General features: G+C 66.4%; 63 protein-coding genes, 1 other RNA gene and 2 pseudogenes (2 of these 66 running past the window's edge). 27 read left to right on the top strand and 39 right to left on the bottom strand.

Annotated features, from left to right (window positions below):
- From ACQPW1_RS15170 to rnpB, 3 genes are all read right to left on the bottom strand, one after another.
- A protein-coding gene (locus ACQPW1_RS15170) for a slipin family protein (RefSeq protein WP_433663347.1) crosses the window boundary here: on the bottom strand, positions 1 to 818 show its 5' portion. Its footprint begins 121 nt before the window's first position; the window shows 818 of its 939 coding nt (coding positions 1-818); the start codon lies at positions 816 to 818; its stop codon lies beyond the left edge, outside the window.
- A 116-nt stretch (positions 819 to 934) separates the two neighbouring features.
- Positions 935 to 1,378 carry a hypothetical protein gene (locus tag ACQPW1_RS15165; RefSeq protein ID WP_433663346.1) on the bottom strand — a complete coding sequence of 148 codons (444 nt, stop codon included), beginning with the start codon at positions 1,376 to 1,378 and terminating at the stop codon, positions 935 to 937.
- A gap of 181 nt (positions 1,379 to 1,559) precedes the next feature.
- Positions 1,560 to 1,973: RNase P RNA component class A (gene rnpB / locus ACQPW1_RS15160), an RNA gene on the bottom strand.
- Between the two features lie 76 nt (positions 1,974 to 2,049).
- Here rnpB and ACQPW1_RS15155 point away from each other — a divergent pair.
- Positions 2,050 to 2,937: an alpha/beta hydrolase gene (locus ACQPW1_RS15155; protein ID WP_433663345.1), complete on the top strand. Its 888-nt coding sequence runs from the start codon at positions 2,050 to 2,052 to the stop codon at positions 2,935 to 2,937.
- A gap of 172 nt (positions 2,938 to 3,109) precedes the next feature.
- A complete protein-coding gene (locus ACQPW1_RS15150) occupies positions 3,110 to 3,628 on the top strand; it encodes a TrmH family RNA methyltransferase (protein ID WP_433663344.1) in 519 nt (172 codons plus the stop codon).
- Between the two features lie 16 nt (positions 3,629 to 3,644).
- On the opposite strand, the gene ACQPW1_RS15145 is transcribed toward ACQPW1_RS15150, so the two are convergent.
- Positions 3,645 to 4,277 (bottom strand): TetR/AcrR family transcriptional regulator, encoded by a 633-nt coding sequence (locus ACQPW1_RS15145; protein WP_433663343.1) that lies wholly within the window; start codon positions 4,275 to 4,277, stop codon positions 3,645 to 3,647.
- A gap of 142 nt (positions 4,278 to 4,419) precedes the next feature.
- Positions 4,420 to 5,325, bottom strand: a complete 906-nt coding sequence (locus tag ACQPW1_RS15140) for an NmrA family NAD(P)-binding protein (RefSeq protein WP_433663342.1) — start codon at positions 5,323 to 5,325, stop codon at positions 4,420 to 4,422.
- Positions 5,326 to 5,456: 131 nt separating this feature from the next.
- On the opposite strand from ACQPW1_RS15140, the gene ACQPW1_RS15135 reads away from it, so the two are divergent.
- On the top strand, positions 5,457 to 6,260 hold the full coding sequence (locus ACQPW1_RS15135; protein ID WP_433663341.1) for a helix-turn-helix domain-containing protein: 804 nt from the start codon (positions 5,457 to 5,459) through the stop codon (positions 6,258 to 6,260).
- Here the strand turns inward: ACQPW1_RS15135 and ACQPW1_RS15130 are convergent.
- Together ACQPW1_RS15130 and ACQPW1_RS15125 are read right to left on the bottom strand one after the other, a co-directional pair.
- A complete protein-coding gene (locus tag ACQPW1_RS15130; RefSeq protein WP_433663340.1) occupies positions 6,203 to 6,655 on the bottom strand; it encodes a hypothetical protein in 453 nt (150 codons plus the stop codon). The two genes, ACQPW1_RS15135 and ACQPW1_RS15130, sit on opposite strands and share 58 nt — an antisense overlap.
- Positions 6,656 to 6,736: 81 nt before the next feature.
- A complete protein-coding gene (locus ACQPW1_RS15125; RefSeq protein WP_433663339.1) occupies positions 6,737 to 7,402 on the bottom strand; it encodes an epimerase in 666 nt (221 codons plus the stop codon).
- Positions 7,403 to 7,411: 9 nt separating this feature from the next.
- Between ACQPW1_RS15125 and ACQPW1_RS15120 the strand changes: the two genes are divergently transcribed.
- Positions 7,412 to 7,861 (top strand): hypothetical protein, encoded by a 450-nt coding sequence (locus ACQPW1_RS15120; RefSeq protein ID WP_433663338.1) that lies wholly within the window; start codon positions 7,412 to 7,414, stop codon positions 7,859 to 7,861.
- 48 nt (positions 7,862 to 7,909) lie between these two features.
- Positions 7,910 to 8,500, top strand: coding sequence for an NUDIX hydrolase (locus tag ACQPW1_RS15115; RefSeq protein ID WP_433663337.1), 591 nt, complete (start codon positions 7,910 to 7,912; stop codon positions 8,498 to 8,500).
- 16 nt (positions 8,501 to 8,516) lie between these two features.
- On the opposite strand, the gene ACQPW1_RS15110 is transcribed toward ACQPW1_RS15115, so the two are convergent.
- Positions 8,517 to 9,371, bottom strand: a complete 855-nt coding sequence (locus tag ACQPW1_RS15110; protein WP_433663336.1) for a phytanoyl-CoA dioxygenase family protein — start codon at positions 9,369 to 9,371, stop codon at positions 8,517 to 8,519.
- 45 nt (positions 9,372 to 9,416) lie between these two features.
- Here ACQPW1_RS15110 and ACQPW1_RS15105 point away from each other — a divergent pair, with 45 nt between their 5' ends.
- Both ACQPW1_RS15105 and ACQPW1_RS15100 read left to right on the top strand, forming a co-directional pair.
- Complete coding sequence (locus ACQPW1_RS15105; protein ID WP_433663335.1) at positions 9,417 to 9,995, top strand: TetR/AcrR family transcriptional regulator; 579 nt, start codon at positions 9,417 to 9,419, stop codon at positions 9,993 to 9,995.
- Positions 9,996 to 10,116: 121 nt separating this feature from the next.
- Positions 10,117 to 10,938: a GNAT family N-acetyltransferase gene (locus ACQPW1_RS15100; RefSeq protein ID WP_433663334.1), complete on the top strand. Its 822-nt coding sequence runs from the start codon at positions 10,117 to 10,119 to the stop codon at positions 10,936 to 10,938.
- 28 nt (positions 10,939 to 10,966) lie between these two features.
- Here ACQPW1_RS15100 and ACQPW1_RS15095 read toward each other — a convergent pair whose 3' ends face one another.
- The 4 genes from ACQPW1_RS15095 to ACQPW1_RS15080 are packed head-to-tail and all read right to left on the bottom strand — an operon-like array spanning position 10,967 to position 13,454.
- Positions 10,967 to 11,209, bottom strand: a complete 243-nt coding sequence (locus ACQPW1_RS15095; RefSeq protein WP_433663333.1) for a hypothetical protein — start codon at positions 11,207 to 11,209, stop codon at positions 10,967 to 10,969.
- Positions 11,210 to 11,240: 31 nt separating this feature from the next.
- Positions 11,241 to 11,789 carry a hypothetical protein gene (locus ACQPW1_RS15090; protein ID WP_433663332.1) on the bottom strand — a complete coding sequence of 183 codons (549 nt, stop codon included), beginning with the start codon at positions 11,787 to 11,789 and terminating at the stop codon, positions 11,241 to 11,243.
- Positions 11,776 to 13,170 (bottom strand): hypothetical protein, encoded by a 1,395-nt coding sequence (locus ACQPW1_RS15085; protein ID WP_433663331.1) that lies wholly within the window; start codon positions 13,168 to 13,170, stop codon positions 11,776 to 11,778. The genes ACQPW1_RS15090 and ACQPW1_RS15085 overlap by 14 nt, the downstream gene beginning before the upstream one ends.
- Positions 13,167 to 13,454, bottom strand: a complete 288-nt coding sequence (locus tag ACQPW1_RS15080) for a hypothetical protein (protein ID WP_433663330.1) — start codon at positions 13,452 to 13,454, stop codon at positions 13,167 to 13,169. The genes ACQPW1_RS15085 and ACQPW1_RS15080 overlap by 4 nt, the downstream gene beginning before the upstream one ends.
- Before the next feature lie 412 nt (positions 13,455 to 13,866).
- Here ACQPW1_RS15080 and ACQPW1_RS15075 point away from each other — a divergent pair, with 412 nt between their 5' ends.
- Entirely contained in the window at positions 13,867 to 14,988 is a 1,122-nt protein-coding gene (locus tag ACQPW1_RS15075) for a hypothetical protein (RefSeq protein ID WP_433663329.1), read from the top strand.
- A gap of 37 nt (positions 14,989 to 15,025) precedes the next feature.
- Here ACQPW1_RS15075 and ACQPW1_RS15070 read toward each other — a convergent pair whose 3' ends face one another.
- Positions 15,026 to 15,385 (bottom strand): hypothetical protein, encoded by a 360-nt coding sequence (locus ACQPW1_RS15070; protein WP_433663328.1) that lies wholly within the window; start codon positions 15,383 to 15,385, stop codon positions 15,026 to 15,028.
- A 170-nt stretch (positions 15,386 to 15,555) separates the two neighbouring features.
- A complete protein-coding gene (locus ACQPW1_RS15065; RefSeq protein ID WP_433663327.1) occupies positions 15,556 to 16,362 on the bottom strand; it encodes an LLM class flavin-dependent oxidoreductase in 807 nt (268 codons plus the stop codon).
- A 373-nt stretch (positions 16,363 to 16,735) separates the two neighbouring features.
- On the opposite strand from ACQPW1_RS15065, the pseudogene ACQPW1_RS15060 reads away from it, so the two are divergent.
- The 8 genes and pseudogenes from ACQPW1_RS15060 to ACQPW1_RS15025 all read left to right on the top strand — a co-directional run.
- Positions 16,736 to 16,927, top strand: a pseudogene (locus ACQPW1_RS15060) (DUF664 domain-containing protein); the annotation flags it as partial.
- A 17-nt stretch (positions 16,928 to 16,944) separates the two neighbouring features.
- Positions 16,945 to 17,253: a DUF664 domain-containing protein gene (locus tag ACQPW1_RS15055; RefSeq protein ID WP_433663326.1), complete on the top strand. Its 309-nt coding sequence runs from the start codon at positions 16,945 to 16,947 to the stop codon at positions 17,251 to 17,253.
- 255 nt (positions 17,254 to 17,508) lie between these two features.
- Positions 17,509 to 18,432 carry an esterase/lipase family protein gene (locus ACQPW1_RS15050; RefSeq protein WP_433663325.1) on the top strand — a complete coding sequence of 308 codons (924 nt, stop codon included), beginning with the start codon at positions 17,509 to 17,511 and terminating at the stop codon, positions 18,430 to 18,432.
- 611 nt (positions 18,433 to 19,043) lie between these two features.
- Positions 19,044 to 19,400, top strand: coding sequence for a MerR family transcriptional regulator (locus ACQPW1_RS15045; RefSeq protein WP_433663324.1), 357 nt, complete (start codon positions 19,044 to 19,046; stop codon positions 19,398 to 19,400).
- Positions 19,401 to 19,458: 58 nt separating this feature from the next.
- Entirely contained in the window at positions 19,459 to 20,418 is a 960-nt protein-coding gene (locus ACQPW1_RS15040) for a hypothetical protein (RefSeq protein WP_433663323.1), read from the top strand.
- A 324-nt stretch (positions 20,419 to 20,742) separates the two neighbouring features.
- Positions 20,743 to 21,585, top strand: a pseudogene (locus tag ACQPW1_RS15035) (alanine--tRNA ligase-related protein); the annotation flags it as partial.
- 151 nt (positions 21,586 to 21,736) lie between these two features.
- Complete coding sequence (locus tag ACQPW1_RS15030; RefSeq protein ID WP_433665607.1) at positions 21,737 to 21,916, top strand: hypothetical protein; 180 nt, start codon at positions 21,737 to 21,739, stop codon at positions 21,914 to 21,916.
- Between the two features lie 153 nt (positions 21,917 to 22,069).
- The gene (locus tag ACQPW1_RS15025) at positions 22,070 to 22,549 is read left to right on the top strand and encodes a YcxB family protein (RefSeq protein ID WP_433663322.1); all 480 of its coding nucleotides are present in this window, start codon (positions 22,070 to 22,072) and stop codon (positions 22,547 to 22,549) included.
- A 32-nt stretch (positions 22,550 to 22,581) separates the two neighbouring features.
- Here the strand turns inward: ACQPW1_RS15025 and ACQPW1_RS15020 are convergent, their stop codons facing one another.
- On the bottom strand, positions 22,582 to 23,169 hold the full coding sequence (locus ACQPW1_RS15020) for an alpha/beta hydrolase (protein WP_433663321.1): 588 nt from the start codon (positions 23,167 to 23,169) through the stop codon (positions 22,582 to 22,584).
- Positions 23,170 to 23,171: 2 nt separating this feature from the next.
- On the opposite strand from ACQPW1_RS15020, the gene ACQPW1_RS15015 reads away from it, so the two are divergent.
- Positions 23,172 to 23,570, top strand: a complete 399-nt coding sequence (locus tag ACQPW1_RS15015) for a MarR family transcriptional regulator (protein WP_433665241.1) — start codon at positions 23,172 to 23,174, stop codon at positions 23,568 to 23,570.
- A gap of 22 nt (positions 23,571 to 23,592) precedes the next feature.
- Here ACQPW1_RS15015 and ACQPW1_RS15010 read toward each other — a convergent pair whose 3' ends face one another.
- The 6 genes from ACQPW1_RS15010 to ACQPW1_RS14985 form a co-directional block, all read right to left on the bottom strand.
- Positions 23,593 to 24,060 carry a hypothetical protein gene (locus ACQPW1_RS15010; protein ID WP_433663320.1) on the bottom strand — a complete coding sequence of 156 codons (468 nt, stop codon included), beginning with the start codon at positions 24,058 to 24,060 and terminating at the stop codon, positions 23,593 to 23,595.
- 211 nt (positions 24,061 to 24,271) lie between these two features.
- Entirely contained in the window at positions 24,272 to 24,736 is a 465-nt protein-coding gene (locus tag ACQPW1_RS15005) for a hypothetical protein (RefSeq protein ID WP_433663319.1), read from the bottom strand.
- Positions 24,736 to 25,779: a YihY/virulence factor BrkB family protein gene (locus ACQPW1_RS15000; RefSeq protein ID WP_433663318.1), complete on the bottom strand. Its 1,044-nt coding sequence runs from the start codon at positions 25,777 to 25,779 to the stop codon at positions 24,736 to 24,738. Before ACQPW1_RS15000 ends, ACQPW1_RS15005 begins: the two co-directional genes overlap by 1 nt.
- A gap of 60 nt (positions 25,780 to 25,839) precedes the next feature.
- Complete coding sequence (locus ACQPW1_RS14995) at positions 25,840 to 26,328, bottom strand: GNAT family N-acetyltransferase (RefSeq protein WP_433663317.1); 489 nt, start codon at positions 26,326 to 26,328, stop codon at positions 25,840 to 25,842.
- Positions 26,325 to 26,537, bottom strand: a complete 213-nt coding sequence (locus ACQPW1_RS14990) for a hypothetical protein (protein ID WP_433663316.1) — start codon at positions 26,535 to 26,537, stop codon at positions 26,325 to 26,327. Before ACQPW1_RS14990 ends, ACQPW1_RS14995 begins: the two co-directional genes overlap by 4 nt.
- 52 nt (positions 26,538 to 26,589) lie before the next feature.
- Entirely contained in the window at positions 26,590 to 27,003 is a 414-nt protein-coding gene (locus tag ACQPW1_RS14985) for a hypothetical protein (protein ID WP_433663315.1), read from the bottom strand.
- 130 nt (positions 27,004 to 27,133) lie between these two features.
- Here ACQPW1_RS14985 and ACQPW1_RS14980 point away from each other — a divergent pair, with 130 nt between their 5' ends.
- The gene (locus ACQPW1_RS14980) at positions 27,134 to 27,952 is read left to right on the top strand and encodes a helix-turn-helix domain-containing protein (RefSeq protein ID WP_433663314.1); all 819 of its coding nucleotides are present in this window, start codon (positions 27,134 to 27,136) and stop codon (positions 27,950 to 27,952) included.
- Positions 27,953 to 27,958: 6 nt separating this feature from the next.
- On the opposite strand, the gene ACQPW1_RS14975 is transcribed toward ACQPW1_RS14980, so the two are convergent.
- The 4 genes from ACQPW1_RS14975 to ACQPW1_RS14960 form a co-directional block, all read right to left on the bottom strand.
- On the bottom strand, positions 27,959 to 28,663 hold the full coding sequence (locus ACQPW1_RS14975; RefSeq protein ID WP_433663313.1) for a S1 family peptidase: 705 nt from the start codon (positions 28,661 to 28,663) through the stop codon (positions 27,959 to 27,961).
- Positions 28,664 to 29,229: 566 nt separating this feature from the next.
- The gene (locus ACQPW1_RS14970; protein ID WP_433663312.1) at positions 29,230 to 30,357 is read right to left on the bottom strand and encodes a bifunctional RNase H/acid phosphatase; all 1,128 of its coding nucleotides are present in this window, start codon (positions 30,355 to 30,357) and stop codon (positions 29,230 to 29,232) included.
- Positions 30,358 to 30,382: 25 nt separating this feature from the next.
- Positions 30,383 to 31,120, bottom strand: coding sequence for a zinc ribbon domain-containing protein (locus ACQPW1_RS14965; RefSeq protein ID WP_433665240.1), 738 nt, complete (start codon positions 31,118 to 31,120; stop codon positions 30,383 to 30,385).
- A 145-nt stretch (positions 31,121 to 31,265) separates the two neighbouring features.
- Positions 31,266 to 31,907, bottom strand: coding sequence for a hypothetical protein (locus ACQPW1_RS14960; protein ID WP_433663311.1), 642 nt, complete (start codon positions 31,905 to 31,907; stop codon positions 31,266 to 31,268).
- A gap of 138 nt (positions 31,908 to 32,045) precedes the next feature.
- On the opposite strand from ACQPW1_RS14960, the gene ACQPW1_RS14955 reads away from it, so the two are divergent.
- A complete protein-coding gene (locus tag ACQPW1_RS14955; protein ID WP_433663310.1) occupies positions 32,046 to 32,348 on the top strand; it encodes a hypothetical protein in 303 nt (100 codons plus the stop codon).
- Between the two features lie 6 nt (positions 32,349 to 32,354).
- Here the strand turns inward: ACQPW1_RS14955 and ACQPW1_RS14950 are convergent, their stop codons facing one another.
- Positions 32,355 to 33,476 carry a Nif3-like dinuclear metal center hexameric protein gene (locus tag ACQPW1_RS14950; protein WP_433663309.1) on the bottom strand — a complete coding sequence of 374 codons (1,122 nt, stop codon included), beginning with the start codon at positions 33,474 to 33,476 and terminating at the stop codon, positions 32,355 to 32,357.
- 106 nt (positions 33,477 to 33,582) lie between these two features.
- Positions 33,583 to 34,623 (bottom strand): Rv2231c family pyridoxal phosphate-dependent protein CobC, encoded by a 1,041-nt coding sequence (gene cobC / locus ACQPW1_RS14945; protein ID WP_433663308.1) that lies wholly within the window; start codon positions 34,621 to 34,623, stop codon positions 33,583 to 33,585.
- A 44-nt stretch (positions 34,624 to 34,667) separates the two neighbouring features.
- On the opposite strand from cobC, the gene ACQPW1_RS14940 reads away from it, so the two are divergent.
- Entirely contained in the window at positions 34,668 to 35,174 is a 507-nt protein-coding gene (locus tag ACQPW1_RS14940; protein ID WP_433663307.1) for a low molecular weight protein-tyrosine-phosphatase, read from the top strand.
- The gene (locus tag ACQPW1_RS14935) at positions 35,174 to 36,067 is read left to right on the top strand and encodes an SURF1 family cytochrome oxidase biogenesis protein (protein ID WP_433663306.1); all 894 of its coding nucleotides are present in this window, start codon (positions 35,174 to 35,176) and stop codon (positions 36,065 to 36,067) included. Before ACQPW1_RS14940 ends, ACQPW1_RS14935 begins: the two co-directional genes overlap by 1 nt.
- A 106-nt stretch (positions 36,068 to 36,173) precedes the next feature.
- Here ACQPW1_RS14935 and ACQPW1_RS14930 read toward each other — a convergent pair whose 3' ends face one another.
- Positions 36,174 to 37,091 (bottom strand): cobalamin biosynthesis protein, encoded by a 918-nt coding sequence (locus tag ACQPW1_RS14930; protein WP_433663305.1) that lies wholly within the window; start codon positions 37,089 to 37,091, stop codon positions 36,174 to 36,176.
- A 368-nt stretch (positions 37,092 to 37,459) separates the two neighbouring features.
- On the opposite strand from ACQPW1_RS14930, the gene sigJ reads away from it, so the two are divergent.
- Positions 37,460 to 38,422 (top strand): RNA polymerase sigma factor SigJ, encoded by a 963-nt coding sequence (gene sigJ, locus ACQPW1_RS14925; RefSeq protein ID WP_433663304.1) that lies wholly within the window; start codon positions 37,460 to 37,462, stop codon positions 38,420 to 38,422.
- Between the two features lie 441 nt (positions 38,423 to 38,863).
- Here sigJ and ald read toward each other — a convergent pair whose 3' ends face one another.
- Positions 38,864 to 39,976 (bottom strand): alanine dehydrogenase, encoded by a 1,113-nt coding sequence (gene ald / locus ACQPW1_RS14920; protein WP_433663303.1) that lies wholly within the window; start codon positions 39,974 to 39,976, stop codon positions 38,864 to 38,866.
- Between the two features lie 299 nt (positions 39,977 to 40,275).
- Positions 40,276 to 41,040, bottom strand: a complete 765-nt coding sequence (locus ACQPW1_RS14915) for an MBL fold metallo-hydrolase (RefSeq protein WP_433663302.1) — start codon at positions 41,038 to 41,040, stop codon at positions 40,276 to 40,278.
- A 71-nt stretch (positions 41,041 to 41,111) separates the two neighbouring features.
- Between ACQPW1_RS14915 and ACQPW1_RS14910 the strand changes: the two genes are divergently transcribed.
- From ACQPW1_RS14910 to ACQPW1_RS14900, 3 genes are all read left to right on the top strand, one after another.
- A complete protein-coding gene (locus ACQPW1_RS14910) occupies positions 41,112 to 42,074 on the top strand; it encodes a GlxA family transcriptional regulator (protein WP_433663301.1) in 963 nt (320 codons plus the stop codon).
- Positions 42,071 to 42,586: a gamma carbonic anhydrase family protein gene (locus tag ACQPW1_RS14905; protein ID WP_433663300.1), complete on the top strand. Its 516-nt coding sequence runs from the start codon at positions 42,071 to 42,073 to the stop codon at positions 42,584 to 42,586. The genes ACQPW1_RS14910 and ACQPW1_RS14905 overlap by 4 nt, the downstream gene beginning before the upstream one ends.
- Positions 42,587 to 42,904: 318 nt before the next feature.
- Complete coding sequence (locus ACQPW1_RS14900; protein WP_433665239.1) at positions 42,905 to 43,090, top strand: hypothetical protein; 186 nt, start codon at positions 42,905 to 42,907, stop codon at positions 43,088 to 43,090.
- A gap of 23 nt (positions 43,091 to 43,113) precedes the next feature.
- On the opposite strand, the gene ACQPW1_RS14895 is transcribed toward ACQPW1_RS14900, so the two are convergent.
- From ACQPW1_RS14895 to ACQPW1_RS14880, 4 genes are all read right to left on the bottom strand, one after another.
- Positions 43,114 to 44,109: a GAF domain-containing protein gene (locus tag ACQPW1_RS14895; RefSeq protein WP_433663299.1), complete on the bottom strand. Its 996-nt coding sequence runs from the start codon at positions 44,107 to 44,109 to the stop codon at positions 43,114 to 43,116.
- Between the two features lie 102 nt (positions 44,110 to 44,211).
- The gene (locus ACQPW1_RS14890) at positions 44,212 to 44,730 is read right to left on the bottom strand and encodes an SDR family NAD(P)-dependent oxidoreductase (protein ID WP_433663298.1); all 519 of its coding nucleotides are present in this window, start codon (positions 44,728 to 44,730) and stop codon (positions 44,212 to 44,214) included.
- A 79-nt stretch (positions 44,731 to 44,809) separates the two neighbouring features.
- Entirely contained in the window at positions 44,810 to 46,087 is a 1,278-nt protein-coding gene (gene ltrA / locus ACQPW1_RS14885; protein ID WP_433655162.1) for a group II intron reverse transcriptase/maturase, read from the bottom strand.
- 524 nt (positions 46,088 to 46,611) lie between these two features.
- On the bottom strand, positions 46,612 to 46,929 hold the full coding sequence (locus tag ACQPW1_RS14880; RefSeq protein WP_433663297.1) for an SDR family NAD(P)-dependent oxidoreductase: 318 nt from the start codon (positions 46,927 to 46,929) through the stop codon (positions 46,612 to 46,614).
- 203 nt (positions 46,930 to 47,132) lie between these two features.
- Between ACQPW1_RS14880 and ACQPW1_RS14875 the strand changes: the two genes are divergently transcribed.
- Positions 47,133 to 47,756 carry a TetR/AcrR family transcriptional regulator gene (locus ACQPW1_RS14875; protein ID WP_433663296.1) on the top strand — a complete coding sequence of 208 codons (624 nt, stop codon included), beginning with the start codon at positions 47,133 to 47,135 and terminating at the stop codon, positions 47,754 to 47,756.
- Here ACQPW1_RS14875 and ACQPW1_RS14870 read toward each other — a convergent pair whose 3' ends face one another.
- Complete coding sequence (locus tag ACQPW1_RS14870; RefSeq protein ID WP_433663295.1) at positions 47,757 to 49,607, bottom strand: Eco57I restriction-modification methylase domain-containing protein; 1,851 nt, start codon at positions 49,605 to 49,607, stop codon at positions 47,757 to 47,759. It abuts the gene before it with no gap.
- A gap of 163 nt (positions 49,608 to 49,770) precedes the next feature.
- Between ACQPW1_RS14870 and ACQPW1_RS14865 the strand changes: the two genes are divergently transcribed.
- A complete protein-coding gene (locus ACQPW1_RS14865) occupies positions 49,771 to 50,466 on the top strand; it encodes a nitroreductase (RefSeq protein ID WP_433663294.1) in 696 nt (231 codons plus the stop codon).
- Here ACQPW1_RS14865 and ACQPW1_RS14860 read toward each other — a convergent pair.
- The 4 genes from ACQPW1_RS14860 to ACQPW1_RS14845 all read right to left on the bottom strand — a co-directional run.
- Positions 50,439 to 50,918 (bottom strand): winged helix-turn-helix transcriptional regulator, encoded by a 480-nt coding sequence (locus ACQPW1_RS14860; protein ID WP_433663293.1) that lies wholly within the window; start codon positions 50,916 to 50,918, stop codon positions 50,439 to 50,441. The two genes, ACQPW1_RS14865 and ACQPW1_RS14860, sit on opposite strands and share 28 nt — an antisense overlap.
- A 160-nt stretch (positions 50,919 to 51,078) precedes the next feature.
- Positions 51,079 to 52,485, bottom strand: coding sequence for a C4-dicarboxylate transporter DctA (gene dctA / locus ACQPW1_RS14855; RefSeq protein ID WP_433663292.1), 1,407 nt, complete (start codon positions 52,483 to 52,485; stop codon positions 51,079 to 51,081).
- 243 nt (positions 52,486 to 52,728) lie between these two features.
- A complete protein-coding gene (locus ACQPW1_RS14850; protein ID WP_433663291.1) occupies positions 52,729 to 54,162 on the bottom strand; it encodes an acyl-CoA carboxylase subunit beta in 1,434 nt (477 codons plus the stop codon).
- 124 nt (positions 54,163 to 54,286) lie between these two features.
- On the bottom strand, positions 54,287 to 55,206 hold the 3' portion of the coding sequence (locus tag ACQPW1_RS14845) for a KasA/KasB family beta-ketoacyl-ACP synthase (RefSeq protein WP_150408151.1). It continues 331 nt past the right edge of the window; the window shows 920 of its 1,251 coding nt (coding positions 332-1,251); its start codon lies off the right edge, out of view; the stop codon is at positions 54,287 to 54,289.

Below are 55,206 nucleotides of genomic sequence, written 5' to 3'. Positions count from 1 at the left end.
TCTTGCGGCCGCTGCACCGGCGACTGTTGCGGTGCCTGCGGATTGGCCGGTGCCTGCGGCGTGCTGCGCTCGAGGAAGCGCAGCAGCTCCACCGGGAACGGCAGCACCAGGGTCGAATTCTTTTCCGCCGCAACCTGAACCACGGTTTCCAGCAACCGCAGCTGCAGCGCGGCAGGTGACTCGGACATCTGCGCGCCCGCCTGCGCGAGCATCTTCGAGGCCTGCAACTCGCCCTCGGCGGAGATCACCCTGGCGCGGCGTTCGCGTTCCGCCTCGGCCTGGCGCGACATCGAGCGCTTCAGCGAATCCGGCAGCGCCACATCCTTGATCTCCACCCGATCGATGTGCACACCCCAACCCAGCGCCGGGCTGTCGATCATGATTTCCAGGCCCTTGTTCAGCTCCTCGCGATTGGACAACAGGCTGTCCAGATCGCTCTTGCCGATGATCGAGCGCAACGAGGTCTGCGCCACCTGGCCGACGGCGAACAGGTAGTTCTGCACCTCGGCCACCGCGAGCACCGGGTCGAACACCCGGAAGTACACGACGGCGTCCACCCGCACCGTCACGTTGTCGCGGGTGATGCCCTCCTGCGCGGGCACCGGCATGGTGACGATCTGCGTCGACACCTTGCGCATCCGGTCGACGAACGGAATCACCATGCGCAGCCCGGGGTCTCGGGTCGCGACCACCCGTCCGAAGCGGAAGATCAGCCCCTTCTCGTATTGCGTGACCACGCGCGCGCTCGCGGCCGTCAGCACGCCGCCGATCACCGCGCCCGCCCCGAGAATGCTGCCGAGAACAGCCAGTAGGTCCATGCCTTGCCCCCAGGCGCGCCCGGGTGCAGCAGGAGCGGGCGCCTGGGCGCTCCGGCCCCGCGGCTACCTACCATCATGGCACCGCGGAACCGGCTGCGGCAGAAGATCAGACCGCCCTATTTCAGGGTCAGCCGCTTCACGGCGGTGCCACTCTCGAGGCTCTGCTGATTGTCGCCCGACACCAAAGTGCTGAAGACCCGGACGGTTTCGCCCACCGCGGGACTGAACGGCTCGGCATCCGGGATCTTCGTGGCCGTGACGGACACGGTCTGACGTTCGGTGTTGCAGGTCGCTTTGGTCGTCGCGCCGATCGTCTGCTGCGCGCCCTCGCCCGTGCTGCGGACGAACACCTGCAGCGTCACCGGCTTGTCGGTCGCCTCGCACTTGTAGGCCACCGAGACATCCAGCCCACCGCTGGTCAATTCGGCGCCGGTGATGTCGACGTTGGTCGTAGCGGGCTTCGCCGGGGCCGTGGTTGTCGGCTCCGCGCCGGCGACACCGGCCCAGGCAACGGTGGCCAGTGCGGCCGCGGACGCGAGGGTTCCCGTGTGACGCAGCATGGTGTGAACGTTGATGACGATCTCCTAGCAGTCGATCCGCGGCGGCCCCGAATCGGACACACCGCACAAAACCTCGACCGACAATGTACTGGCATCCGCTGCGTCCCGGGCATCCCAATCATCTGGCCACAGAGTGGATCTCAGCCGTTAACGCGGAGTTCGCCCGGAGAGCGCCGGCGGGCGGACGAGTTGGCCTGTAAGCCGGATCCTGTCCCCGGTTCGCACCGGGGGGCGACCATCCATCTGGACACACCGTTGCCGGGTGCCTCGAGCGGTCCACCCGCAGGCTCGGGCGAGCAGCCCTCGAACACCTGCGCAGCCGCACCGCGAACGGTGCGACCTTTGACCTTGCTCCGGGCGGGGTTTACCAAGCCGCCCCGGTCACCCGGGGCGCTGGTGCGCTCTTACCGCACCGTTTCACCCTCACCACACGACCCGAAGGCCGTGGGCGGTCTGTTCTCTGTGGCACTGTCCCGCGGGTTGCCCCGGGTTGCCGTTAGCAACCGCCCTGCTCTGTGGAGTCCGGACTTTCCTCGGCGTCGGGCGGCGGCACAATCGTGCCCGTTCCCGATGCCGCGGTCGCCCGGCCAACTCGTCCGCCGTACCAGAGTACTGGTCGCCATGCACTCCGCCAGGGTGCGGGCCCCGCCAACGCAGTACGGTTGGGCGTCATGGAACGTGTCGAGGTCGGCTTCCCCTCCGGAAGCGAGCAGTGTGCCGCCTGGCTCTACCGTCCGGATGGTGCGCCGAAGCCCCGTCCGCTCGTCATCATGGGACATGGCCTGGGGGCGAATCGAGAGATGGGGCTCGACCGGTACGCGCGGCGTTTCGCCGCCGCCGGTATGGCGGTGCTGGTGTTCGATTACCGGCATTTCGGCGCGAGCCAGGGCGAGCCACGTCAGGTGATCCGGATCGGGCGGCAGCGCGAGGACTGGCAGTCCGCCATCGCCTACGCGCGCACCATCCGCGGCATCGACGCGACCCGGATCGCCTTGTGGGGCACCTCGTTCAGCGGTGGACACGTGCTCGCGGTGGCGCCGCACGACGATTACCTGGCCGCGGTGGTCGCGCAGGTGCCGTTCACCAGCGGTTGGTCCTGCGCGATGGCGAAGGGGCCGATCAGCATGACCAAGGTGACCGCGATCGCCGCCACCGACCTGCTGATCGGGTCGCTGCGGCGCAAGCACGTCGGCATCCGGTTGGCCGGGCGGAAGCGCTCGGCGGCGCTGATGAGCGCGGCCGACGTGCCGGAGGGCAACAGCAGGCTGGCCGACGAGAGCGAGCACTACAAGCCGAAGGTGGCTGCCCGCGTGGCGTTTTCGGCGCTGTTCGATTCGCCGGGCAAGCGGGCCAAGTCGCTGAAGATGCCGGTGCTCTACGCGTTATGCGACAACGACTCGATCACTCCGATCAAGTCCGCGTTGCGTGCGGCGGAACGCACCAAGCACGCGGTCGTGAAGCGTTATCAGGCAGGGCATTTCGACATCTACTTCGATGACGTGTTCGAGAAGGCCGTGTATGACCAGACGGAGTTCCTCGTTTCGATCCTGCGGCCGTGAGTTCGTCGGCAGCGGCCGGTATCGGTATCGGACTGCGCGAGACCGTGCCGTATCGTAGAGATCTGCTCACTTCTCGAGCATTTCTTGTCGTCGTCGATGGCCCCGATGCGCCGCGAAGCATCGTTCCTATGAAACTCGCACTGCCCACCGGGAAGGCCCTTCCCGTCCGCCTGTGACGACAGCGCGGGCCAAGTCCCGCCCCGACCTGCGCCGCGAACGCCGCCAACGCGCCCACGGCTGCTGGAATCACCTGATCATCGCGCCGCTGTGGCCCAAACACGGTGTCAACCTCGGCACCATGCTGCGCACCTGCGACGCCGTCGGCGCATGCATGGCGGTACCGCGCCGACCATGGATCCCCGATGCCCTCGCGCACGGCAACACCCTCCGAAAACCCCAGTGCGTGCACTGGATCAACGGCCGCGTCGACCGCTGGCTGGCGCGCCAACGCGACGGCGGCTCCGCCATCGTCGGCGTGGAACTCACCGACGAATCCATCCGCCTGGCCGACCTCCCCACCGCCCGCCGCCGCACCATCATCGTGCTCGGTCACGAATCCACCGGCATCCCACCGGAAGGACTGGAGCTGCTCGACGTCGCCGTCGAGATCCCCATGGTCGGCACCGGCAACAGCCTCAACGTCGCCGTCGCGGGATCACTTGTGCTGTACAAACTCGCGGGGCTGTGTTGACGAAACAGCTCTTCGCTCAGCGTGATTCGGCGAGGAGTTCGCGAGTGACCACACTGCTCCACCACTTCTCGACGCGCTCCGGAGACCATCCGCGTTCGAGGGTGAGTTCGGTGTAGACGTCTATGTTGCAGATTGCGGCGTAGATGTCGAGGGCGGTGGGGAGGTCCAGGTCGCCGCGGAGGGTGCCCGGCGGCCACGCGGACAGCACTTGACTGTGGGCGTCGTCGGCGCGGGCGCGGGCGTCGCGATAGGCCTGTGCCAGTTCGGGTTCCGTGCGACCCGCTTCGCGCAGCAGCACGAGTACCTCGCCTGCGCGCTCGAACAAGCGGCGGTCGTATGCGGCCATCGCGGCGAGCTGCCGGGGCGGTTCGGGGGCCGCCTCCAGTTCGGCGAGCAGGCGCGCCACGTCGGCGGACAGGTCGGCGGCATCGACCAGTGCCCAGGTGAGGCCGTTCTTGTTGCCGTAGGCCGCGTAGACGGTCGGCACCGAGACCCCCGCCTCCCGGGCCACATCACGCACCGTGGTCGCGGCCCAGCCCTTCGCGACGAACAGGGTGCGAGCGGCGCGGGCGATGTCGGCGCTGGTCTGCTGCGCCTGCGCGGTACGGCGCAGCGAGTCGTAGCGGCGGCGCGCAGGTTCCTCGGTCACCTGAGTTCCCCTTTCAGTCCTCGCTACTTTATGGCGATCGGGTTCGCCGTGGCCGCAATTCTTGCCCCGCTGATCATCGACCACGCGAGTCCACGCGCTTTGATCAGCCTCGTCAGCTGGCTGCTGTGGGTGGTCCGGATCGTCACCTACGGCAGACAGCTGTCGTCCGAAGCTGCGGCACAAGTGATTCGGTGACGAAGGTTTCGATGCTGGTCGAGGTAGTGGTGCGTGCAGAGCGCGATTGCAGCGTCGCGGTGTGCCGCGAGTTGATCGCGTGCACCACCTCGACCATGAGGCCGGTGACGCTCTGTGACACCCCGGCGCGGCGCTGAGCCGCGGCGAACTCCTCGATCGACTGCTGCACATAGCGCAACTGGGGCAACTCGGCGATCCTGCCGATGACCTCGGCGACCTCGGCCATACTCAGATCACGTTCACCATGCAGCTCGAGAATGTCCGACGCGGAGGTCGGGGTGAGCAAACTGTGCGCGGCGGCTCGGCCGATGTCGGCGGTGGCGATGAAAGGCATGGCGATATCGGGATCGAACGGCGCGGCGACGACCCCGGCCCCGCGGATGGTCTCGACCTGACCGAGCAGGTTCTCCATGAAATAGCCTGCCCGCAAATGAGTTACGACGGCGTCGAGCGTGTTGGTCCGTTGCTCGAGGTGATGTAGTCCGACAACCGGGCCGGTGCCTGACGGTTTGTCCGCGCCCCAACTGCTCAAGGTCACCACCCGCCCGACTCCGGTACGCGCGAGCGCCACCGTCATCGCGTCGACGATGGTTCGCTGGTGCGCCGGGAAGTCCGGACTGTCCGGGATGTAGTTGGGCTGGACCATCACATAGACACCCTCGGCGCCGTTGAAGGCCTCGGTGAGTGCGGCATGGTCGGTCGGCTCGGCCACGAACGGCTCGGCACCGGCAGCCGCCAGTGGTGCCAGACCATGGCTGCTGCGTCCGATCGCGCGCACGCCACGGCCCGCTCGAAGTAGCTCGTCGACCACCACACGCCCGGTCCGCCCGGTCGCTCCTGTCACCACGAACATCAGGTCGTTCTCCTTTTCCCGACGGCCGGTTGCCGTCTCCTCGATCTCGCCGACGGTAGGAGCGGTCCGTGGCCGCGGGGTAGTACCGACCCACCCACCCCGAAACGGGAAGCGCCCATAACCTGGACATCGTGCGAACGACACCGGGAGCCCTGGCCGAATTCCTGCGGGCGCGGCGCGCGCTCGTCCGCCCGGAGCAGGTCGGGCTCGTCCCCGGCGCAGCACGCCAGGTCCCGGGCCTCCGCCGGGAAGAAGTCGCGATGCTCGCCGATGTCAGCACCGATTACTACGTGCACCTGGAGCAAGGCCGCGAGAAGCGCCCCTCGACCCAGGTCTTGGACGCGCTGGCCCGGGCACTACAGCTCGACTACGACGCGCACACCCACCTGCGCGCTCTCGCCGCTCCCAGCCGACCCGCCGGAAACCCGGATCTCGGCAACGCCCATCGCACGTTGGCCGGCCTGCTATCGCAGATCACCACCCCGGCGATGCTCGTCACCCCCTGGCTCGAGGTCACCGCCCGCAACAAACCCGCCGATGCCCTCTACGACGGAATTCCGTTGCGGGACAACCTGGCACGCATGGCCTTCCTCGACGATGCGATAACCCGTTTCGTCGAGAACCCCGACCAACTCGCCCAGTGCACCGTCGCGACGCTACGGTCCGCCGCAGGCCACCGACCACACCCGCCGCAGATGATCGAACTGATCGGCGAGCTGTCACTGCGCAGTGCCGAATTCCGCCAGCTGTGGGCGCGCCACGACATTCACCGAAAAGGCAGCGCCGTCAAGCATTTTCACCATCCCGCAATGGGCCGCCTGACGCTCCACCAGCACGTCATGACCCTTCCCGATCATCCCGAGCTACAGCTGTGGATCTACCAAGCCGACCCGGGATCCGACTCCGAACGAGCACTACGGGGACTCGCAGGTTGAGCAACGTCTGTTGACCCGCTTCGCGCGTCGTACCAGGCCTGAAAGCCCGCGACCAGCGTCGCGACGACACCGACCGGCAGGTAGTACACCAAAGCGGCGAACACGGTATCGGTCGCGGGCAATGCGAGGAGTGCACCGATCACCAGAACGCCTGCGACCAACCAGGGCAGGCCGTGGGTGGCGCGCAACGCGGGCAGCGCACACAGCACAACCGGCACTGCCAGCAGGAGCACAAGTCCCACTCCGTATCGGGCGAAAATCGAGTCGCCACACGCAGTGTCCATCTGCACGACCTCGCACGATGAGATCTGGTGTAGCGGTTCGGACGCGACGAAGGCTCCCCACCCGGCGGTCGCTCCGGCCAACAGTAACCAGGCCACGCGCGAGAGTCCCATGTTCGCGATCATCGCATCAATCGACGGAATCCGAACGCGGACACAGGCATCGGAGCCAGCCGACCTGGGCGCCAGTGCCTCCTAGGGCGTGGCTCGCGCGGTGATCTCCCGGGGGGAGAGCACACGGGTGTCCGATCCAGAGGACGCGACGGCGATCATGGCGCGGCCGATCTCCCGATTGTCGTTGACCGCGTTCGGTGCCAGCCGCTTGAACAGCGGGATCAGCGGCCCGACGACCGCGTACGCGGCGCGATACAACCGGGTCTTGGAGACCACACCGTCCATCGGCTGCACGAATCCGGGCCGGAACATGTACGCCTGGAAGGGAAGTGCGAGCAGATCGTTCTCGGTCTTCCCCTTAACCCGCCCCCACATCGAGCGCCCCTGCTCGGTGCTGTCGGTCCCCTGCCCGGAGACATAGATGAACGTCAGCTTCGAGTTCGCCGCCGCCAGCGTGCGACCGACCTTCAAGGCAAGGTCGTAGGTGATCCGCCGGTAGTCCTCCTCTTTCATCCCGACGGAGGAAACACCGAGGCAGAAGAAACAAGCGTCGAACTCCGGCAGCTCGCCCGCGATCGCGGAGAGATCGCTCGGATCGGGCTGGATCAACTCGCGCAGCTTGGGATCTTCGACTCCCAGCGAGCTACGCCCGATGGCAAGGACCTGCTCGACCCGCTCGTCCCGGAGGCACTCTTTGAGTACCCCCTGCCCGATCATGCCGGTCGCACCGAAGAGGATTACCTTCATGCAGGCATCTTGCCTGATGGCAACAAGGATTGCGGGGATCGGCGTGCCTCCGAACAGCGCAGACAGAACTCCCTGAGCGACGCCGAGCGGCCCGACCTGTCGGGTTCGGCAAGGTACTTCCGCAGCGGTAGATTGCGGGCGGACGACGAACTGTCCGGAATGGGGGAAGCCGCGATGACCGATCCACTGATCCTGGAAGCTCGGCGCGTCCAGCTGCTCGAGCAACTGCGCGAGCTTCGGCGCGGCGTGACCGAGCTCGCCGCGGGCTACGGGACGCTACAGACCTCGGGCCTGCTGATCGATACCGACGGCATCGGCGCCCTCACCACGCCCGCGTACTGCGTGGCCGGTGCCCGAGAAGTGTTCGAGGAGGCCACGATCGAACTCGATGCCGCCGTCGATGCCCTCGACCGCTCCGGCATGTATACGACCCGACTCCGCTCGGTCGTCCTGGACTGAACAACGACGCCCGGTTCCTGTCGGTGCGCGTCGCTACAGTGCCCGGTTATGAACGCTGCGACTACCGCTGTCGCCGAGATCGTGGGTGGCATCGCACCATTCGATGCGCTCGAACAGGAACACATCGACGAAGCGCTGGCCTGGCTGGCGTCGACCGACGACGTGTTTCGCCGCGTCAAACCCGCAACGCCGCCACGACATCTGGTCAGCTACGTCGTGCTGGTCGACCCCAAGGCGCGGGCAGTGCTGCTCGGCAGGCACCGGCTCGCCGGGTTGTGGCTGCCGACCGGCGGGCACGTCGACCCCGGCGAACATCCGCTCGAGACGGCGCGCCGCGAGGCGTTCGAGGAGATCGGCATCCACGCCGATTTCACCATCACCGGAACCACTCCCCTGTTCCTGACCATCACCACCACCAACGGCATGGACAGCCATGACGACGTCAGCCTGTGGTACCTCGTCCGCGGCACCCGCTCCCAGCGCTACACCCTCGACGCCCGCGAGTTCAGCGCCGAACACTGGTGGGACATCGATAGATTCGCGATCCCCGATTCCGACCCGCACTTCGGGCGCTTCCTAGCCAAGCTGGACTGCGCGCTCGCTGAGCAGACTCATGGGCAGCCCGCTCGGCCGATCTGAGCACACCCGCGATCCGTCACAAAGGTTGAGCGCCGGGTTCCAGCAGTCGTTTGGGATGCATGCCGTCGACCTGGCCGATGAACGGCGGATGGATGCTGTAACCGAGCATGCGGCGGATGTCCTCCGACACGGCACGCACAGTGTCGCGAGTGGTCGACAGGGTGAAGGCTTCCTGCGGACGCAACCACGGCTCGCAGTATTGAGCGGTCAGCGCCAGGCGTGGATTCTGTGTGCGATTGGCGCCGCCGCCATGCCAGAGGGTCCCGACGAAGAACACACACGAACCCGCCTTCATCACAACGGGTTCCCGCTCGGCCTGCTCGGGCATGCGGTGGCCCCAGAGGTGACTGCGCGGAATGATGTCGGTGGCACCGTTGTCGGCGGTGAAATCGTCGATCGCCCAGATCGTCGCCGCACCGAGCGCGGCACGTGGGCGCGGCAGCGGGTAGAAGCCGTCGTCGGTGTGCAGCATCTGCGCCTGCTCGCCGGGCAGGATGTTGATCACCTGCAGCATCGACAAGAGGTAGTTCGGCAAGAACATTCGATCCAGCAACGCCAGCACCCGGGGATGGTCCGCGATCCGATCGCAGGTGCGCGTCTTGTTCAACACGCTGTACACGCGCTGGGTGGTCGGTCCTTCGAACTGATTGCGGCCGCGCCGAACCAACAGCGGCGCAACAGCTTCGCGGATTTCGTCGAGCTCGTGCGGGGACAGCAGATCGGGCAGGATCACGTATCCGTCGCGCCGCACCGCGGCCAGATCCGCCGCGCTGACCGCCGCGTCGATGCTTTCACCTGCACTCGCGGTCCGGCGGTAGGTCCCGGCCAGATCGCCTCCCAAGTCCGTCAACGACGACACTTCGGCACTCATGGCGGCTCCTCACGAAACATAACTGAGTTCGGTTATGCTACGACTGTGGCACGCGCACCGATCGGACGTCAACAACTTCTCGACGCCGCCCGCGACGAACTGGTCCGCGGCAACGGCGTGCTGGAACTCGCCGCCCTCACCCGCCGCGCCGGCTTGAGCACCGGCGCGCTCTACCACCACTTCGGCTCCAAGAGTGGCCTGCTGGCGGCGATCTACAACACCTTCTACGAAGGACTCAGTCACGCCACCGCCGACGCCCATCTACCTACCGAAGCCGATTGGGCAACCCGCGAACACAAGCGCACCCACCTCTTCGTCGCCTACCACTTCGCCGACCCCTTGGTCCCGGTCCTGCTCAACCGCGCCGCGCTGGACCCGCAGCTCACCGAGCTCGAAGCCGTCTACATCCAGACCATGAGCGACAACGCCGCCGCCAACATCCGCCGCGGCCAGGCCCTCGGCCAACTCCCCACCAGCGTCGACCCGGACAGCGCAGCCGCCTTCGTCATCGGCGGCCTACGCCACGGCATCGCCCAACAACTCCGCATCACCCCACCCCCCAACCCCGACCAGGCCGCCGAACGCCTGTGGCGCCTAATAGCCGCCTCCCTCGGAATCGCCTGACCCCCAGGGGAGGACGTCAACGAGGCCATCGAGCACACACGGCTCGCGGCCTTCCATCGACGCGGTTGACTCGCAATCAATTGGGATGCGCCTCGAACCTCGTTTCGGCAGCATGGGGGCGATGAGCTGGAGCTTCACTGAAGATGTCGAGCAATACCTGGGGACGGCCGGAGAGTTTCTGCGGTCTCGACCCGCCGAACACAATGTCGCGTTGACCGTGAGCGCGACCGTTGCCGCAGGCAAGGTGCCGCGGCAGCCGAACCCGCTGTTCGGCTGGTTGTCGCGCGACGGTCGGGTTGCGGGAGCGATCCTCCATACCCGGCCGTTCCCGCTGGGCCTGTTCGGACTTGCCGCCGCCGATACGGCCGAGTTGGTCACGGCACTGAACAACACGGGCCGGGAAGTCGACTACGTCAATGGCCCGGCCGGTGTCGTGCGGGCCTTCGCCGAGGCCACGCAGCGCGGATCCGAGGTCGTCGACCACCAGCTTCTCTACCGGTTGAACGAGCTGGTGGCGCCCCGCCCGACAGCCGGGCGGGCCCGGCTTGCGCAGCAGTCCGACCGGGCGGTGCTGGACGATTTCACCAAGGTATTCGAGGAGGAGGACACCTCGGCGCCGTTCGATCAGGTCGGTGAGCGGCTGTCCTACAACGGCATCTGGTTGTGGGAGGTCGACGGAGAACCGGTGTCGGTCGCCTCGCTCTCGCGCAGCGTTGCCGGGATCGTGCGGGTCGGCATGGTGGCCACCCCACCGGAACATCAAGGACATGGCTACGCGGCAGCGGTGACGCACCACGTGTCGCAAGTCGCGTTGGACGCGGGTAATCGCGAGGTGCTGCTGTTCACCGAAAGGTCGAATCCCACGAGCAACGGCATCTACCAGCGGCTGGGCTACGAGGTCGTCGAAGAACAGATCAAAATGCAGCTCGGCGCAACCCGTTAGGGCAGTCCGGGTTGGCGACTGTAGCTTGTCAATTGCCGCGTCGTCGCAGTGCTCGGTACAGCAACCACAGCACCAGCGCGACCGGGGTCAGGACCGCCGCGAACAGGATTCCGGCGAACATTCCGTAGCCGTGCGGATCAGCGGATAGTCCGGTGGCGCTGAGTACCGCCTCGCCGACGAGCAGCACGATCAATGTGGCGGTGCAGGCAAACGCACCGAGCGCGATGCGGCGCACCACTGTTCGCAGGGTCGTGCTATCCGGTGTGTCCATCGTCGGCTCCGCGGGTTGGGTTGTACCGCAATCACTTCGGGTCGGGAGTGCAGACGGTCAGAAACGACTTCTGGTTCTCCCGTTGAACTTCCGACGCGTCCATCCAGCCGCGCGGGCCGAACAGATAACTCCCGGACGGGTGCTGGGCCGACTCGCGCAGGACCTGGCCGAGATCGACCCTGGCTCCGTACGCCTCCGGGCCGTCCACGGCGAAGTTGAGCGAGCCCGCCTTGGTCCAGTCGTAGTCAGCGGGCAGCGGTTTCTGGACCTGCAATGGCCCATCGGCGGCGGATCCGCCGACGGTCCGCAGCAGGTCCATCCGCTCCACCGGCACCCCCGGCAGCGGCGCGGTCCACCGCTGCTCCGTGCTCTCCTTGGTACCGGAGTCGAAGATCAACGTCAGTCCGGTGACACCATCGCACGGGGTGCCCGTCCACAGTTTCAGGACGCCGTCGTCGACGCGGAACCCGGCCGCCGGCGGCAGCGACGGCGCGAACTGCGCCTTGGTATCGCACGCCGCGGTCACCGCCGCCAAAAGCAAGGCAGCGCAGGCGACTTGCGGCCACCTAATACCCACCATCGGAAAGCCCCGCGTCTTCCTCGGTCTCGTTGCCGCCGGTGACCTGCTCCCACACATAGGAGGCGAGGAAGCCCGTGTAGCCTTCGCGCGCCCAGTGCTGGGAGTGGCGCTCCTCGTGGTGCAGAAACCGGTCCAGGTCGAGTTTGCCCTGGTACGGGCCTTGATCGTTTTCGTACCACGCGTGGCCCGACCGCGCCACTTCTCTGATCTGTTGTGCCGGATCCTTTGCGTCGTCGATGTTCAGCATGAACGTATCGCCCCAGGTCGTTCCGCCGTTTTGGCTGAACTGGTCCTGGATCAGGTTCCCGCCCAAGCCCATCATCATGCCGTTCGGGGTGGTCACCAACCGTCCGCCGTTGCCGTGCACGAACCCCACGTCTTCGTTGTAGCTCCAGTCGTTCTTCTGTTGCCGTTCGGTGATGCGCCGCAGTTCCGCGGAGCTGTACGGGGTCGGTGGGAAGTCGGTCGATTCGCCTTTGCCGTAGTCGGTGCCCGCGTTCAAGATGTAGGTCATCCGCACCGCCTTGGCGGCGTCGGCCGCGCTGATGTTGGTCGGCATCAGGAAGAACGACTTGAAGATCCCGTCGCCGTCCTCGTCCTCGCGGATCTCTTCCATTCCTTCGAGGATCTTGAAGTCCTCGGGCGTGATGTGGTGTTCGGCGATGATCTGTTTGATCGTGTCGAGCGAAACGCCCCGGCGCACCGCGTTCTCGAGCCACTGCCGGTAGTAGCCGGAGACTGGCGGCCCGGTCAGCAGCCCGGCGTCGCGCAGCGCCTGCTCCATCTCGGCCACCTGGGCGTCGATCTCCCCACCCTTCATGGCGTCTGCCAGAGTGGTCGCGCCGTGGTCGCTGATCTTGCGGTCCAGCGCGAGTTGCATCACCACATCGACGCCGGCGTCGATGTTGTTCGCCTTGGTGAGTATCGCCTTGGTTTCCTGCTCCAGCTGCCGCTTGATGGTTTCGCGGTACCGCTGCGTCTCGGCACGGTCTTCGGCCTCGGTCCGCGACTTCGGCGAAGGGTCGGGCGGCTTGTTGTCCACGATCGCGCCGTCGGCGGCGATGCGGTACTGGTAGGTGTCGGCGAGGGCGTCGTTGTTGGCGACCCGGGTCTTCAGGGCCGTCACGTCGTCCGACGCGTCCTGCAGGGCGCGGTCGACGGCGGACAGCTCCGCGATCAGGATCTCGGCGTTGTTCCGCGTAGTTCCCAGCGAGCTGCGTGCTTTATCGCTCGCCGGACCGTGCCAGCGAGGCAAACTCCTGGCGTCGTCGAGCTCGTCCTGCAGCCCGATCAGTTTGTCTCGCCGCCCGCGCAGGTTGGTCGCCGACGTATCGAGCGCCCCGGCGTCCCATTTGCGGACGTCGTCATAGCCGACAGTCATCGCCCGAAAGCCCTTTCCGCCTCGACCTCGTTTTCGGAGTACAACTTCGCGGCCGACACGATCGATTCATTCCATCGGCCGATCTCGCCGGCCCACCCCTTCGCGCGCTCATTGAACGTCGAGGCCAGCGTGGGCGCTTTCTTCGCGGCCTCCCCACCCGGCAATGCTGTCGCGATCGCGTCCAAGCCGGTACCCGGGTCCACCACCTCGGCCTGGGTCGCGGCAGATCCCGCCGCCTTGGCCGCTTCCTTCAGCTGACCGATCTCGACCTCGAACCCACTCACAGCCCGTGCCCTCTATCTCTGGAATCGATTCCCCGAAAGGTCTTGCGGCCCATCCGCGATCGAATCGGCAAATCGCGAATGACAGCCGCCGCAGAGCCGAGTTGATCAGCCGAGCTTCGCATAGCGTCGTTGTCGGCCTGAATCTTTTCTGCTGGCATCGAATATCCCGCCCCGGCGCACTATCAATGATTTACGTAGCGCGTAGGCGTCGATGCTATCGCTCATCGAGATCCACCTCCTGCCCCCGATTCCAGGGGCTTCGCACGAAGGCATTAGCCAAAGACGTTCTGCCGGAATACTTCCCGCGACGCAACGACGAACACGCTCGACTCGGCAATATCGGAAGTTCCGGAGACGTCGGCGGCAAATCGATCGGCGGGTGAACAACCGCTGGTCGTGGGATCCTTGGCGGGTGATGAAGGCTGTGCGGCGTGAGTTGGAACGGATGCGGGAGTCGGCTGCCGCGTGGCAGGAGTTGCGCTACGAGCGTGCCACGGATGCTGATAGCAACGACCGCGACGGGAACGCGGCACAGCGAGCAAAAGTGTTGTGGGCGTTGCAATACGACCGCACGCCCGACGACATCGCGCTGGTGCGATGGTTGGCCGAGCAGGAGGCGTTGTGCCGTCGCAAGGCACCGTTTCAAGGGCTGAGCGAGGAAACCAAGCTGGCCGGTTTCCTGCTCGCCGAGTATCGGCAAGTGGCGGATGTGTGGTTGCACTGGGAGATCAAGCGAGCCAACTTCGACACGTGGTGCGGCTACGACCTCCAGCACCTGTTCGCCGCGGGAGTGCCGGACACGGTCGCCTTTGTGCGCGACAGTGAGCATGCCGATCGGGACGCCGTGCTCGAGCTGCTGCTCGACGAAGCAGGGCGGCCATCGGTGTCCGAGGAGGGCTTGGCCGAGTGGTCGCTGAGCCAGCGGTCGTGGTTCCCCGCCGAGCCGACCGCCGAGGACCCGCTCACCTGGGTCGAGCGCGCCGAACTGGTCGGCGACCAGGTATTGGCCCGCCAGGAGCTGGACCGGTGGGCGGCAGATCGCGAGCGGGACAAGACCACCCTGGGTGTGCTCCGCTACCAGTTCGCCGAATTGGGGTCGTACGCCGAAGCCGCCCGGGCGCAACGCGAAAGCCTGGTGTATGCCGACAACCCTTGGGACTCGGCGTCGGCTTGGCGGACCCTGGCCGAACTGGAACGCCAGGCCGGCGACCAGCACGCCGCCTGGGATGCGTTGCGCGAGTGTCGCCGAGCCCTCGATGACGTGTCCGGATGGTCGGACGCAGGTCTGGGCCGGATGTATGTGGAGGAACTGTTTCTGCTGGCCGGCGCCGCGGCGGGCGAGTTGGCCGTGACAGTGTTCGTCGAGGCGGACCGTCAGGCAAGCGACGTGCCCGACTTACCCCTGGTGGTGTGGCAGGCCGCCGCCGAAGCGGCCGACAACGTCGGCGACCAGACCAAGGCGACGCACTACCAGCAGCTCCGCAATGCCGAGCAACGCCGCATCGACACCGTCATGGAGGAGCTACGCCGGTGATTCGTCGGCCCTTCCCGGCCTGATCGCCCTTTCGAATCTATTTGCCTTCACGTTCTATGCGTCGGGCGCGTTCGTAGTCGGTCTCACCTTTGACGTTCCAGGACATCGGGTGTGCGCCGGGTCCGCAGTCCTGCGTGAACGTCTCGGTGGTGTTGCCCGCCATCCGGTGAGCGGGTTCGTACACCGTCCTCAGGTCACTGCACACAGTGAGGCTGACCGCGGTGCCCGCTCCGACATCGGTATTGGTGCAGGTGGCTTCGAGGCGCGAGTCGACCGGCACCGGAACACAATTCACCTTGCCCGGCGGCGCGGCGTGCACCAAGGGCGCCGTGAGCATCGTTCCCGCTGCCGCGGCGACGGCAACCAATCCCGCATTTACTGACCGACTGATTCGCACGAAGAACCTCGAGCGGGCGTTGTCCGCCGAATGACGGTTTCTACCTGGCCCGCGCCGTCATAGTGCCACCGCAAACCAATGCGAACATGCCCCCAATCTCCGGGTTGCCGAATTCAGATGTGTTGTCACATAACGGATTCCGTTCAATCGACAGATATACTCGCCGCCAACTACTTTCCCGTGAGCTCGGCGACGACCGGAGCGAACCTTTCCGCGAAGTCGGCGCCGAAGACGAAATAGGAGAACCCGATCTCCTCCCGCCGCCGCTGGATTTCCTCGGCGGCGGCCGCCGGGTCATCCGGCAGGACAGCCAGCGAATCCACCGCGCGCAGCGCAGCAGGGTCGGTATCGGGAGGCGCCATGAACGGCGCGACGGCGTCGCCGATAACCGGCACCCCGAGCGCGAGCTCGACGTCCCCGATGGCGCGGAAGTCGCGTGCCAGCCGGGCGGTTTCGACCCGCGGCTCGTTCGGCATCTGTGCGATGGTGACCGTGTCCGCGACCTCGGCGGCCAGCGCCTGGGCCTTCGGACCGCGCACCGCCATCGCCACCGGCGTGCGCAGGTCCGGGCCGTCCAGATCGCGCAGCGCTTGTACGGTCTCGCGAATCTGGGCCAGCCGCCCGCTCGGCGGGACCACGGGCAGCCCCTTTTCGCGGAGCTCGTCCTCCATTCCCGGCCTGCCGGTGCCGATGCCCATCTCGAAGCGGCCCTCGGTGAGCACCGACAGCGAGTGCGCTTCCCACGCCGTCATCCAGGCCGGGCGAAGCGGGGAGGCATACACCCAGGTGCCTACGCGCAGGTCGGTAATGGCCGCGGCGGTGGCCAGCGTCGGGCCGGGCGCCGGTTGCCATTGTGCGACGTCGGGCATCAGCAGCGTCGAATAGCCGCTGTCGGCGATGCGGCGCACCCGGTCCAGCCACGTCGGCAGGTCAGTCCTGATCGGAGCGACGACCCCGAATCGAAACGGTCGCGTCATGTCTGAATTCCTCTCTAAGGTCGGCGAGATCACCTGCCGACGATCTTCGGGGAAGGCCCATGATCATCTCCTTCCAGAGGTATCGACGACAGAGCAACCCGAAATTCATCGGCGCACCCGAGATCGTGCGCCCGCCCGAGCGAACGCCCGAGCGAACGCCCCCGACTCCGCACGACCTGATGTTCCAGAGACGTTGGCGCCCAACCGATCAGCAGTGACCGTCGCCGATTGAGAGCAACGCTGTCATCGGCATGACCGCGCGTCGGGAAGCTGTGGGGCGACGGCCCCGGCGCTGAATCGTTGTAGCGACCGATCGAGCCGAGACCGATGAGTCAGCCGCTAAATACCTCGACACTGGTCACGGTGATCGAGGATGCTTCCGGCGATGACCAGAATCGACGACACCCCGTCCGCTTGGGACGAACGCACTCAGCTCACCACCTTTCTCGACTACACACGCAACACCGCCCGCGCCAAATGCGATGGCATCTCCGCCGAGAACGCCCGTAGGGCACTCCTGCCGGGCTCACCGCTGATGACCATCAACGGCCTGATCAACCACCTGCGCTGGGTCGAGTACCAATGGTTCCAGGTGGTTTCCTCGGCGAGGAAGACCAGGCCCCTTGGACCGATGAGGACCCTGACCGCGAGATGCGCATCGCCGTCGACTTCCCGCTCACGCAGTTGCTCGACGAATACGCCGGACAGAGTGCCCGCTACCGCGAACTGGTCGCCGGAAACAGCTTGGACAGCCAGGCCGAGCGAACCATCCGCGACGGCGTCCACGTCGACCTACGCTGGATTCTGCTGCACCTCACCGAGGAAACAGCCCGCCACAACGGCCACCTGGACATCCTGCGCGAGATGCTCGACGGCATGACCGGCAAATAGATCCACCGCAGACCGAAAGTGGTTCAACACGGGCATCCGCACTATCGGATGTCCAGCTGAGCCCCTGGTAACTGTCGTCCGCTCTGTCCCCCTGCCGCTGAGATTTGGCCCGGCCATGCCTTGACCGAGCAACCCGGTCGACTTCGCCGTCGAGCGCCCAACTGCCCGAAACTTGCCCAGGACAGCCGATTCCGGCCTAGAGTCACTCCCCGAAGGGCGGAACTGTAACGCGTTATAGAGGGAGGGGATTTCATCATGTCGAGACGGCGAATCGGATCATTGCTGTGCGCGGCCGCGGTGGCGGCCGGTATGGGTGCCGGGCCCGCGCAGGCCGAACTACCAGTGGAATACAGCACGTTCAGTGGAATTCGTGCCGAGCTGGCCAATCCTGGCGGCTCGCTGCCGGGCAGCAACAACTGGGACTGTAAACCCAGTGCCGCACACCCGAATCCGGTGGTGCTGGTGCACGGCGGGGCCGGAGCGGGCGCCCAAACCAATTGGGGAACATACGTTCCGCTGCTAGCCAACGAAGGCTACTGCGTCTTCGCCATGACCTATGGCGCCCTCGACCTGCCCTGGCCGGTTTCGGCGCTCGGCGCGATGACCGGCACCGCTGAGCAGAACGCGCGCACCATCGGCAGCTTCATCGAGCGGGTACTGGCCGCGACCGGCGCTCGGAAGGTCGACATCATCGGCCATTCCCTGGGCACGCTGCTGCCGAACTACTACGCGAAACGACTCGGCGGTGCGTCCCGGATCGACCACTATGTCGCCATAGCTCCGCTATGGGACGGCACTTTCGGCGATCAGTTGGCCACAGCCCGCGAGTACGCCGCTCAGCTGGGCGTCGGTCCGGCCCTTGAAGCGGTATTGGCCGCCCAGCCCACTGGGAAGGAAGCTCAGACCGGTTCACCGCTGATGGTCGACCTGCATTCCGACGGTATGTACGTCCCCGGCATCACCTATACGAATATCGTCACCAGCCACGACCAGGTCGTCCTGCCCTATACCTCTGGCCTGCTGCCCGGCGACGGGGTGACGAATATCCTTCTGCAAGAAGGCTGTTCGCAAGATATGGCCGATCATCTCGGCATCGTCGCCGATCCGCGCGCAGCCGCCTACGTGCTCAATGCCCTCGATCCGCGACACGTGCGCCCGGTGCCCTGCGTCGCCTGGTAACTCACGCCCGCCCGCCATCGATTACCTGGCTACAAGCTGCGAGAGCATGGGAAGCGACGACCCTGACCGGGGCCTTCGAATTACCATCGGCGGTTGTCGATCCACCAACGGCTGCCCAGCCCGGCTGAGCAGCCGTTGGTGGATCGGTACGGGAAGTGCTGACCCGCTGATGAGCGTGCACCGAGGCGTGCAATATACCGACCACATCCGAAGGCGAAAATCTGTCGTGGCGGGTGTAGACATCCTGCGGAAGCAGGTATACAGTCTCTGTTGTTCGAAGAGAAGATCAAGCGGCCGGGCAGGTGAACTGCCCGGAATGAAAGTTCCACCCCGTCCCCTCCGGCGGAGAAGAGAATCCGGTGCACTTGGCTGGACCGCCGGAGGGGGACGAACACGCAAGATAGACAAGTAATGCGCAGGTCGAACCGGCAATCCAGGAGGTGGTCACTGAGTAGTCACCTAACAGTTCCGCGTCCCGGCACGTGTCGGATGCGGTGTGGAACATCGGCTTTCGTGGCCGGTGAACAGAATTGACACCCCCTCTTCCGTAGATCCCAGGCCCCGGCGCACATGCGCCGGGGCCTGCCTGACGTTGAATCCCGAGAGGTGCTGTGCAGCAACCGGACACCGACCCCGCCGACGGCCCCAGCGCCGCGGACAAACTCGACGACGACACCTACCCCGCCTACAGCATGGGACGTGCCGCGGAAATCCTCGGCGTCACCCAAGCATTCCTGCGCGGCCTCGACGCCGCCCAACTCCTGACCCCGCAACGGTCCACGGGCGGGCACCGCCGCTACTCGCGCTACCAGCTGCGCATCGCCGGACGCGTGCGCGAGCTCGTCGACGCCGGCAACACCCTCGAGGCGGCGTGCCGCATCGTCATCCTCGAAGACCAACTCGCCGAAGCCCAGCGCCTCAACGCCGATCTACAGCACACCATCGACCAGCGCGCCGACCCCGCCTGACCCCTGGAAAGCGAACGTGACCGGGTATAGGAATGGGACGACATGACACGATGGGCTGATGTCCGACATGTCCTGGCTCAGCGTCCAATACTCTGAACGCAAGCAGGCAGCCGAAGCCCAGGTCACGCAGTGGGTCCCCTACTCCGACACGGCATATTCGGTTGACCCACTCTATTTCCTGGTCAACCGGTTTACGGTCGGCGAACGCCTGACCAGCGACGACAGGGCCACCTACTGGTATGGGCAAGACGACACCGGCCGCATATGGGTGGAACGCTGGGGCGCGCCGATCACGGGCCAGCACTACGAGACGTTCTTCACCCACGGCGAGCACGGTCCCGAAGAGCTGGCGCTTTACACCTACTCCCCGGACAAATCGGCCATCCGCCACGAGGATCTCACCTACGGCGACGAGGGCCGGTTGGCCCTCTCGCAGTATCGAGCCACCGGCGGCAGCGGACTGTCCCGATTCCACTACACGGCCGGACGTCTCACGCGGATCGACGAGGAACACGCCAGTGGCGAACCGATACAGATCCAGGTCACCTACGACGACAACGGTGCCATCAGCCAGGTGACGCGGGGCCCGGAAGTTGCCTACCGCGGGCTGCCCACAGGGACAACCCTCGAAGACATCGACCGCGCCTTCGTCGACCGGCTTGTCGAGGCGATCCCGGCAGCCGTAGCCGCGTTCCCTTCGTCGGCGGGCGACGAAGGCATCGCCGCTCTGCTCACCGAAGCCGACCAGCACGAGGTCGTCGTTCCGCCCGAGGATGCCGCAGACCTCTACGAACTCGCCGACTACCTCGACCGGACACGACTGCCCGACGACCAGCTGCGTGCGTTGCTGAACCAGGTATGCCGCCGCCTCGAACCGACCGACTGGCCATTCGCCGTCGCCGACGGGTTCCTGGTGTTCGCCACCGACCTGGAACAGGTCGATCTGGCCGACAACCTGCGGGCCGTCACCACACCACCCCGGGCCGCGCATGTCCTGACCTTGGCTGGATTGGAGTAACGAGCTCGACAAGCGCATCGGTACCGCCTTACCCGGCTTTCCGCGAGATCCGCGGAATCGTTACGGGCTCCGATATTCGGCGCACTCCACCGACCGAAAATCGGTCGTGCTCCGCACCGCCTGGTTGCTACCGTGCAACCATGCAGGTCAATTCACGAATCGCTGCCGCGACCGCACGAGCTCTCAGCTCGCCGGTCGCTGCCGCCTGACCTCTTTCTCCCACGCCGGCGGCCGGAAACGGTCCGCTGGTGTGCGGCGGTTTTGTTGCCGGACTTGCCATGTGCGGTCGCTTCCGGTCGATTTCACATCGATGGAGCAACCACCATGATCACCACGGACCAGACCATTCAGACCTTCCTCGACTTCTTTCGCGAACGCGGGCACGAACTCACCCCGGGCGGATCACCCATTCCCTCGCCGGGAGATCCGGTGCTGTTCACCACTTCCGGAATGCACCCGTTGACGCCATATCTGCTGGGCCGACCCCACCCGCTGGGCCAGCGACTCACCAGCCTGCAGCGCTGTCTGCGCACCACCGATCTCGACGAGGTCGGTGACGACACCCACCTCACCGTGTTCGAAATGCTCGGGTCCTGGTCACTCGGCGACTACGGCGGCCCGCAAAGCCTGCGTTGGGGATTCGAACTGCTGCGCGACGGCTTCGGCATCGACCCCGGCCGGATGCACGTCACGGTGTTCGGCGGTGACGAACAGGTCGAGCCTGACCACGAGTCGTGGCGCACGTGGAATGAGCTTGGCTTACCGGTCGAACCGACCACGGACGATAACTGGTGGTCCAACGGCCCGACCGGACTCTGCGGACCCGATTCCGAGATCTTCGTCTGGACCGGAGACGAAATCCCGCAGGGCACACCGACATCCGATGACAGATGGGTGGAGGTGTGGAACCACGTCATGATGCGATACCTCCGGCATCCCGACGGCAGCCTCGAACCAATGCGCCGACCAAGCATCGACACCGGACTAGGCCTGGAACGGCTGGTGCGAATCCTGCGAAATACGAAGTCCGTCTTCGAGATCGACGTTTTCCAGCCCTGGCTGAACATCCTGCCCCGAATCTGGCGCCCGCTGGACGAACCGTCACTGCGAGTGCTGTCGGACCATCTGCGATCCAGCATCGTCATCCTCGGCGACGGGGTCACACCATCCCCGTCCGGTCGCGGTCACATCCTCCGCCATTTGATCCGCCGCACCCTCCCTGTGGCGCGACGATCCGACCCGCACCCTGTCCGACCTGCCGATCGAGCTGATCGAACACACTCTCGGCCACTTCCGGCAATCCGTGCACTCCCACGAGGTGCGCACCACCCTGCTCGACGAGGAACGCAAGTTCGATCTACTACTCCAGCGCGGACGAAAGATCTTGTCCCACCGCCGTTTCACCGAACCGTTGACCGACGACGACTACCACTACCTGCACGACACCCACGGCCTGCCCCGCGATCTCGTGGTGTACCTGAACACCGAAGCCGATTGACCCGGCCCGGCAAACGGCCCGTTGTCTGACGCCCCCTCAGCGCGCCGACTGGTGAAGTCATCTGGCGGCGACTCTTGGCGACTGGTCGTAGCGCGCACGTGCGGACGATCGGTAGTGCCGATCTGGTGCACATTCGTGACTTAGGATGCGGCAGTGCAGATCTCGATGTGGGTTCCCTACGACCACGAACGGCAGCGGCGTGCGGTGAAGTTCCTCCTGCGCTCGCAGTTGAACATCGCTCGGGCCACGGGAGCGTCGATTGTCGTCCTCGGCATCCTCTTCCACGTTCTGAAGATTTCGACGCCGATGGCCGCCTTCCTGCTGATAGTCGGGGCCTTCTGGGCCGTGGCGCTCCCACCGCTCGTGGTGGCCGAGACGCTGCGGAAGCAGTCCGGTCTCGTCAAGGACGGATGGCGCATAATCCTCGACGACGAGGGGGTCACGACAATCCATCCGCTGGTCGAATCACGGATTCGGTGGGCCGCTCTGAGCCGCGTGGTCGAGACTCCGGAGGTCTGGTACCTCGTGCTCAGCAAGCTGTCGGCCCTCACCATCCCGAAAGCAGTCATGACCGAGGATCAGCGAGCCACGTTCGGCGAGTACGCGCGGGGGCTACGACCCGTGGAAAAGTAGCGCGCACAACGGATTCGGCGCATCCGATCTCGTCAGGCCGTGATGCGTTGACCGAGGAAGTGTGCCGCGCGGTCCAGGGCCTCGTCGGCTTCGTCGAGGACACCGGTGAAGGACTGGAACACGTGGGGTACGTCGGCGGTGATGTCGAGGATGACGTCCACACCGGCTGCTCGGGCGCGGGCGGCCAGGCGGGTGGCGTCGTCGAGGATCATTTCGTTGGTGCCCGCCTGTAGGAGCATCGGGGGAAAGCCGGTGAGGTCGGCGAGGGTTGCCGGGCTGAGCAGGGGTTGGTGTGGGTCCTGTCCGGCGAGGTACATGGCGCCGGTGTGTTCCAGGCTTTCGCGGGTGAATATTGGGTCGATGCCAGCTTTGGTCTGCATGCTCTCACCGGTGCGGGTCATGTCGAGTCCGGGCGAGAAGGCGACGACTGCGGCGGGCAGGGGCAGGCCTGCGTCGCGGGCGGCGAGGCAGGCGGTGACGGCCAGTCCGCCGCCGGCGGAATCACCGGCGAACGCGATGGCCGAGGGGTGTTCGCCGCTGTCGAGCAGGGCCCGGTAGGCGCTCAGCGTGTCGTCGATCGCGGCCGGGAACGGGTGTTCGGGCGCGAGTCGGTAGTCCACCGATCGTTGAGCGCGTTGTACAGCTGCGCGAGCGGCACGGGATCGTCACCTCGCAGTTCGAATCCCTGCGCTTCCTGCGCGATCACCCCGGGGCGCGGGTAGCGGATCTCGCGAGCGAGTTCGCCGCGGGCGTCGGCGCGATGAGTAAAGGTGTCGACCGCTGGGAAAAGCAGGGATGGATTGTGCGGCAACCGAATCCGTCGGATCGACGGTCGTCGCTGCTAGCCCTGACCGATGCCGGTATGCGCCTGGTCGAGGCAGCGGAGCAAACCTTCGCCGAGGAACTGACTCAACTGCTCGGCACCACTCTCACCAGTTCGTCGTTATCGACTGTCGCGCAGGCCCTTTCGCAACTGCGTGGCGCGCTCGAGCGCGACCAGGTCGGGCTGCCCGCAGGTTGATCGCGCCATATCGCCACGGCACCTACTTGGACCAGTGTGCCGATTCGTCGGTACCCACACAGAACATGTCCTTGCCATCCGGAGCTACCGCGATTCCCCGCTGACCGGCGGTGCAGGGCGAGCCGGGTTCCCTGGTCCCGACCACCGGTTCCGACCGCACCCATTTCGACGACGTTCCCCCGGTTGGGGGGCACTTGACGGACTGCCCGTCGTCGGTCACCGAGTGGTTGTCCACGCTCGGGTTACAGACGCCGCCGATGGTCGGGCTCGACTCCTCGATCACCGCAGGCGTGGTCGGCGCGGGGTGCTGCGTTGTGGTGGCAGCCGGTGTAGCTGTGGTCGCCTCGGCGGGTGCGGGCTGAGCTGCCAGCGCAGCCAATGTCACTTTGATAGAAGTCGGATTCGTCCCCACGGAGCCGGAGGTCGCATCGTCGCTGGCGCGCGGCTGGTAGATCGGAGCGACCCCCGGCGCACTGGTCGAACTCGTCACGCTGGTCGAACCTGTCGAGCCGCACCCCGAAACCATCAGCGCAGCGCCAATAGCAAGTACCGTACCGATTTTCACCGAACCCCCATCGATCAGACGTCGACACTGTAACCACCGAGAAAGCACGGTGTCTACAAACCTCGGTACAGATCCCAGGTCGCCGGGATCTCCTGCGCCGCAGCTGGTCTTGCCGCGCGCCCCCAGCGCCTCCCGCTCAGCGGCGGCGCAACACCCGCCAGAGAACGAACACACCGAGCGCGGCCAGCACTGCGGCAGGCACAGGCTGTCGGCTCACCGCTTCCGCAAGTGAGTATCGTTGTCGTGCAACGGGTTCAGATGTACCAGACCCGACACGTTCGGTGGCGACGCGAGCATTTTCTGTCGCCTCGTCGGTCCGCTCGGCGGCTTGCCGGATCGCCTCAGCGGCCTTTTCCCTTGCCGCCGTGGTCTTCTCCTCGGCTTTCCGCTGCGTTTCGGCGGTAGCAGCGGCCGCGTCGCGCGAGGCTTCGGCGGCCTTCTCTTCCGCCCGTCGCGCCACGTCGGCGGCCTTCGCCTCGGCGATCCGGCGCATCTCCGCGGCCTTCTCCGCCGCGAGATGCTCGGCTTCGGCCGCCTTTTCGCGAGCAGCGTCGGCTACCTCGTGGAACCTGTCGCGTTCCGAGGGTTCTGACTGGCTCATCATTTCCTCCTGTCTGCTGCGGAGTCGTCGGCTGGCGTCGCAGGTTCTTCAGCGCCACTGCGCTTTTCGGCACCTTCCGCCGACATCCAGCGGGTGTCGCGTGGCGGCAGGAAAGGTTCTTCGTCGGGCGGCAACCCTTGTTCGATGCGCCGACCGCGAGCAAGTTCGGCATCGAACTCCGCACCGAGTAGCACCGCGACGTTGGAGATCCACAACCACACCAGAAAGACGGCGACGCCGCCGAGCGAGCCGTAGACCTTGTTGTAGGAGCCGAAATTGGCTACGTAGACAGCGAATCCGGCCGACGCGGCGATCCACAGCAGCACGGCGAGCACGCTGCCCGGACTCAGCCAGCGGAAACCGGGCTGCTGCGCGTTCGGCGCGGCCCAGTACAGCAACGCGAACGCCAAACTGACCAGCACCGCGAGCACCGGCCATTTCGCGATGTCCCACACCAGCACCCCGACCGATCCGACGCCGAGCCACCGCCCCAAGCGCTCAGCAATGCTGCCCGTGGCCACTACCCCGATTGCGCACGTCGCGAGCAGCGCCACCATCGCCGCGGTCAAGCCGATGCGCACCGGCACGGTCTTCCAGATCGGCCTGCCCTCTTCGATGTCATAGATCGCGTTGGCGGCGCGCATGAAGGCGGCGATGTATCCCGAGGCCGTCCAGAAAGCGGTGGCCAGACCGATGATCGCCAACGGCCCCGCCAAGTCCCGTGATCCTTGCAGCTGGTTGATCGAGTCGACGAGCAGAGCGGTGCCGCTGCCGGGCCCGATCTCCTGGATGGTGTCGACCAGCGATTGCGTGGCGGACGGACCGAGCGCGCCCAGTATCGCGGTGAGCACGATGAGACCGGGAAAGATCGACAGCACGCTGTAATAGGTAAGCGCCGCAGCCCAATCCATGAGGTTGTCGTCCAGGAACTCCGTCGCGGTGCGCCGCAGGACACCCCACCACGACCGCCAGCGCAGCACCGACGGCCCCTTCGACCAGTCGACCAAGCGGTGTACGCGCCGCGCCGCGGCCTGCTTCGGCATGCCCGTCACCTCCCGATCGGGGAGCGATTACCCGGGGGCCGAGCAGGCAAACTCGGCGCGCTACAGCTTGTGCACCATCTCGTATTCCACTCGCGGCTCGCCCGGCCTGACGAAGCCACTCACCCCGGTCCGGACGAATCCGTGACGCAGGTAAAGCCGTTCGGCCACGGTGTTTCCCTCGGCGAACTCCAGCCAGACCGCGCTGTGTCCGCCCGCTACGGCCCAGTCGAGGACCGCGCGTACGAGCAGACCTCCGACCCCGGTACCACGCGCCTCGGGCGCCACCCACATCGAAATCAGGTGCACGCCATCACGTTCGGGGTCAGCTATACCAGCCACCGTGCCGAGTTCAGCTCCCTCGGCGGTGGCGATGAACTGCGCTCGATTCAAAAGCGCCGCCCGCCAATCCTCCTCGGTGCGTGCTTGCGCTTCCGCCAGCGTCGACCCGAAGTACTGCGGAGTGTCGGCCAGCGCCCGCATCCGCACCCGCCGGAACACTTCCCACTCGTCGGCGGTCAACAGCCGGATGTCGATCGTCGAGATGTTCACCCCAGTTTTCTACGTGCCGGGCGACTGCCTGCGCAAACGCTTTTAGCATCCGCCACCGTCATGACGACAGCAGGCACCAGCATGAGCAATCCGAGGCAGATCGGGATCACCGGTTCGTCGTAGGCAGGGGTCAGCGCGGCGGAAACGTTGACCATGGCGTGCATCAGGATCGGCGCGAGGACACCGCGATCGGTCCTGTTGTGCATCAAGCCGCACAGGTTGATCCACGCTCGGCGAGCCGAATCTCCGCATCGGTTCGAATCAGTACCCCGCTCGGCGCAAACCCGCGAACTCGACCGTGGCGAAGATCGCGACCACCGCAGCGCCGATGAACATGAACGCGATCCCGAGACCGGTCAGGTCGATCAGACCGGACAACGTGAGCACCACCATTCCGATCGCAGACAACGCGTTCACCGCGACAACGGCGCACGCCTGACAGCACGGAATCTCCGGCGCACCCGCGATGAGCAGCAGCACGAGCGCCCCGCCGAGCATGGCAACGCCGAACGGTATCGACCATGCGGTGGGCAGGCCGAGCAGGTCGCGCAGGACCACCGCTCCGGCCAGCATGACGACTCCGAAGGCACCGGTGCCCCAGCCGTCCACCCGCAGTGCGGTGCGCAGGAAGTCGGTGCTCAGCGTGGGTTGGGTGGCCAGAAAGGTCGTGCTCATGTCCAACTCCTGTTGATCGAGTCGGCGGGGCCGATCGGCTCCCGGAGCCACTGTGACCGATGTGAGGTGAGCGTCTCAATGACCTCAGAGGTCATGGCCGCGCGACACCGCCGGTGATTAGCCTGCTCAGGTGGCACTTGTTGAAACCCGTTCGAGCGTCGGCGTGCTGCTGCGCGAGTGGCGGCAGCGGCGCAGGCTCAGCCAGCTCGACCTGGCATTGTCGGCGGACACCTCGGCCCGGCATCTGTCGTACCTGGAGACCGGCCGCGCCAGGCCGAGCCGGGCGATGGTGCTGCGCCTGTGCGAGGCGCTGGAGGTACCGCTGCGTGACCGCAACACCCTGCTGCTGGCCGCCGAGTACGCACCCGCCTACCGGGAGAGCAGCCTCGATGACGTGAACCTGACCTCGGTGCGGTCCGCGCTGGAGACGATGTTGACCGCGCACGAACCGTATCCGGCGGTCGTCGTCGACCGGCTGTGGAATGTGGTCACCGGCAACGCGGCGATGGGGGTGCTGATGCACGGAATCCCGGACCATCTGCTGCTACCGCAGCCGAACGTGTATCGCCTCGTGCTGCATCCCGACGGGCTGGCCGCACGGCTGGCCAACCGGGTCCAGGTCCGAGAGTTGTTCCTGGAGCGCCTCGCCCGGCAGGTGGGCGCGAACGGCGACGCGCAGCTGACGGCGCTGTACGACGAGGTGAGCCGCTATCCGCAACTGTCCGATCCGCCGGACCAGCCAAAAGTTGATGCGGCGCAACCGAGCCCGTTCGAGGTGCCGATCCGGATCCGCACGCCGATGGGCGAGATGTCGATGTTCAGCACGATGGCCACCTTCGGCGCTCCCGCCGATGTCACGCTGTCCGAGCTGGCGATCGAATTGTTCTACCCGCTCGACGAATTCACCGCGGCCGCGCTGCGTGAGCTGGCGGCCGCGGCGAATTCCTGAGGTCGACTAGATGGGCTGGAAGCCGGCCCCGACGCCGCCCTGGGCGTTGATCGCGGCGAGGATCACCACGATCGGCTGGAAGAAGGCGGGCGAGTGCACGGGGTTGGCGGCCGTGGTGCACGGCACGTCGAAGCCGACCGGGCCGATGCCGGTGAGCCGTCCCTGATTCATCCCGACCAGTCGATCGCCGACGACGACCGGACCACCGGAATCGCCTGGCTTCGAGCAGTATTGGTTGATGCTGGTGCCGTCGAGCTGACCCCACACGACGCCGCAGTCGGTACCGCTGGTGCGGCCGCTGGAGCACACGGTGGCGCCGGCACCCGGCGCGTCGCCGACACCCGCGATGGTGGTCGGGCCGACGGTGCGCACCGGGGTGACCTTCGCCGGATCGAGTTGCAGGACCGCGTAATCCAGGCCCTTGCCGTCATCGGAGAACGCGACCGTGCCGAGCACGCCGGCCTCGGGCGTGCGCTCGGCGATCAGCCGGGCGCCGGTGGGCGCGCAGTGGCCCGCGGTGATGCCGACGAGCCGGCCCGCGCCGTCGTGACCGATCGCGGTCAGCGAGCACACCGAGTTGGTGTCGAATGCGATGCCGGAGCTGCCGCCGAGCACCGCGGTGGGTGCCGCCGACGCGGTGCCTGCGGCACCGACGACCACCGAAGCGATGGCCGCCGTTGCGAGCGCCATCGACCTGAATTTCGTTGTCACTTCTCTCCTTTTCGAAAAAGCGAGCACGGCAGCACTGCCGCGCTCGCCCGGACCGGGGAGGGAACCGCCCCCGAGACAATCTGCGGTCGCCGTATCAGCAAGCGAAAACGCCTGCGTAGAGGAATTCATCACCGCTGGTTACCCGATGGCTAACTCAGCATTGACATGGGATGGGTGGGTCCGCAACACAGCTGTGCGCGGCGCCACAATGCGTCCACGATTGAGACACGAGCCACACGGCTCCGCGGCGGCTCTGAAAAACGTTCGCCCGAACTGACTTTCACTCTCACCCACACCCAGCTCCGGCCGTATTGCCCGGCCGACGAGACTCAACTGTTATACGCTGCCCAACCGCCGTACCGCGAATCCGGACGGAAACCACCAGGCCGACCCGAAGCTCGCACGATGCGACCACCTCATCCTCGGCAGAGGATGACAGAGCATGATGACCGGCGCCGAGCATCCGGCGACCGGTAGGTGAACACGGATGGTCGAATGGCCGACGCGCCTCGACAGACTGTAGCCAGCCTTAAATGCCTTGAAGCAGAGGACGTTCCGCCCGGCTCCTACAGGTACGAAGTGTCGTTCACCAGACGCACGGACGATCCGCCGTCGGGATAGAACTCCGCGATCGACATCGACGCCAGATCCAGATGCAGCCGATACAGCAGTGACGGCCCGACACCGAGCGCCAGTTGCAGCAGTGTCTTGATCGGCGTCACATGGCTGACCACCACCAGGTTCGCGCCCGGATACAGCCCGACCAGGTCACGACGGACCGCGTCCACCCGCGCGCGGACCTGGTCGAAGCTCTCCCCACCGGGGGCGGGCAGCGACGGATCGCCGAGCCAGCGGGCATGCAATTCCGGATCGCGTTCGGCCGCCTCCAGGAAGCTGAGGCCTTCCCACTCGCCGAAGTCGGTCTCGATGAGGCCGTCCATGACGGTGAGCGGCGCGTCCAGCGCGGTGGCCGCGGCCTCGGCGGTATCGCGAGCACGGCTCAGCGGCGAGGTCAGTACTGCGGAGATATCGCCTTTGGCGGCAAGCATTTTCGCGGCGCGCGCGGCCTGCTCCCGGCCGAGATCGGTGAGCGGCGGGTTGCCGCGGCCCGAATAGCGACGTTGCACAGAGAGTTCGGTCTGACCGTGGCGCAGGAGCAGCAGCCGGGTCGGGCGGCCGGTGGCACCGGTCCAGCCGGGCGCGGGCTGCGCCGCGACCGCCTCCAGAACGGGTGCGGCCGTGGGCTTTTCGGCCTCGCGGGCCGTACGCACCTCGTCGACCAGGGCGCCGTCGTCCATCGCCTCGTTCGCGAGCCGGTCGGCGTGTTTGTTCTCGGCGCGCGGAATCCAGGTGAAGCTCACCCGCTCGAAACCCGCGACCAGCCTGCGGGCTCGGTCGGCGAGCGGAATCATGGCTTCGTGCTTGACCTTCCAGCGGCCGGACATCTGCTCGACGACCAGCTTGGAATCCATTCGCACCGTGACGATCTGGGCGCCGAGTTCGGCAGCTGCCTCCAAACCGGCGATGAGCCCGCGGTATTCGGCGACGTTGTTGGTCGCGATGCCGATGAACTCGCGGCGCTCGGCGAGCACCCGCACGTGGTCGGCGGCGTAGACGGCGGCGCCGTAGCCCGCCGGTCCTGGATTACCGCGCGAACCGCCGTCGGCCTCGACGATCACCTCGCGTTCGGTCACCGCAGCGCCCGACCCGTGCGAGCGATCACAGCCCGGATTCCTTGGTGCGCACCAGGATCGCGCCGCACTCCGGGCACCGCACGACCAGCTCCGGGGCGGTCTTCGCGATCCTGGCGATCTCGCCGCGGTCCAGTTCGATCCGGCACGCGCCGCAGCGGCGGGCCTGCAGCAGGGCCGCGCCGACACCGTGCTGGGCGCTCTGGCGGTCGTAGATCGCCATCAGGTCGGCCGGGAACAGCGAGATCAGCTTGGACCGGTCGGCGTCGCAACGGCCCTGTGCCACCTCGAGATCCGCGAGGGCCTCGTCGCGCTGGGTTTGCGCGTCGGTCAGTTCCTGCTCGGTCTTGTCCAGCCGGGCGCCCGCGTGCTGGTAGTCGTCGGCGGAGGCCTCCCGCTTTTCCATCACCTCGAGCAGCTCGTCCTCGAGCACCGAGCGCCTGCGCTCCAGGCTGCCGAGTTCGTGCTGGATCTCCGAAAGCTGTTTGGCGTTCACCGATCCGGCGGTCAGCATGCCCTTGTCGCGCTCCTCGCGCTTGCGGACGGCATCGACCTCGCCCTCCAGCTTGCGGATGTCGCGGTCGAGGTCGTCCAGCATGATCTGCACGGCGACGGCAGCATCCTTGTGCGCGTTGCGCTCGGCCTCCAGCCGGTCCACCTCCTGCTGTTCGGGCAGCACGGTGCGGCGGTGCGCGATCCGATTCAGCTCGGCGTCGACAGCGGCGAGCTGTAGCAGCTTGGCCTGGATCGGTGGTTCGACATTCAACGCGGACAAACTCCTGGACGCTATGGATGGGTCGGTGTTCAACCGTACCCCGCCGACCCGGCCCCGCTGACCGACGCCGCACCAATCGGTGTGCCAGGGGTGGTTGCCCGGGCGTGGCTCCAGGATCCGCGCGGCGCGGTCACCGTTATGCGGGCGCGCGGGTCTTGATGGCGTCTCTCGACACGAACACGTCGTATTCACCGGGTACGGCGATCACCGCGTTGCCGTAGGCGGAGCGCACGAACGGCTCGGTCCACCAGCGACCCTCCCGCATGTCGTTGAAGAAGTCCTGGTCGCCGTCGTTGAGGAAGATCTGGTGCTGCGTGGTCGCCACGCCGTCCAGTCGCTGGCCGTACAACCGGCTGATCTTGTATCCGGAGTGGAAGCCGAGCGCGTTCACCCAGGGCTCCAGTTCGACGACGCCCGCCTGCAGCACCCACGTGTCACCCTCGACCTGGTACTTCAGGTGCTGCTCGTCGTGCTGGTCGTCGCCGTAGAGGGTGAGGTCGATGTCGAGCAGGTGCTCCTGGCCCGGCACCGGTTTGGCCACCACGTGTGCCGCCTTGATTTCGCCGGTCAACCCAAGATAGGTCTGCAACAACGTCGCCAGCCACAGCAGCACCACCGCGACCAGCAGGATCACCAATCCGCTGCCGCCGCGCGCGACCAGTGCCCGCATCCCGACCCGGCGCGCCCGCACCAGCCCGGAGATGAGCAGCGCGACGCCGATCAGGATGATCAAGATCAACCCGAACTGCACGAAGCCGAAGTCCACCGGGAAATTCATGCGGTAGTTGTACCCCCGGAACGCCGGTCGACTCGCGGAAACAGTCCACCGCGCAAACCAATCCAGCAGACACGCCCCGACACGCCGAAGCAGCGGTAAGGTCTGCGGGGTCAAAGTTCGATGCTTCGGGGGTTTTCCATGTTGATCTGGGGTTGGCGTCAGTACGTGCAGCGGCTGGCGGTGCTCACGTTGGTGTGCGGGCGTTGCGGCAATCCGGCGGCGCATACGCTGCACAAGCTGGTCACCAAGTTCACGCTGTTCTTCATTCCGCTGATCCCGTTGAGCACCAAGCATTCACTGCAGTGCACCTGGTGCGGTGCCGAGTCGAATCTCGCGAAGCAGCAGGTCACCGAGTTGCTCGGGCAGGCGGCCGGGAACATGCAGGGCGCTCAGCAGCCTGCTGATCCCTCGTGGCAGGGGCAGCAGCCGCGCAACTACTGAACCCGGTCAGCTGGGCGCGCTGACGGTCCACGGATCGGTCCGCTGCGTCGAAACGCGCGTCTCCAGATCGGGCAGACCGGCCCGGACGACCCGTTCCGCCTGTGCGCACCAAGGGAATTCGGTGGCCCAGTGGGCGGCGTCGATGAGGGCGGGGCCGCCTTTGCGGAGGTGTTCGTCGACCGGGTGGTGGCGCAGGTCCGACGTGACGTAGGCGTCGACGCCGCGGCGGGTCACCGCGTTCAAGTAGGAATCACCAGCGCCGCCACAGACGGCGACCGTGTAGATGGAGCGATCCGGATCGCCTGCCGCGCGGACACCCCACGCGGTAGGCGGTAAGGCGGCGGCGACTCGATCAGTGAACGCGCGCAACGACTCTGGTTCCGCGAGGGTGCCGACGCGGCCGATGCCGACAGCCGAGGGCAGCAAGGCGCGTTCGGTGATGTGGTAGGCCGGGTCCTCGTACGGGTGGGCGGCACGCAGGGCAGACAGGATGGCGGCCCGGGCGGCTGGTGGCGCGATCACCTCGAGGCGGTCCTCGTCGACATGCTGGAGTTCGCCGATAGAGCCAACCGTCGGATTCGCTTGTGACATCGGCCGGAACTGGCCCACCGCAGGCACTCGGAGTGCGCAGTCGCGATAGTCCCCGCTACCGCCCGCACCGGCGGCGAACAAAGCGGCCAGCACAGCATCGGTGTGCGCTCGCGGCACCTGCACCACCCAGTTGTCCACGGGTGCTTCCGGTTTCGCATCGATCGGCCCGGTGACGGCGAGGCCGATTGCCGCCGCCAACGCGTCGGAAACGCCAGGATCGGCCGAGTCCGCGTTGGTGTGCGCGGTGAACAAGGCACATCCGGAACGGATAAGCCGATGCAGCAGTGCACCTTTCGGCGTGTCGGCCGCGACAGTGTCGACCCCGCGCAACAACAGCGGATGGTGCACCACCAAAGCCTGTGCCCGCCAGTCGATCGCCTCATCGACAACACCCGCCGTCGCGTCGACCGCAAACAACACCCGGGTAACCACCTCACCCGGATCACCGGCAACCAGCCCGACCGAGTCCCAAGACTCAGCCAACTTCGGCGGGTAAGCCGCGTCGAGCACCTCGATGAGCTCCGCCAACGTAGTCATCGTCCGCCCTCCTCAGATTCGGTCATCCACTGTCGCAAGGGTGTTCCTGGGTGCGCGCCTGGAAACCATTCATGCGCATCGTGATCGCGGCCCCGGCTACCTGCGATCACCACAGACCCGCCGTTCGGATCGCGGCGATCAGCTGATCCACCTCGGAGGCACCGCGCACCGCCACCCGCAGGTGGTTCGGACCGAGGCCTGGGAAGGTGTCGGCTCGGCGGACGGCAATGCCCTTGTCCGCCAAGTGTTTCCGGAGCAGTTCGCCATCGGGGACGCGGAGCAGCAGGAACGGTGCTTCGGCCGGGGTGTGGACGTGCACGCCGAGTTCGGTCAGGCGATCAATCATTGCGTTGCGTTCGACGGCGATGACCTGTGCGCGCTGTTGTTCTTCCGCGACGGCGGCGGGCTCGGCGGTGGCGGTGATCGCCTCTAGTTGCAGGGTGCCGAGTGGCCAGTGGGCGCGGCCGTGATTCAGGCGTGCGAGGAGTTCGGGGGCGCCGAGGAAGTAACCGCAGCGGAGTCCGGCGAGGGCCCAGGTTTTGGTGAGGCTGCGCAGGACCAGTAGGTCGGGTGCGGTGAATCCGGCGAGCGAGGCCGGTTCGCCCGGCACCGCGTCGGCGAAGGCCTCGTCCACCACGATGATCCGGCCTGGTGTGCGCAACGCGCGGATGGTTTCGGCCGGGTGCAGTACCGAGGTGGGGTTGGTCGGGTTGCCGAGCACGACCAGGTCGGCATCGGCCGGAACCGCAGGCGGGTCGAGTCTGAACGGCGGCTCCAGCAGTACCCGGGTCACCGCGACACCGGCCTCGCGCAGCGCGAGCTCCGGTTCGGTGAACGACGGGTGGATCACGGCGGCCAGCCGGGGTGCGAGTCGCGGCAGCATGGCGAACCCCTCGGCGGCACCGGCCAGCAGCAGCACCTCGTCCGGGCTGCGGCCGTGTCGCGCCGCGACGGCACACCGAGCGGTGTGATCTTCCTCGGCGCTCGGATACCGCCCGAGCGTGTCCAACCGGGCCGCGAGCCGTTGCCGTAACCAGTCCGGCGGCGCGCTGCCCTGCACGTTCACCGCGAAATCGAGCATGCCCGGACGCGCGTCCACGTCGCCGTGGTGGCGCAGTTTCGCGTGATCGACGCTGTCCTCGGGCACGAGATCACACCCTACGTGGCGGGCCCGTAGGTCGACCGGCCAGAATGGCTGTCGTGGGTGAGCTGCACGTGTCGTTCGTCTGTACCGGCAACATCTGCCGTTCTCCGATGGCGGAGAAGATCTTCGCGACGCATCTGTCCCGCGCGGGACTGGCCGATCGGGTGCGGGTGAGCAGCGCGGGCACCGGTGCGTGGCACGTCGGCGACGACGCGGACTCGCGCACCAACGCCACGTTGCGCAAGTACGGCTACCCGACCGGACATGTCGCCGCCGCCCTCGGTGCCGACCATCGCGACGCCGATCTACTCATCGCGCTGGACACCTCACACGAGCGCGAACTGGCGCGGCTCGGTGTGCCGTCGGACCGGCGCAGACTGCTGCGCAGTTTCGACCCGGCCGCCGACGGGCCTGACGTGCCCGACCCTTACTACGGTGATTCCGCGGACTTCGAATTGGTCCGTGACCAGATCGAGGCGGCGATGCCCGGCCTGCTCGACTGGGTGCGCGACGCACGCGGCCTGCCCGCGCCCGCACTCGACAGGCACGTCTGATGCGCAAGCTGACCTTCCTGCTGCGGCCGAGTTGGGTGATCCTCGCCGCGGTGGTCGCCGTGTTCGCCTACCTGTGCTTTACGGTGCTCGCGCCGTGGCAGCTCGGCAAGAACACCTCCACCTCGCACCGCAATCAACTGATCGCCGACTCGGTGGACGCCGCCCCGATCGACATCACCACCGTCCTCAGCAGCTCGCCCGCCGACGACTCACACACCGAATGGCGCAAAGTCACCGCCGCCGGTACCTACCTGCCGGACTCGACGGTGCTGGTCCGGCTGCGCCACCTCGACGGCGCCCCCGGCTACTCCGTGCTCACGGCGTTCCGGCTGGACGACGGCCGCCTCCTGCTCTTCGACCGCGGACTGGTCGCGGCGGTGGACGGCTCCCGCCCGCCACCGATCCCCGACCCGCCCACCGGACCGCAGCGCCTCGAGGCCAGAGTCCGGATGTCCGAGGGCATCACTCCCGGCAAGGACCCCTCCGTCCAAGACGGCTACCGGCAGGTCTACTCGATCGACACCACCCAGGAAGCCACCTTCCTGCAACAGCCCCTCACCCCGATCCCCACCGGCGAACGCGGCGGCTACCTCCAACTCGACGAAAACCAGCCCGGCGTCTTCACCCCCACCCCCCTCCCTCAACTAGACGCAGGCCCCTACCTCTCCTACGGCCTCCAATGGCTCGCCTTCGGCATCATGGCGCCCCTAGGCCTCGGCTACTTCCTCTACGCCGAGATCCGCGAGCGCCGCAGAGAGAAAGCAGCCCCCGCCGAGCCCGTACCCACCACCCCCGCGGACCCCGAATCCACCACCCCCACAACAACTCCGGCCGTCACCGCCCCGAATACCGAAGCGCGCCTAGCCGACCGCTACGGCCGCGGCCGCGACTGACCACCTCGGCTCAGCGCCCGCAGCGCGGCTACTGCGACCGACGCCAATTGCAAGGCCTCTGAAACGCGTACGGCGCGATGGAGATCCGCAACTGAACGCCTGGGGCCTAGCGCCTGAGGATCGCCCACAGCGCGGCTACCGCCACCGACGCCAACTGCACGGCCTCCGACATGTGTACGGCGCGATGAAGATCCGCGACTGTCGGTGCTGGGCCGTCGCCGAGGGTGGGGCGGAGTTCGGTGCCGTGGCGGTATTGGGTGCGGCCGCCGAGGCGGACGCCGAGGGCGCCTGCCATCGATGCCTCGACTACTCCGGCGTTGGGGCTTGGGTGTTTTGCGGCGTCGCGGCGCCAGGCGTGCAGGGCGGCGGCGCGGCGGCCACCGACGATCGGGGCGAGGGCGACGGTGAGCAAGCCGGTGAGGCGGGCGGGGAGGAGGTTGGCCAGATCGTCGGTTCGGGCTGCGGCCCAACCGAAGTGGCGGTAGCGGTCGTTGTGGTAGCCGATCATGGCGTCGAGGGTGTTGATCGCGCGGTAGCCGAGCAGGCCGGGCACGCCGGCGAGCGCGCCCCACACCAGCGGTGCCACCGTGGCGTCGGAGGTGTTCTCGGCGATGGATTCCAGTGCGGCGCGGGCCAATCCGTCCGCGTCGAGGACCTCGGGATCGCGGCCGCACAGCGACGGCAGCAGAGCACGCGCACCATCCAGGTCGCCCGCCTCGAGCCGCTCGGCCATCTCACTACCCGCCCGCGCCAAGCTGTGCCCGCCGAGCACCGTCCAAGTAGCCAGCGCGGTCACCGGCAGCCCGAGCCCACGAACCCCCACACCCAGCCCGACAACCCCACCCACCAAAAGCGCCTCATGCAGCACGCCCGCACTGCGCCGATCGCGATACGTCACCGATTCGAGCGCACTTGCCGCCGAACCGAACCCAGCCACCGGATGCCACCGCCGCGGATCCCCCAACACCCGATCCAGCGCAAACCCGAGCACCAGCCCCGCCGCCGTCGAGTTCCCCTTCTGCACCCGCCGAGCCTATCCGCAACCCCCACCCCACCAACCCCCGACCGCCAAGCAACATCGCCCGCGATGATCAACGGCACATGGTCCCGAGGGTTACCCGGCCGATGCCGCCACCATGTCCCGCTCGACGCGTCCGCTCTGCTGTCTTGGTGGAGTCCGTCGACGGCACCTGTGAGCGATGCTGCGGAGTCGGGTTGCGGGCTCGATCATGCGGGCTGGCATGGGCCAGTGACGCAGACCTCGCTGGTGGTGGGCTTGGCGGGTTGGGGGTGGGCGGCGTGTCACACTCTGATGCTCTGCGTCGTCAACCTGGTGACGCACTCATAGGACTCACGCCCCGGCGGGGCGGAACGACCGAACGGCGAACAGCAGTGACTTCCGAACAGCCTTCCACTCCCGAACCCATCGACCAGGCCGAACTGGCTCGGCGGTTCGAGGAGCACCGGCCGTATCTGCGCAGGCTCGCCTACAGCACGCTGGGCAGCCTGACCGACGCCGACGACGTGGTGCAGGAGGCGTGGCTGCGGCTGCAGCGCCAGCACGAGGCGGGGACCGCGGGGCAGATCGATAACCTGCGCGCCTGGCTCAGCACCGTCACGGGACGGCTCGCGCTGGATCAGCTCGGATCGGCCCGCGCCCGTCGCGAACAGTATGTCGGCGAGTGGCTGCCGGAGCCCGAGGTCACCAGCTGGGACGACCCGGCCGACCGGATCACCCAGGACGAGCGAGTCACCACCGCGCTGCTGGTCGTCCTCGAATCGCTGTCCCCCGCCGAGCGCACCGCGTTCGTCCTGCAGGACGTGTTCGGTATGACCGGCCCGGAGGTCGCCGAGGTGGTCGGCCGCACCCCGGCCGCCGTCCGGCAACTCGCCTCCCGCGCCCGCAAACGCGTCGAGGACGGCACGCCACGCTTCCCCGCCTCGCCGGACGAGCAGGAGAAGGTCGTCTCGGCCTTCGCAGTCGCTTGGCGCTCCGGCGATCTCAGCGCGCTGCTCGGCGTGCTCGACGCCAACGTCAGCCTGACCGCCGACGGCGGCGGCAAGGTCCCCGCGATCCGGCAGCCGGTGCACGGCGCCGAGCTCATCGCGAAGATGCTGCTCGGTTGGTACCACGCACCGTCCGCGGCGAACGGGTGGGGCCGCGCGGTCATGGTCAACGGCGCCCCGGGTCTCGTCGTCTTCGACGGCAACCACACCGGCGTCTTCGCCTTCGTCATCGATGACGGTCGCATCGTCGCCATCAACGTCGTCCGCAACCCCGACAAGCTGCACGACCTCCCCACCACCGGCGAGCCCGACTGGTACCTCGGCGCAAACCGCACCGAGGACGAATAACCGCGCACACCAAGCTCTTTCCTCGCACACCTGTCAACCCGCCGACAGGTGTGCGAGGAGTGGTGCGGATCAAGCGAACAGCGGCCCTTCAAGATCAGGGGGAACTGGTGTCGATGCCCTCTCGGGGCCGATGCCAACACCACTTCCCCCTGATCTTGAACGCGGCCCGCAACGCAATACCAGGCCAGCGGGTCGAGATCCCGGGGGCCCGTTCGGCACAGGGTGGAGACCTCTCGGCCGAGCCCGCAGTCAATGCCGTCGGTCATGAAAGCCGCCGACGCCAGATGACCTCCAAGAGCGGCGCGCAGACCTCAGCCTGCCAAGCTCACAGCCCCGCAGCCCCGCAGCCGTATAGCCATATAGCCATATAGCCATATAGCCATCAGCGGCAACTCGCGACCTCAGCCAAAGGCCATGCACGACTGAGGGCGTGCGCGAACCTCAGCCTGCCAAGCCTACCGGCTTTGCTGTCGTATATCCATGTGCCGCAGCCACTTCCACCGACAGCAACCTGCCCGCGTCCGCGGTCAAACCTTGGGCGAGGTCGGGGTGGGCGGAGCAGGCTTCTTTCCAGCCGAGGTCTGCGATGGCGCGGACGTACGGCAACGTGGCGTTGGTGAGGGCGACGGTGGAGGTGTGGGGTACCGCTCCTGGCATGTTCGCCACGCAGTAGAACAGCGAATTGTGCACACGGAAGGTGGGATTCGCGTGAGTGGTGGGGTGTGAACCGGCGAAGCAACCACCTTGATCGATGGCGATGTCGACGAGTACCGACCCCGGACGCATCTGGGCGACGAGCTCGTCGGTGACGAGTTTCGGAGCGCGGGCGCCGGGCACCAGCACCGAGCCGATAACCAGGTCGGCAGCGGAGACGGCGCGCTGGATCTCGGCGGCGTTCGAGGCGACGGTGGCGATCCTGCCGTCGAACCGTGCATCCAACTCACGCAGTCGATGCAAGTTGGTGTCCAGCACGGTGACTCGCGCACCCATGCCCGCGGCGACCGAGGCCGCGTTGGACCCCGCGACACCACCGCCGAGCACCACAACGTCGGCCGGACGCACTCCCGGCACCCCGCCGAGCAGCATGCCCCCACCACCCAACGGCGCCATCAGATGATAAGCACCGACCTGACTACCGAGCTTCCCCGCAACCTCACTCATCGGCGCAAGCAATGGCAGTGATCCATCAGCGGCACGCACGGTTTCGTAGGCGATGGCGGTGATCCCGGAACCCAGAATCGCGTCGGTACATTCGCGGGACGCGGCCAGGTGCAGATAGGTGAACAGCACCTGCCCGCGCCGCATCCTCGGATACTCCTCGGCGATCGGCTCCTTCACCTTCAACACCAGATCGGCCTCCCACCAGACCTGATCGACAGGAACCAGCCGCGCCCCCACACCCGCGTAGTCGGCGTCCACGAACCCCGACCCGACCCCCGCCCCAGCCTGGATCAGCACCTCATGTCCGTGCGCGACCAGCTCCCCGGCCCCCGCCGGAGTGAGCGCAACCCGGAACTCCTGCTCCTTGACCTCGCGTGGAACTCCGATCTTCATAACGCCATCGTGAACCCCGCACCGGGCACACGCCACGAACGACGCGCGGGTATCACACGATGATCAAGAGACCGCCCGCTCACCGCCCATTTCTGCGCAAGTTGATCAGCACGCCGACCGCGGCCGAGACAATCCGCGCTGTTCGGAAGCCGATTCCACGGACGGCGTCCCAGGCAGTCCAGAACGCGGTCGTCCTAGAGCAGGCCCCGGCCTGAGCGGACACTTTCGCGTTCGACGCAGCACCTCACCCGAAACTCGAACGAAGAATGTCCACTCAGACCGGATACCTCACCCTCCCGTCAGACAGTGATCGCCGCACCCAGCGGCGGAATCCGCAGCTGCTTCTCCCGCCCCGCGTACTCGAACAGCAGACCCAACCGATCCAGTGTCTCGCTGAAATGCACCCACCCTTCGCCGTGCACCGGCACGATCACCGCATCGCCGAGCAGCTCGGCCGCCTGCACCGCGGTGCGCGCGTTCAGCGTGAGGTCGATGTCGCCGAAGTGACCGACGTTCGCCGCACCCACGAACAGCACCGCGACATCGATCCGCCCGATCCGCCCGACGATCTGCGCGACCCGATCGACCGACGCGTTGTCACCCGAGACGTACACAGTCGGCTGACCATCGGCCTGCAGCACGAACCCGGTGACGATCCCCGTCAACGATTCACATCCTTCAGGCCCATGCAGCGCGGGCACCCCGGTGATCCGGACGCCACCGATCGTCACCGCCTCCCAATTCTCCAGTCCCTGAACACCATTGATCCGCTCGGCAGCTCCGGGCGTCGACAACACCGCCCCGGCCGTCTTCAAGAACTCACGCCCGGCGTTGTCCAGGTTGTCGGCATGCTCATCGTGCGAAAGCAACACGACGTCCACCGCCCCGACCTGCTCCGCCGTTACCGCAGGACCGATCAGCTTGTGCAGCGTGACCGGACCCGGGTAGTCGCCGGGCTCGTCGAAGGTGGGATCGGTGAGGAAGGTCTGGCCCGCGTACCGGAGGCGCACGGTGGGCCCGCCGACATGCAGAACTTCGAGCTGGTTGGTGTGTTCGATGGTCATGTCGTCGAGCTTGTCAACTGATCGGCGCGCCCAACAGTGGCCCGTGAGCCTCCTACCGCTAAAATCGGGCCATGCATACCGTGGCTGTTCTCGCCTATGACGGCATGAGCCCGTTCCATCTATCCGTGCCCAGCCTCGTCTTCGGCCGGGTCGGTATCGGTGGGACGGCGCCGTACCAGGTTGACGTTTGCGCCGAAACCCCCGGAAGTCTGCGCACCCCAGCGGGTTTCGACATCGAGGTGCGACACGGCCTAGATCGGCTGGTCCGCGCGGACACGGTGATCATCCCCAGCTGGGAACGCGACATGCCGCTGTCCGAAGACCTGCGCACCGCCCTGCATCAGGCGCACGCCGCGGGCGCACGGATCGTCGGCCTGTGCCTCGGCTCGTGGGCGATCGCCGCCAGCGGACTGGCCGACGGCCGCGAGGTGACCACCCACTGGGCCGGCGCCGCCGCACTGGCCCGCGCCTGCCCCGACGTCCGGGTGCGCGCCGACACACTCTGGTCCGACCTCGGCGACGTGATCACCTCGGCCGGTGTCGCCGCCGCCCTCGACTGCTGCCTGCACCTGGTTCGCAACGACCTCGGCAGCCGCGCGGCCACCGAACTGGCCAGGGACCTGGTCACCGCGCCACACCGCAGTGGCTCCCAAGCCCAGTACATCCCGATCGCGGTTCCCGACGCCACCGACGACGACCCCATCGAACGCGCAATGGTCTGGGCCCGAACACATCTCGGCGAAGCGATCGACCTGGACGGCTGGGCGCGGGTGGCATTGATGTCGCGCCGCACCTTCACCCGCCGCTTCCGCGACCGCACCGGCAACAGCCCGCAGCAGTGGCTGCTGCACCAGCGCGCCGACCGCGCCCGGCTGCTGCTGGAAACCACCGACGACACCATGGAACGCATCGCCACCGACACCGGCTTCGGCACCGCGGTGAGCCTGCGCCATCACTTCCACCGCATCCTCGGCACCAGCCCCGCCGCCCACCGCGCGTTGTTCCAGGGCGCACGGTTAAGTTCGACCGCATGAGGATTCAGATCGGCGAGTTCGCCCCGGAGATCGACGAGAGCGCCTGGGTTGCGCCCAACGCAACGGTGATCGGCCGGGTGCGGCTCGCGGCCGAGGTGAGTGTTTGGTACAGCGCCGTGCTGCGCGGGGACCTCGAGTCGATCAGCATCGGCGAACGGACCAACATCCAGGACGGCTGCGTGCTGCACGCCGATCCGGGCTTCCCGCTCACCGTCGGCAGCGGAGTTTCGGTGGGGCACAACGCGATCCTGCACGGCTGCACCGTCGGCGACGACGTGCTGGTCGGCATGGGCGCCACCGTGCTCAACGGCGCGGTGATCGGCGCGGGCAGCCTGATCGCGGCCAATGCGCTGATTCCGGAGGGCGCGCAGATTCCGCCCGGGTCGCTCGTCGCCGGGGTGCCCGGTAAGGTCCGGCGCGAACTCAGCGAGGCCGAACAGGACGGCATTCGACTGAATGGGGCTGTGTACCTACACAACACGGCCAATCACCGTGCCGCAAAAGAGGTGTGAGACAGCGCACACTGATCAAGCGTCCAGTAGGAATCGCTGATAACATTTTGCCAGCGTGCCCGGTGACCCGGGGTCTCCTGCCGATACGGTAGTCGTGCGGCTTGTAGCGCAGTGGTTAACCCATGTGGGTCAATGGGTCCGTAAGCGAACGTAGCGAGCGAACCAACAGCGCAGCGCGCGGTCGCGCACGACGGAGCCTTAGCGCGAAGTCGTGAGCGAGCGTAGCGAGCGAACCAGGGATGCAGCGCGCGGTCGCGCACGACGTAGCCGAGCGTCAGCGAGGCGAAGTCGTGAGCGTGCAGGCAGGAGGTATCGGTGATGGTCTACGTGCAGTCGAGTATGCACCGGTCCACGGGGCGGATCAGCGTTGCCGACATCGCGGCCCAGCCGGGCGGCGTCGAGGCATTACAGCGACGAGTCCATGAATTACGTTCCAGCGGGGTAGATTTCGCCGCGAATGCCATCGAGCAGGAAATGGCGGCGCTGGACTTACCGCGTCATTGATTTCCACCCACGGTCACCGCGAGTCAGTCGGCAGCGGTGACCGTGGCAAGTCCGGCCGTGGTGTGCTGATCCAACGCCATCAGGGCAGCCCGAATACGCACCGGCTGCCAGCCGCCGTCGACTCGACGCAGCCGCACGGTGCCCTCGGTGCGATGGCGCGACAACTCCCGCGACATCTCCTGCGCCGCCGCCAAATCATCCGGATGAATCTGCGGCGGCGGCTGACCGGGTAGATCCGCCCAGGCGATACCGGGCATCGGCGGCCCGATCCAGCGAATCAGTTGCAGCGACCGCAGATTCACGATCGCGCGATACTCCCCCAGCGCCGTGGACGCCTCCAGCAGTTGGTATTCCAGAATCATCGGCGGCGGTGCGGCAGCCACCGCGGTCGCCGCACCGATGTCCTGAGTCACCCCGCGGAACAACACCTCCCTACGTCCACCGCTATCGACCTCGATGATGATCCGGCAGGCGAAATGCCCTGCGCGCAAGGCATCGTCGTCGCGGCGCACGGTCCATACCGCCTGATGCTCGGTGCCCGGCGCGGAATTCACGATCTTCGCCAGTGCGTCACTCTCGTCCCGATTGGTGACCAACCGGGTGAACGCACCCGCGATGGCCAGTTCCGCCTCCCGGTCCTCGGGCGCGACGCCGTACAGATCGAGCAGGTCGACGCTGCGCACCGACCGATTGGTGGTGAGGTTGAAGTACCACGCCCCCACCGGTTCTCGCGACGGCAGCGGCTCCTGCACCGGTCCGATCCACAGCCGAACGGCATGCGCCCGCTCCGGCGTGATGAGCAGCGGCTCGGCCCGCACGGTGCGGCGGCCGTCCGCCGACACTCGCGCAACCAGCGCACGGGTCCGGCAGGCCTGCGCGAGAGCGGCTTCCGCATCGGCGAGCGAAAGCGGGTTCCGCAGAATGTTGTTCAGCGGCACGAAGGACTTCGGTGTGGCACCGAACGCGATCACCTTGCCGGGCACGCCCGAAAAGCATTCGACCAGGATCCACTTCGCCATCAGCCGCGTCCGATCGATCGCGCAAGATTGGTTTCGGTGACGAGAAGCGTTCGACCAGTTGACATTTCAATCATCCGTTCCTGATCGCGTGGTTCCGCGCGATCAGGAACGAAATACCATGTCCAGCACCCGTTCGTGATACGAGCCGGTGAACCTTGTGACTAGGTCCACAAGAAGGGCGTCCAGTCCGACAAGCACCTTGGCCTCACCCCGCGCGGCCCCGCGCAGAATCGTCCGGGCCGCCGCGGCCGGACTGGTGCGCGCGACATGCCCCTCGAAACGCCGCGCGACCGCCGCCGCGTCGATGCCGGGCGCGACACTCGCCGACCGCGCGATGGAGGTGAGCACGCCGCCGGGATACACCGCGGTCACCCGAACCTTGCCGCCCGCGGCCCGCATGTCCTGGCGCAGCGAGTCGGTGAACCCGCGCACCGCGAACTTCGCCGCGTTGTACGGCGCGTGCTGCGCCACCCCGACCAGCCCGAACGCCGAGGACATGTTCACCACATGCGCCCGCTCGGCGGCCAGCAGATGCGGCAGGAACGCCTTGGTGCCGTTGACGACTCCCCAGAAGTCCACGTCCATCACGTGCTCGAAATCGCTGAACGGCGACTCCGCCACCCCGCCGACGTGCAGGGTCGGGTGGCCCGAGGGGATTGCACCCTCGGGCTCCCGCAGATCCCGGCGTGAAGGTCTCCCTTCACCGGGCTCCTGTCGTCTTGATCATCAGCGGATAGGCCACCCAACGCCAGTGGGCGAAGGCACGCGGGTACTCGGTGGTGGTGCGTTCCCAGTACTCCCTGGCCTTGCGGCGCGGCCGTAACCGTTTGAACTTCTTGCGGATCCACCGCACCAGGTAGGTGTTGATGCGGGCCAGAAGGTTATGTATCGCCGAAGGGTAGAACGCCCCGTAATAGTTCATCCAACCCCGGACGACCGGATTGATCATCGCGGCGAGTTCAGCCCAACCGAGATCGGTGCGGCGATGTAACCGCCACCCCCGTACCGTACGACCGAGCCTGGTCAAAGCGTCCTTACTGATCGCGGGCAGAAACGAGGTGAACACCCTGCCCTGCTTGTCGCGAGCACTGCGAGCGCGGAATGTGTAACCGAGGAACGTGAACGACGTATGCTCAGCCGAGCCCCGCCGTTTGCCGCCCTTGCAGTACACGATCCGGGTCTTGTCCGGATGCAACCGCAACCCGACCTCGCTCATCCTGTTCTCGATCGCGGCCAGCACCAGGCGAGCCTGGCGTTCGCTGACGCAGTGCACGATCGCATCGTCGGCATAACGTTCGAACACGACATCGGGGAACTCCCGGACCATCCACATGTCGAACGCGTAATGCAGGAACAGGTTCGCGAGTACAGGCGAGACCGCGGACCCCTGCGGGGTACCTCGATCTCGTTGCGCCACAGTGCCATCGGGCAGTTGAAGCGGCGCTTCGAGCCACCGCTTCACATACAGCACCACCCAACGCTGATCGGTGTGCGCCTGGACCGCTTTGAGCACGAGATCCCAAGGGACACTGTCGAAGAACTTCTCCACGTCCAAGTCGATGACCCAGTCGTATCTCCAACACCGCTGCCGAGCCACCCCGACCGCGTCCAACTGCGACCGCCCCGGCCGGTAACCATAAGAATCCGGATGAAAGATCGGCTCGACCCTCTTCTCCAGCCTCGCGGCCACCACCGTTTGAGCGATCCTGTCCGCAATCGTGGGCACCCCGAGCATCCTCGTGCCCGCGCCATGCGATTTCGGTATCTCCACCGCTTTGACCGGAGGCGGAAAGTAGCTGCCCGACGACATCCGATTCCAGATCCGATACAGATTGTTCTTCAGATCGGTTTCGAACTCCGCCAAGCTCACCGCGTCCACTCCCGGCGCACCCTTGTTCGCTTTGACCTTCTCGTATGCCTCCTGAACTTCCCACTTGAAAATCTCGAACGACTTCGCTGACGACTTCAGCTCGCTCACCACAGCTCCTCCCGGACCACACGGCCCGGTTGACAGGACAAACAACAGCCACAGACGACCCGGCCCCTTCGCTCCACACCCATTACAGAAGCTTCACCACTACTACGAGCCGGTCCGCCGGCGCACCCCACGACGGGGGTTTCCCTCTCGCCGCCGATCTACTCGACGAAAACGGTTTCAGGGCACGCCTTCCCACGTTCCATGCCAAAGCCGCAGACCAGGCTCATGCCGCCTCAATGCCGGACGCCACCTGACCATCAATCGGGACAACCTGTCAGGCCCAGCTCCCGCAGCCCGGAACATGGCCACGGTTTCGACGTCACTTCGAACGTAACGACACGTCAACAGCGGTTCGGGTTCACTCATCTTCCTGGTCCCCACCTGACGCCTCTCACGACGCCTTTTCCACATCGCTCACCACGACGGTCTTCAGCCAACGCAGCATGTGGCGGTTTGAAGCCTCCGCCCGAGCGGCGACTCCGAAGGGCCAAACCTTCATCTCTGGCACAGCATCAACTCCAAGCTCAGCTACCTACACTGACCTCCTCGTTGTTCGTGGCACACATCCCGGCATTGTTGAACAGCGCCTCGACCCGCCCGTAGTGCGCGACGGTCGCCGCCGCATGGTCGAGCACCGCCGCCCGATCGGTGACGTCGAGCGTGGTCACCGTGGGCTCATGGCCCACGGCTGCGCAGAGCTTCGCGGACTCGGCGACGGCGTCGGCCGACTTGTCCGACAGCGCCAGCAACGCGCCGTCGCGGGCCAGCGCCAGGGCCAGTTCGCGGCCGATGCCGGAGCCCGCTCCGGTGATCGCCACCACTCGGTCAGCGAAATAAGCCACGGCTCAACCCTTTCCAGCCATCCGACATCCAAATCGGATATCCATGAAGACTAACCACCCGAAGCTGGACGCGCGACCTGTGCCTCATTCCGGCGATCCGCGACCGGGCCGCCGCACGCCGGTGAAATAATGAAAGTCCATCACCCGCACCGTCGCGACGCTATTCCGCACGCCCAGCCCTCGCGCGAACGACTGGAGACCAGATGCCAACTGTCCCGCCCATGCTGCAGCGCATCCTGGACAAGCCCGTCGCCGACGGCGAGAAACTCCTGGAAAGCGCGCTCTCGGCCTTCCTGGACTTCGGCATCAAGCGGACCAGCATGGGCGAGATCGCCCGCCGTGCAGGCATCAGCCCCGCCACCCTCTACCGCCGCTTCGAATCGAAGAACGAGCTGGTCGAGGCGGTGAGCGTGCGAGAAGCGCAGCGCTTTGTCGCGATGATCGACAAGCAGGTGCAGGCCGTCAACGGCACCGAGGACCAGCTGGTGGAGATCTTCGTCGCGTTCATCACCGCCATCGCGAACAACGAGCTGCTGCGCCGCCTGCTGCGCACCGAACCGGACCTGATTCTGCCCAGGCTGACCACCGACGCGGGCCCGATCCTCGCCGTCGGCCGCGGCTACCTGGCGGAGAAGCTGCGCGAACTGCGGGACACCGAGACCACGCACGACTTCGACGCCGACCTGGTCGCCGAGATCATGGCCCGCCTCGCGCTGTCGCTGGCCCTCACCCCCGACGGGCTCATCCCGGTCGCCGACCGGGACGCCGCGCGCGAGTTCGCCCGCCGGACCCTGCTGCCCATGGTGGGCGTGCACGTCATCGCATAGTCAGCTCGAGAGCAGCGACACCCCGAACGCCGCGGCCACCCGCTCATCGAGATCCGCCCGCGCCGCAACGTCCGGCACGCGGCCCTCGACGAACTCGCGGGCCAATTCGACAACGGCTGCCGCACGCGCCGATCCCGGATGCGGCAGCGGCAACCGCGATACGTACTGAGTGATCCACCGACGCCTGCCCGAGTACAGCCGGTTCCCACAAACCGCGTCATAGAACCGCAGTCCAAGCGCCGAATTCGCTACGCCCATCAGCAGATACGCGAGTCGTTCGGCATCGGCTGGGACCTCGGCCAGATCGGGCAGCGAAATCCAATAGCAGTCACCGTTCACCACCGCACCCGACCGATCGAGCGCGAACCTCGGCCGGTCACTGATATCCGGAAACACCACCTTCGGCTCACGCCACAGATGTGGCCGCTGCGGCACCCAGATCTCGAACCATTCCCGGCCACTCGGCCCGAGGTAGTGACGAGCCGCCAACGTATCCTTGTGCGCCCGCAGATACTCAGCGGCGCAGGGGAATTCGTTCAAATCGATCGGCGTGCGATTCGGCCGCGTCAAGTCGTAGGGATACAGCACACGAGTGTCGTGCGATCGAGCGATTCGCCACGGTTCGAGATCATGGTGAGTGATCAACTCGAGCAACAACTCCGGTTCCGGGGGCGGCTCGACATCACACCACCGGTCAGAGATAAACACCTTGTCAGCAGTCGTCTTGATACCCACCCGAATTCGAGCAACCTCACCGAACGTCCGCCAGGTCGACGCCGCGATACCACCGAGCCAAGAGTCCACCTCAGCATTCGACATCCGCCACGCAGTCTCCGGTTCCGCAGTGCGCCGCAAGGTCTTTCGGCGTCCGGACTGGTTAGGAGGGGACGGTCGCGCGAGGGTATATCTGAGTTGCGGTGACCCCTCGGCCGCCAGGCTCACACTCGTCCGATCAGGACCTAACACACGAACAGCCGTGGAAAACTCCTGCGCCCCTGGCGCTTTCCTTCCCGAACTCGTCTCATGCCCGGTCACCAGGGTGCCGACTTCAACCGCGAACGTCCGCCCGTGATGCGCGACAAGGCAGCCACACTCACCGGTCAGCGCGCCGAACAGATCTGCGTCCAAAGCGGTTTCGCCACTCTCGACCTCATACGCGGAGACATACCGACATTCGCCGCCGCCCGCGCCTCGAGTCGCGATGGTGATCGCGGGCAGCACTGCCGCCTCGAACAACTTGGTGTCCCCTAGGTCGTACAACTCGACCGGCGTCAGCTCGGCTAGCAGCAACCGGCGAATGTTCGCGCCTGCCTTGGTTGTCAAAAACCTGTTGGCACATAGCAACCCGAGTACGCCGCCGGGGCACAGGATTCGGGGTAGCGTCGCGACGAATGGATGTGTCAGGTCGATTCGCCCGCGCAATCCGAACTGCTTACTGAGTAGCTGTGCGGTCTCCCCGCCTAGCTGTTGCGTCCGTACATACGGTGGATTCGTGATCACGGCATCGAACGAACTCGCCGCGAGCTCCTCGGAGGCCGTTAGGAAGTCGCCGACGTGCCAGTCGATGCCGTTCCCTGCGGTCCGTGCTCGCGCCACCGCAAGAGCGGCCGCGTCGAGGTCGTACCCGGTCAACTCGACCTGGACCCCCGGTAGTCGCACCGCGGCCTCGTCCCGCAACGCGAACAGCAACTCCCCGTCACCGCACGCCGGATCGAGCACCCGCAGCACTCCGGATTCCGGCGGCGGCACGTGCATGAGCAGCCGTCCGGCCAGGAAACGCGCGAGCTCGGGCGGCGTGTAGTGCCTGCCGTGCCGCTTGCGATCCCGTGCGGCGGGGGCTCCGGACGCCATGCGGTGGATTCTGCCTTGTCAGCGCCTGGCATTCAGGGCAATGCGAGCACTGGCTCCTGCCCGCGACGACAACACCGCCAACAGAGCGAGGCGCAGCCGTTTCGCATCGCGACTTTCGCTGCTAACGTTCGGTCTCATAATGGAACTGAATCGAGGAGCGGGGATGACGACTGCTGATACGGCCACCGAGCAGTACACGGTGTTGGCCAAGGTGCTCGATGAACGGTGGACCTGTCGGCAGTTCCGAGCCGATCCGGTGCCGCGGGAGGTCATCGAGACCCTGCTGCGCCTGGCGCAGCGCACCGCCTCCTGGTGCAACACCCAGCCGTGGCAGGTCACGCTGACCGAAGGTGCAGGCACCGACCGGTTCCGCGAACAGTTGCTCGCCCACATCCAAACCGCAACGCCCGAACCGGATTTCCCGTTTCCGGCGCAGTACACCGGGGTGTTCCGCGACCGTCGGCGCGAGTGCGGCATGCAGCTGTACGACAGCGTCGGCATCAGCAAGGGCGACCACGAGAAGACGATGCGGCAGGCAGTACGCAACTTCGAACTGTTCGACGCACCGCACGTGGCGATCGTGACGACCGAAGCGGACCTCGGCGTCTACGGCGCCGTCGATTGCGGCCTCTACCTCGGCAACTTCCTGCTCGGCGCGCAAAGCCTCGGGCTGGGTGCGGCACCGCAGGCCGCGCTCGCGTCGTACGCGCCGTTCATCCGCGCCTACTTCGGCATACCGGACAATCGCCGGGTGGTCGCCGGAATCTCCTTCGGCTACCCGGACACCGAGCATCCGATCAACGGATTCCGCACCGCGCGCGAGAACCTGGATCAGGTAGCGACCTGGTTCACCGACTGATCCGCTTCGAGCAGGCCAGGTCCGGCCTCGGGCAGCACGTCACGTGCGGTGAGCTCCTTGCCGCACACGTCGCATTCGAGCGTCGTGTGCGCCTCGCCCGTGCAGCCCTCGTGGGTGTAGCGCACGGGCGGGCCGTCGGGCGCCATGTAGGCGTCGCCCCAGTCCCGGATGGCCATGAGGATCGGATAGATGTCGTGGCCCTTCTGGGTGAGCCGGTACTCCTCGTGCGCGCCGACCGCAGCCTTCTGCTTGACCAGGATCTCGTGCTCGATCAGCCGATCGAGCCGATCCTGCAGGCGGCTACGGGAGATGCCGAGCGCGCTCTGGAACCCGTTGAAGCGGCGGATTCCGGAGAACGCGAACTTCAGGATCAGCAGGGTCCAGCGGTCGCCGAAGATCACGAGCGGGCGCGTGATCGAGCACGGCACGTCGGCAAGTTCTTCGTAGCGCACTTCTCGATGCTACCGAGCAGGGCTTCGGTCGGAGCCGCTCATGACGCCGCCGGCTGAGCGAGTACTCCGACATCGGATCTGCATCGAGCACCTGCGCATCCCAACCTCGCGACGACGACGGTGGCGACGTAACTGCCGAGCGCGCTTCGCCAGCGGCCGTTCACGATGTCGCCTTCTCCAACGCGTACCCCGACATCGGATCGGCGTCCTCCAGCGGCGGGACATCCTCCCCGTCGAGCACCTTGCGCATCCGTTCGGTATCCAACTGGCCCTCCCATTTCGCGACAATGAAGGTCGCAACGCAGTTACCGAGCAGATTGACCGTGACGCGCATCGAGTCCATGATGCGGTCCGCACCGAGCAGCAGCGCGACCGCGGCCACCGGAATGGAGCCATGGCCTATCGCGGTGATGGTTGCCGAAAGCGCCAGGAACGACGAACCCGGCACTCCGGCCATACCTTTCGAGGTCAACATCAGCACCCCGACCGCGGTGATCTGCTCCCCCAGGCTCAGGTCGACCCCGAGCGCCTGCGCCAGAAACAGCACGCAGATCGACAGATACAGCGTCGCCCCGTCGAGATTGAACGAATAACCGGTCGGCACAACGAGTCCCGTGGTCGCCTTGGAACACCCCGCCTCGGTGAGCTTGATCATGATGCGCGGCAACACAACTTCGGTCGACGCGGTACCGAGCGCGAGGAACAGCTCATCCTTGATGTACCTGACGAACTTCCACAGATTCACCCCCGCGAACACCCGCGCCAACACCGCCAGGATCACCAGAAACAGCAGTGCCGCAAGGTAACAGCAGGCGATCAGCTTGCCGTAGCTGCCGAGCGAAGACAGCCCGTACTGGCCGACGATGTAGGCCATCGCCCCGAACGCGCCGAGCGGTGCCAGCCGCATGATCCAGCCGATCATGGTGAAGAAGATCCGCCCGATGTGATCGATCCCCTCGAGGATCACCGGTGGCGCTTGCTTACCCACTCCGCCGGCTGCCGTCCCCGAGCGTTCGCCGAACTTCGCCAACGCCAACCCGAACAGCACCGCGAAGAACAACACCTGCAACAGCGCGTTCTCCGCGAACGCCGAAACCACCGACGCCGGAATGATATTGAGCAGAAAGTCGACCGTGTGCGGCAGTTCACCGTTACCGGTCTTCTTCGCGATCTGCTCCGCACCGGTAGCCAGCGTCTGCGGATCGATATCGAACCCGGCCCCCGGCTTCACCAGATTCCCGACCACCAGCCCGAACAGCAGCGCGAACGTGGTGACCACCTCGAAGTAGATCAGCGCCTTCACCCCGATCCGCCCCACCGCCTTCATGTCCCCCACATGCGCGATCCCGAGCACCACGGTGCAGAAGATGATCGGCGCGATCACCATCCTGATCAGCTTGATGAACCCGTCCGCCAACGGCTTCAACTCCGCCCCGAACCCCGGCCAGCACGCCCCGACCACAATCCCCGCCACGATCGCCACCACCAGCTGCACGAACAACGACCGATACCACGGCGTCTTCCGCACGGTCGCCGTTGCAGCTGCGGAGTCGATCGTCACGCTCATCCGCGAACCGTACGAACCCGATGTATCGCACCTGTGTCCCCCATGTTGCCGCCCGAAAACCCCACACATATATCCCCTGCGCGCATCGAGTCGAGTCAAAAGGTCGCTAGTTGATCTAGTAGAGAAACCATTTGACTCGACTCGATGTCGCGCAGCAATAACCCTTGGATGTACGCCAAAGTTGTTGCTGAACAACGAAAGTGGGCCCCAGGAGTACCCAGGGCCCACTGTTCGGCGCTCAGATCAGAGCGGAATGTTCTTCAAGTGGCTGGCCCGCGACGGAGCGGCAGCCAACGCAGCAGCGATGATGCTGCGCGTCTTCGCCGGATCGATCACCTGGTCAACCACGCCGATCGCAACAGCACGCTCGACGCCACCAGCGATCCGCTCATGCTCAGCGGTGAGCCGCTCATGCAACGCTTCGCGCTCCTCTTCGGGCGCGGCGGCCAATGCCTTCTTGTGCAGAATGCCGACCGCAGCCTTGGCACCCATCACGGCAACCTCGGACCCGGGCCAGGCGTACACCGCGGTCGCGCCGAGCGAACGAGCGTTCATCGCAATGTAAGCGCCACCGTAGATCTTGCGAGTAACAAGAGTGACCCGAGGAACCCGAGCTTCAGCGAACGCGTGCAGCAACTTCGCACCGCGACGCACCACACCTTCCCACTCCATGCTGACCCCGGGCAGGTACCCCGGCACATCAGTGAGCACGATCAGCGGAATACCGAACGAGTTGCACAGCCGCACGAAACGCGCTGCCTTCTCGGCACTTTCGGAGTTGAGGCACCCACCGAGCCGAATCGGGTTGTTGGCGAGCACACCGACGGTGCGCCCGGCCAGCCGACCGAGACCGGTGACGATGCTGCGCGCGTAACCGCCCTGCAGCTCCTCGAACGAGCTTTCCCCGTCGACGTTGTCGAGCAGTTCGTGGATGATCGGCTTCACGTCGTAGGCGCGCTTGGCCGATTCCGGCAGCATCGCCTTGAGATCGACGTCGCCGTGCGCGGCCGCGACCAGGTCGAACTCGCCCTGCTCGGCGAACATCGACACCAGACGGCGCGCGCGGTGCACCGCGTCGGCCTCGTCATCGGCGACGATGTGGGTGACACCGGACTTCTTGCCGTGGGTGACAGGTCCGCCGAGGGTCGCCATGTCGACCTGCTCGCCGGTCACGCTGCGCACCACGTCGGGGCCGGTGACGAAGATGCGGCCCTCGGGGGCCATGATCACGATGTCGGTGAGTGCGGGACCGTAGGCGGCGCCACCTGCGGCGAAGCCGACGACCACGGAGATCTGCGGGACCAGGCCGGACGCGCGGACCATGGCCTCGAAGACCAGGCCGACGGCGTGCAGGGCCTCGACGCCCTCGGCCAGCCGAGCGCCGCCGGAGTGCCAGATGCCGACGATCGGAATGCCGGAGTCGATGGCGGTGTCGATCGCGTCGACGATGTGCTTGCAACCCTCGACGCCCATCGCGCCACCCATCACGGTGGCGTCGGAGCAGTAGGCCACGGTACGGACACCGTCGACCTCACCGATGGCGGCGAGCACACCGGACTTGTCACGCGGGTGCAGCGGAAGAATGGTGCCGGGATCGAAGAAGCGCTGCAGTCGACCGAGCGGATCGCGCGGATCCATCGCCGTCTCTTGTTGAAACGCGGGAGCAATGATGGTCATCGCGTTTTCTCCTCACCTGGATGAGTGCGCCGCTACCGCGGCTGCAAACGGTCGATCCCGGCGGAATTCGCCTGGTGGCTCATTCCGCCGGGATCGTTGTGCAGTCCGAATTCGATACGGGCGGCTATGCCCGACCGAAGGCGAGCGCGACGTTGTGCCCACCGAAACCGAAGGAGTTGTTGATCGCGTACTCGATCTCCTGACGGCGAGCTTCGCCGTGAACCACATCCAGATCGATCGCCGGATCCTGGTTCTCCAGGTTCAGCGTCGGCGGGACGATGCCGTCCCGGATGCTGAGCACAGTGAGTACGGACTCGAGCGCGCCGACGGCGCCGATCGAGTGTCCCAGTGCGGATTTCGGGGCGTAGACCGAAGCGTGCTTGCCAATCGCCAGGTTGATCGCGTTCGCCTCGGCGGTATCACCGATCGGCGTCGCGGTCGCGTGCGCGTTGACGTGAGTGATGTCCTTCGCGGTGAGACCAGCGGTCTGCAGCGCTCGGGTCATCGCACGTGCCGCGCCGACGCCATCGGGGGCGGGAGCGACGAGGTGGAAACCATCGGACGTGATACCGGCACCCAGCAGACGAGCATGGATGGTGGCACCGCGCGCCTTGGCGTGCTCCTCGGTCTCGACGACCATCAGCGCGCCCGCCTCACCGAAGACGAAACCGTCGCGGTCCTTGTCGAACGGACGCGAGGCACCCTTCGGATCGTCATTGCGGGTGCTCATGGCGCGCATCATGCTGAACGCCGCGATCGGCACCGCGTCGATGTAACCCTCGACACCACCGGTGACGACCATGTCGGCGTCGCCCATCACGATCATGCGCCATGCGTTGGCGATGGCCTCGGAGCCGGACGAGCATGCCGAGACCGGAGTGACCACTCCTGCCCTGGCCTTCAATTCGAGGCCGACAACGGCCGAAGGGCCGTTCGGCATGACCATCTGCACAGCCAACGGCGAAATCTTGCGATAGCCACCGCTCTTCAGCTTGTCCACCGAGTCGATGAGGGCGTCGCCGCCACCCAACCCGGTGCCGATGG

The organism is Nocardia sp. CA-128927, assembly GCF_050955855.1.
GTDB lineage: Bacteria > Actinomycetota > Actinomycetes > Mycobacteriales > Mycobacteriaceae > Nocardia.
This window is presented reverse-complemented; position numbering and strand designations above follow the sequence as displayed.

Coding starts and splice junctions, on each gene's coding strand:
- ACQPW1_RS15165 (WP_433663346.1), bottom strand. CDS start 1,378: ATGCTGCGTCACACGGGAACCCTCGCGTCCGCGGCCGCACTGGCCACC.
- ACQPW1_RS15155 (WP_433663345.1), top strand. CDS start 2,050: ATGGAACGTGTCGAGGTCGGCTTCCCCTCCGGAAGCGAGCAGTGTGCC.
- ACQPW1_RS15140 (WP_433663342.1), bottom strand. CDS start 5,325: ATGTTCGTGGTGACAGGAGCGACCGGGCGGACCGGGCGTGTGGTGGTC.
- ACQPW1_RS15130 (WP_433663340.1), bottom strand. CDS start 6,655: ATGGGACTCTCGCGCGTGGCCTGGTTACTGTTGGCCGGAGCGACCGCC.
- ACQPW1_RS15125 (WP_433663339.1), bottom strand. CDS start 7,402: ATGAAGGTAATCCTCTTCGGTGCGACCGGCATGATCGGGCAGGGGGTA.
- ACQPW1_RS15115 (WP_433663337.1), top strand. CDS start 7,910: ATGAACGCTGCGACTACCGCTGTCGCCGAGATCGTGGGTGGCATCGCA.
- ACQPW1_RS15110 (WP_433663336.1), bottom strand. CDS start 9,371: ATGAGTGCCGAAGTGTCGTCGTTGACGGACTTGGGAGGCGATCTGGCC.
- ACQPW1_RS15100 (WP_433663334.1), top strand. CDS start 10,117: ATGAGCTGGAGCTTCACTGAAGATGTCGAGCAATACCTGGGGACGGCC.
- ACQPW1_RS15095 (WP_433663333.1), bottom strand. CDS start 11,209: ATGGACACACCGGATAGCACGACCCTGCGAACAGTGGTGCGCCGCATC.
- ACQPW1_RS15090 (WP_433663332.1), bottom strand. CDS start 11,789: ATGGTGGGTATTAGGTGGCCGCAAGTCGCCTGCGCTGCCTTGCTTTTG.
- ACQPW1_RS15085 (WP_433663331.1), bottom strand. CDS start 13,170: ATGACTGTCGGCTATGACGACGTCCGCAAATGGGACGCCGGGGCGCTC.
- ACQPW1_RS15065 (WP_433663327.1), bottom strand. CDS start 16,362: ATGACGCGACCGTTTCGATTCGGGGTCGTCGCTCCGATCAGGACTGAC.
- ACQPW1_RS15055 (WP_433663326.1), top strand. CDS start 16,945: ATGGTTCCAGGTGGTTTCCTCGGCGAGGAAGACCAGGCCCCTTGGACC.
- ACQPW1_RS15050 (WP_433663325.1), top strand. CDS start 17,509: ATGTCGAGACGGCGAATCGGATCATTGCTGTGCGCGGCCGCGGTGGCG.
- ACQPW1_RS15040 (WP_433663323.1), top strand. CDS start 19,459: ATGTCCGACATGTCCTGGCTCAGCGTCCAATACTCTGAACGCAAGCAG.
- ACQPW1_RS15005 (WP_433663319.1), bottom strand. CDS start 24,736: ATGAGCCAGTCAGAACCCTCGGAACGCGACAGGTTCCACGAGGTAGCC.
- ACQPW1_RS15000 (WP_433663318.1), bottom strand. CDS start 25,779: ATGCCGAAGCAGGCCGCGGCGCGGCGCGTACACCGCTTGGTCGACTGG.
- ACQPW1_RS14985 (WP_433663315.1), bottom strand. CDS start 27,003: ATGAGCACGACCTTTCTGGCCACCCAACCCACGCTGAGCACCGACTTC.
- ACQPW1_RS14960 (WP_433663311.1), bottom strand. CDS start 31,907: ATGAATTTCCCGGTGGACTTCGGCTTCGTGCAGTTCGGGTTGATCTTG.
- ACQPW1_RS14955 (WP_433663310.1), top strand. CDS start 32,046: ATGTTGATCTGGGGTTGGCGTCAGTACGTGCAGCGGCTGGCGGTGCTC.
- ACQPW1_RS14950 (WP_433663309.1), bottom strand. CDS start 33,476: ATGACTACGTTGGCGGAGCTCATCGAGGTGCTCGACGCGGCTTACCCG.
- ACQPW1_RS14940 (WP_433663307.1), top strand. CDS start 34,668: ATGGCTGTCGTGGGTGAGCTGCACGTGTCGTTCGTCTGTACCGGCAAC.
- ACQPW1_RS14935 (WP_433663306.1), top strand. CDS start 35,174: ATGCGCAAGCTGACCTTCCTGCTGCGGCCGAGTTGGGTGATCCTCGCC.
- ald (WP_433663303.1), bottom strand. CDS start 39,976: ATGAAGATCGGAGTTCCACGCGAGGTCAAGGAGCAGGAGTTCCGGGTT.
- ACQPW1_RS14915 (WP_433663302.1), bottom strand. CDS start 41,040: ATGACCATCGAACACACCAACCAGCTCGAAGTTCTGCATGTCGGCGGG.
- ACQPW1_RS14910 (WP_433663301.1), top strand. CDS start 41,112: ATGCATACCGTGGCTGTTCTCGCCTATGACGGCATGAGCCCGTTCCAT.
- ACQPW1_RS14905 (WP_433663300.1), top strand. CDS start 42,071: ATGAGGATTCAGATCGGCGAGTTCGCCCCGGAGATCGACGAGAGCGCC.
- ACQPW1_RS14900 (WP_433665239.1), top strand. CDS start 42,905: ATGGTCTACGTGCAGTCGAGTATGCACCGGTCCACGGGGCGGATCAGC.
- ACQPW1_RS14895 (WP_433663299.1), bottom strand. CDS start 44,109: ATGGCGAAGTGGATCCTGGTCGAATGCTTTTCGGGCGTGCCCGGCAAG.
- ACQPW1_RS14875 (WP_433663296.1), top strand. CDS start 47,133: ATGCCAACTGTCCCGCCCATGCTGCAGCGCATCCTGGACAAGCCCGTC.
- ACQPW1_RS14870 (WP_433663295.1), bottom strand. CDS start 49,607: ATGGCGTCCGGAGCCCCCGCCGCACGGGATCGCAAGCGGCACGGCAGG.
- ACQPW1_RS14865 (WP_433663294.1), top strand. CDS start 49,771: ATGACGACTGCTGATACGGCCACCGAGCAGTACACGGTGTTGGCCAAG.
- dctA (WP_433663292.1), bottom strand. CDS start 52,485: ATGAGCGTGACGATCGACTCCGCAGCTGCAACGGCGACCGTGCGGAAG.
- ACQPW1_RS14850 (WP_433663291.1), bottom strand. CDS start 54,162: ATGACCATCATTGCTCCCGCGTTTCAACAAGAGACGGCGATGGATCCG.